The following is a 54986-nucleotide window of genomic DNA, read 5'->3' as shown; positions in this document are numbered from 1 at the left end:
AGCCACGAGATCGAGGAGGTGGCGCAGGGCACGGTGCCCTTCCCGCTGTGGATCCCCAAGCTGGTCATGCCGGTTGGCGGGGGGCTTCTGCTGATCGCCGTGATCGACGAATTCATCTCGGTCTTGATGGGCCACGAGCCGGAATACGTGCGTGCGGCCGCCGAGCGCGCGGCGCGCGGCGATTTCTCGGCGGAGGTTTGACGGCGTGGACCTGCTGACGTTTGCGATGCTTCTGCTGGTGCTGCTGTGCTTCTTCCTCGGCGCGGGCCTGTGGATCTCGATGAGCTTGGCCGCGGTGGGGTTCGTCGCGATGACCGCGGTGCATCCCTCGCCGGGATTGTTCCTCGCTTCGGCGATGTGGGAGTCGAGCGGGTCCTGGACCCTCGCCGCTCTGCCCATGTTCGTCTGGATGGGCGAGATCCTGTTCCGCACCAAGCTGTCGGAAGAATTGTTCAATGGCCTCGCGCCCTGGGTGCGCTGGCTGCCTGGCCGGCTGCTGCATGTGAACATTCTCGCCTGCGGCATTTTCGGGTCCGTCTCGGGTTCCTCCGCCGCCACCTGCGCCACGGTGTCCAAGATCGCGCTGCCGGAGCTGCGCCGGCGCGGCTATGACGAGGGCGTCGCCATCGGGTCACTGGCCACCGCCGGCACGCTGGGCATCCTGATCCCGCCCTCGATCATCATGGTGGTCTATGCGGTCGCCGCGCAGGTCTCCATCGTGCGGGTGTTCATCGCGGGCTGCCTGCCGGGCCTTCTCGTGATGGTGCTGTTCTCCGCCTATATCGTGGTGTGGGCGCTGCTCAACCCGTCGAAGCAGCCCAAGGCCGAACCGCGGCTGAATTTCTCCGAGAAGCTCCGCGTCTCGGTCCAGCTGATCCCCTGCGCGCTGCTGATCATCGCGACCATCGGGTCGATGTTCGTGAATGTCGCGACCGCCACGGAGGCGGCTGGATTCGGCGTGCTCGGTTCGCTGGTGCTCGCCGCCGTGACCCGCACGCTCACCTGGGAAAGCTTCTACGAGAGCCTCAAGGGTGCGACGCGGCTGTCGTGCATGATCATGTTCATCCTCGCCGGTGCCGCCTTCCTCACCAAGGCGATGGCGCTGACCGGCATCCCGGCGGCACTCGCCGAGGGCGTGCGCGCGCTGAACCTCGGGCCCTACGGCATCATCGCGATCCTGACGCTGGTCTATGTGGTCCTCGGTACGGCGCTCGACGGGGTATCGATGATCGTGCTCACCACCTCGATCGTGGTGCCGATGATCCAGGCGGCGGGGTTCGACCTGGTTTGGTTCGGCATCTTCATCGTGCTGCTCGTCGAGATCGCGGAGATCACGCCGCCGGTGGGGTTCAACCTGTTCGTGATGCAGACCATGACCGGACGAGAACAGGGTGAGGTTGCAATGGCGTCGCTGCCCTTCTTCATGATGCTGGTGGTGACGGTGGTGCTCATCACCCTGTTCCCGGTCACGCTGGTGACGGGATTGCCGGAGTATCTCCTCGCGCGGTGACGGGGTGTGCCGCCTTCGTCCCATGATGCTGCGCCCACCGGCCAGAACGAGGGCTCGGTGTCGAAGATTGGGACAGGCCTGAACAACGCGGCATTTCTCGATCACAGCGCTTCTGCCGGGCGCGGGGCCGGCTCAAGGGCGCCGCCGGCGCGGGCGAAGCCCGCTTGCCCTTGAACCGGGCCCGCGCCCGGCGGATCATCAGCGGTCGAGGCAGGCCAAAGACCAGCGCTACGCCGCCGCCGGCTGTCCCGCCGCAAGCATTGCCTCGGCGATCTCATCCTCGCCCATCACCACCCGGGTGGCTCCCAGACCGTCCAGATGCGCGATGGCCGCATCCTGCGCGGCGAGTGCGATGATCGGCAGCCCGGCATTCGCCGCGCGCGCCTGTTCCACCACCTGCCCGGCCTCGAACGGGTCGGCGATGGTGACGTAGAGCGCGACCGCCGCCCCCAGGCGTCCGGCGGCGAGGATATCCGGGTTCGCCGCATTGCCGGCGATGGTGACCAGGCCGGCTGCGCGCGCGGCGGCCAGTGCATCCTCAGATTCGTCGAACACCAGTGGCGCGCGGCCATGCCGGCGCAGCCCCGCGGCGACGATCGCGCCAATGCGGCCGTGACCCACGAGCACCGTGTGGCCATCGAGCAGGGTCGCCGGCGGTGGGCCGCCAGGCGCTTCCGCCTCGGGGTCGGGCTCGGGCGTCGCCGGCGGGGCCGGTGAGGCCGGCGTCGGCAAGGCGATGGGTGCCGAGGCGCTGCGCATCCGCTCGGCGGCGGCAAAGATGAATGGGTTGAGCAGGATCGACAGGATCGCACCGGCCAGGATCAGGTCGCGCGCCTCGGTCGGCAGCACCCCCAGCGCCACGCCCAACCCCGCCAGAATGAAGGAAAACTCCCCGATCTGCGCGAGCGAGGCCGAAATGGTCAGCGCCGTCCCATGCGGATGCCCGAGCGCACGCGTGATGCCATAAGCCGCCGCCGACTTGCCCACCACGATGATCGCGACCGTCGCCCCCACCGCCAACGGCGCGCGGATCATGATGGAGGGGTCGAACAACATCCCCACCGAGACGAAGAACAGCACCGCGAAGGCGTCTCGCAGCGGCAACGCCTCCTCCGCCGCGCGCTGGCTGAGGCGCGACTCCCCCATCACCATCCCCGCGAAGAAGGCGCCGAGCGCGAAGGACACGCCGAACAGCTTGGCCGCGCCGAACGCCACACCCAATGCCACCGCATAGACCGCGAGCCGGAACAGCTCGCGCGAGCCGGTATGGGCGGCGTCATGCATGATCCAGGGGATGACCCGACGCCCGGCCAGCATCATCAGCGCCATGAAGGCGGCGACCTTGGCGAGCGTGATGGCGACCGTCAGCGCGATGTCGCCGAAGGCCGCCCCGCCCGCCGAGGCGCCGGCGAAGGCGGGCAGCAGCACCAGGGCGAGGACCATCGCGATATCCTCGACGATCAGCCAGCCGATCGCGATATGCCCGCGTGCGGTCTCGGCGATGCGCTTGTCCTGCAGGGCACGCAGCAGCACCACGGTGGACGCGACGGACAAGGCCAGGCCGAACACGATTCCTGCCCCGATCCCCCAGCCGAACAGCCAGGCCAGCCCCATGCCCAGCAAGGTCGCCGCCGCGATCTGCACCAGCGCCCCGGGAATCGCGATGCCCTTCACCGCGAGCAGCTCGCGCGGCGAGAAGTGCAGCCCCACGGCGAACATCAGCAGGATGACGCCGATCTCGGCCAATTCGCCCGCGAGGCTCGCATCGGCCACGAAGCCGGGCGTGTAGGGGCCGATCGCGACGCCGGCCAGCAGGTAGCCGACCAGGGGAGACAGCTTCACCCGGTGAGCGACGCGCCCGAACAGGAAGGCGAGCATCAGCCCGACGGCGATAGTGGCGATCAGCGGTGTCTGATGGTCAGGCAAGGCGCGGCTCCCGTGGCGGAGCCGACACCCTATGCGGTCAGCGGATCAGCCCTGCAAGGGGCGAGGAGGGGTCCGCCGTCGTCCGCCGCGGCATCCGGCCGGCGAGATGCGCGAGGCGGCCGCCCTCGACCGCCGACTTCATGGCGCGCGCCATGAGCACCGGGTTCTGCGCATGGGCGATGGCGGAGTTCATCAGCACCGCGTCGCAGCCCAGCTCCATCGCGTAAGCCGCGTCCGACGCCGTGCCCACCCCGGCATCGACCAGGACGGGCACCTTCGCGTGCTCGATAATCGCGCCGATCATGTAGGGGTTCACAACCCCGAGACCGGAGCCAATCGGGGCGCCGAGCGGCATGATGGCGACGCAGCCCATCTCCTCCAGCCGCTTCGCGGCCAGCGGGTCGTCGGCGCAATAGACCATCACCTCGAAGCCATCCTTGATCAGGGCTTCGGCGGCTTCGAAGGTTCCGGGCATGTCCGGGTACAGGAAGGGCGGCGGGCCGAGCACCTCCAGCTTCACCAGGTTCCACCCGCCGGCCTCGCGCGCGAGGCGCAGGGTGCGCACGGCGTCGGACGCGGTGTGGCAGCCGGCGGTGTTGGGCAAATAGGTGTAGCGGTTGGGGGGCACATAGTCCTGCAGCATGGGCGCGTCGGGGTCGGAGAGGTTCACCCGCCGGACCGCGACAGTCACGATCTCCGCGCCCGAGGCCTCGATGGCGGCCGCCGTCTCGGGCAGGTCCTTGTAGCGGCCGGTGCCGACGATCAGGCGGGAGGTGAAGCGGCGCCCGGCCACCTCCCACATGTCCGGCACGGTGTTCTGCATCTGGTCCATGGCTCAGCCACCGCCGATGAAGTGAACGATCTCGAGCTGGTCGCCAGCGCTCAGCGCCTGGCTGGCATAGGTGGAGCGCGGCACGATCTCGGCGTTGCGCTCGACCGCGACCTTGCGCGTGTCGAGCCCCAGGGTCGCCAGCAGAGCGGCAACGGTGGCACCGGGCGGAACGCCGCGCGCCTCGCCGTTGATCGCGATCTGGATTGTCTGTCCCATGTGGCTGAACATGGCGCTCGCGCGGGTGCGTCGCAAGGCGGGTCGCGTCGGGGCAGGGCTGCTCAGGGCGCGGCGATGAGCAGGCGGTTCAGGCCCTCGAGCTGGGCGACCAACGCGGCGAAGTCGCGCGCGAAGGCGTCGCGGGCAATGCCGTTGGCGGCGAGCGCGTCGGCGATCTCGCCGATGCTTGCCTTCCCATCGATGCGCTGGAGGATGGCGCCTGCCAGGCGCGGCATCGGCAGCGCGACGCGCAGCCCGTCGAAGGCCACGGGCAGGGTGCCGTCGGCGCGGATGCCCTTGGCGATGGCAGCACCCTCGAGCTCCCGCAGCGTCGGGATGGCCCCGGCATCCGCCCAGTCCGGCAAGGCGGGCGTGTCCTCCGCGCGGGTGCAGTAGGCGATGTGGATGCCCATGTTCCCGCACACCGCCTCGGCCACGGCCGCGCGCTCGACCGGCCCCAGCTCCGCCAGCCGCGCCCGCAGCTTTGGGTCCGGCAGGTACAGCGCCGGGTCGTAGCGGATTGGCTCCACCAGGGTGCGCAGCCGCAGCCCGGCAGCCTCGATCAGGCCGACAAGCGCCGGCACCGTGAAGGCGACGTCGCGCGGGTTGAGCAGCAGGTCGTAGAGGCCGGCATCGCCGCCCTCGGTATGGTCAGTGATCCAGGGATTCTTGCGCAGCCAGGCGGTGTCCGGCGCCTGCTTCCACAGGCGCTTCGCGATCTCGACCCTTGTGGCGGGCGCCTCGGAGGCCGGTGCAAGCGTGCGCAGCGCATCCTGCAGCATGTAGACGCCGGTTCGCCCATGCGGGGCATAGACCATCAGCCCGATGCCACCACCGGGCGTCAGCGCGCCGGCCAGGGCTTTGAGCCCCGCCGACGGGTCCGGCAGGTGGTGCAGCACGCCACAGCAATCGATGTAGTCGAAGGGATCCAGGCCGAGACTAGGCAGGTCGAGCAGGGAGCCGGTTTCGAAAACCACATTGGTCAGCCCGCGCAGCTCGGCGCGCGCCATGGCCACCTTGCGCGCGGCTTCCGACCGGTCGAGCCAGGTTACCTGACCAGGCCGCCCGGCGCGGCTGAGCTGCGTCGCCAGCATGATCGTGCCGTCGCCGCTGCCGCCACCCGCCATCAGGGCGCGGAATGGCGTGCTGCGCGGGCGGCGGGCGCCGAACACCCAATGGTCGACCTCGGCCAGGTGGCTGGGGCTGCCGATGATCAGGCGCTTGCCCTCCTCGCGCGGGTCACGCGCGGGATATGGGAAGGCCTCGTACTGGTCGCGGAGCGCGGCATCGGCGGCGTCGGTCATGGTGCTGTCTCGAATGCCCGGGGGGCGGATGCAAGGGGCCTGCGTGGTTGCCGCGCGCCGGCAGGCCTCCTATCAAGGGCGCATCATGCAGAAGCCTATCGGAATCCTGGCCCTTTGCGGGGCATTGCTGGCGTGGCCCGTCCTGGCGCAGACGGCGGCCCAGCCGCGCCGGCTGGGCAATTTTCAGGACTGGACGGCCGCCGTGCACCAGGAGCGCGGCCAGAAGGTTTGCTACGCGTTCGCCCGCGCGTCGCGGTCTGACCCGCAACGCGCCGGCGTGCTGCTGCTGGTGACGCACCGGCCCGGCTCGCGCGACCAGGTCGCACTGCGCGCCGGCTACGCCTATCCGCGCAACGCCGAAGCCACCGTGACGATCGGCGACACGCCGCTGCGCTTCTATACGGCCGCCGACAGCGCCTTCGCCCGTGACGGCCGCGCCGCCGTCGCCGCGTTCCGCAACGGGCGAGAGGCCGCAGCGCGCGGTCCCGCCGCCTCCGGCCGTGGCCAGGTGAGCGACGTCTTCCCGCTCGCTGGCTTCTCCGCCGCCTACGACGCCATCAGCCGCGAATGCCCGGCGGCGCGGCGATGAACGCGCTCCTCGACGAGGCCGAACGCGCCCGCATCCTGGCCAAATCCGCCCGCTTCGCCCCGCCGCCCGCCGAGACCGCCGATGGCAGGCGCGAGCTCGTGGGCCTCTCGCGCGAGGAACTCGCCGCCGAGATGGTCGCGGTGGGTGAGAAGCCGTTCCGCGCCAAGCAGCTCTGGCATTGGATCTACCACCAGGGCGTGACCGATTTCGCGGCGATGCACACCATAGCCAAGCCGATGCAGGCGGTCTTCGCCGAGCGCTTCGTGGTCGGCCGCCCGCAGGTCTCCACCGAGCAGACCTCCGACGACGGCACCCGCAAATGGCTCCTAAAGTTCCGCGACGGCCAGCAGGCCGAGACCGTCTACATCCCCAGCCTCGATGAAGACCGCGGCGCCGTATGCATCTCGACCCAGGTCGGCTGCACGCTGTCCTGCCGGTTCTGCCACACCGGCACCCAGGCGCTGGTCCGCAACCTCGGCGCGGCGGAGATCGTGGGCCAGTTCATGGCCGCGCGCGACAGCTACGGCGAATGGCCGAGCCCGAAGGACGGCACCGCGCGGCATTTGTCCAACATCGTCGTGATGGGCATGGGCGAGCCGCTCTACAATTACGAGAACACCGCCAAGGCGCTGCGCATCATCATGGACCATGAGGGCATCGGCCTCTCGCGCCGGCGCATCATGCTCTCCACCTCCGGCGTCGTGCCGATGATGGACCGCTGCGGGGCGGAACTCGGCGTGGGGCTGGCCGTCAGCCTGCACGCCGTGACCAACGAGCTGCGCGACGAGATCGTGCCGCTCAACCGCAAATACCCCATCGAGGAACTTCTCGCCGCCTGCCGCCGCTACCCCGGCGCGACGAACGCACGGCGCATCACCTTCGAATACGTGATGCTGCGCGGCGTGAACGACAGCGAGGCCGAAGCGCGCGAGCTGGTGCGCCTGATCGCCGGCATGCCCGCCAAGGTGAACCTGATCCCGTTTAACCCCTGGCCCGGCAGCCCCTATCTGACCAGCACACCGGACGCCATCCGCCGCTTCGCCACCATTCTGCAGGAGGCCGGCTACGCAAGCCCGATCCGCCGGCCGCGCGGGCGCGACATCCTGGCCGCCTGCGGGCAACTCAAGACCGAGAGCGAGCGGGTGCGCCCGACAGCGGCCAAGCCCTAGCACCCGCGACCACAACGGGCTTTCATCCTCCTGCAAAGGGAGGCCACCATGAACGAAGACCAGGCACACGCGGCACTGCGCGCGCGCGGGCGAACCGAAATGCGCGAGATCCTCGGCGCCCCCTACACAGAGGCCCGCGACAAGACGACCACCCCCTTCAACGCCGCCACCCGCGCGCTGTCCGAGGAGATGGCCTACGCCACCCTCTGGACGCGCCCCAATCTCGACCGCAAGCAGCGCAGCCTCATCACGCTCGCCATGCTTTGCGCCCTCAACCACCCGCACGAACTCCGCATCCATCTCATCGCCGCGCTGAACAATGGCTGCACGGCCGCCGAGATCAGCGAGGTCTTCACCCATGCCGTCGCCTATTGCGGCTTTCCCGCCGCGATCGATGCGCTGCGCATGGCCGAGCAGGTTCTGGGCGAGGAGGGCAAGCTGTGACGCAGGTGGAAGCCATGGCCGGCTGTAAGGTGATCGACGTCTCGTCCTTCCTCGCCGGGCCGTTCGCCACCACCCAGCTCGCGGAATTCGGCGCCGACGTGATCAAGCTGGAACTGCCCGGCGTGGGCGACGCGCTGCGCAAGTTCGGTACCGTCACCGAATGCGGCGAGACGCTGCCCTGGCTGTCGGAATGCCGGAACAAGAAGATCGCCTCGCTCGACCTGCGCAAGCCCGACGGTGCGGCGCTGTTCAAGCAGCTGATCGCGGATGCCGACATCCTCGTCGAGAACTTCCAGCCCGGGACGATGGAGAAATGGGGCCTTGGCTGGGACGTGCTCTCCGCCGTCAATCCGCGCCTGATCATGGTGCGCATCTCCGGCTACGGGCAAACCGGGCCCTATAGCGGCCGCCCCGGCTTCGGCCGCATCGGCAACGCCTTCGGGGGCCTGTCCTACCTGGCCGGCTACCCCGACCGACCGCCCGTCACCCCCGGCTCCGCCACCATCCCCGACTACCTTGCCGGCCTGTACGGCGCCTTCGGTGCGCTGCTCGCGATGCGGGCGCGCGAGCAGACCGGGCGCGGCCAGGTGGTCGATATCGGCCTGTACGAGCCGATCTTTCGCATCCTCGACGAATTGGCACCCTCCTTCCACCTCAACGGCTACGTCCGCGAACGCATGGGACCGGGGACCGTCAACGTCGTTCCCCACAGCCACTATCCGACCAGGGACAATCGCTGGATCGCCATCGCCTGCACCTCGGACAAGATCTACGCCCGCCTCGCCGAGGCCATGGGAACGCCCGAGCACGCCGGCGAGGGAAAATGGGGCACCGTGCAGCAGCGCGAGGCGCAGCGTGCGATCGTGGACGCGACCGTCGGCGCCTGGACCGGCACCATGGACCGCGACGTGGTCCTCGCCCTGTGCGCAGCGCATGAGGTGCCTTGCGGCCCGGTCTACTCCATCGAGGAAATCTTCGCCGACCCGCAATACGCGGCGCGGGGGAACATCGCCTTCGTCGAGGATCCGCGCGTGGGTGTGCTCGCCGTCCCGAACGTGGTGCCGCGCCTGACCGACACGCCGGGCGGGATCAAGTGGCTGGGACCGTCCCAGGGCGCCCATGCCGACCACGTCTATCGCGAGCGGCTGGGCCTCGACGCGGCCGAGATTGCGCGGCTGCAGGACGCCGGCGTGATCTGAGAAGTGCTTGCGTGCCGGGGCGCTTCCGGCATGCTGGGCGGATGCTCTACATCCCGCCCGCCTTTCGCGAGACCGATCCCGCGACCTTGCACGCCGTGATACGCGACGCGCGGCTCGCCATCCTGGTCTGCGCGGCACTCGACGGGGCGATGCCCTGGGTCACGCATCTTCCGCTGATGCTCGATGCCGAAGACGGCCCGCTCGGGACGCTGCACGGCCATGTGGCGAAGGCGAACGGGCACTGGCAGGCCCTGGTGCGCGCCAGCCGCGCGCTGGTGATCTTCACCGGGCCGGACGCCTATGTCTCCCCCGCGCACTACGCTTCCAAGCGCGAGCACGGCAAGGTCGTGCCGACCTGGAACTACGTGGCCGTGCACGCCGAATGCGATGCGGAGATCTACCACGACGCCGCGCGCCTGCACGCGGTGGTCTCCCGCCTGACCGACCAGCATGAAGGGGCGCGGGCCGAGCCCTGGGCAGTCGGCGATGCGCCGGAGCCCTTCATCGCCGGCCAGTTGAAGGGCATCGTCGGCGTGGCGCTGCGCATCACCGCGCTGGAGGGCAAGCGCAAGCTGTCGCAGAACCGCTCGGCCGAGGATCGGGCGGGGGTGAAGACCGGGCTGGCCGACAGCGCCGACGGCGGCGACCGTGACCTCGCGCGCCTGATGGAGTGACGCGCCGCCGGGGCGAGGTCGCCGGCTAGCTGCAGCGCACCGTGGTGAACCAGGCGTAGGGGCGCTCGAAGGCGTCCAGCAGGGGTGTCGCGTTGGTGCAGCGGCGGTGCAGCGACAGTGCCGGGTCCTCCGCGTTCGGAGGATATTCAGCGTAGCTGACGCTGGTGCGGGTAAAGCTCGCGCCGTTGGTCTCGCACAGGCTGCGGCGGCCATCGGGCAGGTGCCGGACGAACAGCAAGGCGCCATTTGCGCTCTGGCCGGCGGCGGTGACGAAGCCCGGGTTCTGCCCCTCGAGGCAGCGCAGCGCGGGTTCTGCCGGGAACGGCGGCGCCTGTGCCGCGGCCTCGCCCGCCAGCAGGACACCGAGCGCCAGCCCGCAGCATCGGATCATCGTCGGCAGCGGCATGGCGTGGAATCCTGCATCGAATCGCAATCGGGTGGTCGCGAACTGGCCACGATCGCGCGAGGCATTGCTAGCGAAATCTGGATGAGGCTTTTAGCGTCGCGCATGGGCCGAGTCGCGGCGGGACGCCGAACCAGGGATGTGCCGCGCGTCGCGCCGAAGCGCCCCTGGCGCTGGGTCGGCATGACCATCATCGTGAGCGTCTGGGGCGCTTTGGCGGTGGGCGCCATCCTGCTGTTCTTCACTTGGGACATGCCCGGCCCGGAGGCCGCGCTGGCAGCGACGCGACGCCCCTCCGTGACCTTGCAGGCCGGCGATGGCCGCGTGATCGCGACCTCGGGCGACATCTACGGCGACGTGTTGCGACTGTCCGACATGCCGGCGAGCCTGCCCGCCGCGCTGATCGCCATCGAGGATCGCCGCTTCCGCAGCCATTGGGGCCTCGATGTCGTGGGCCTCGCGCGCGCCGCCTGGGTGAACCTCACCGCCGGCCGCGTTGCCCAAGGTGGGTCCACCATCACGCAGCAACTGGCGAAAAACCTGTTCCTCACACCGGCGCGCAGCTTTCGCCGCAAGGTGCAGGAGGCGCTGCTCGCCCTCTGGCTCGAACGACGCTTCACCAAGGACGAGATCCTCGAGATCTACCTCAACCGCGTCTATCTCGGGGCCGGCGCCTATGGGGTGGACGCTGCCGCGCGTCTCTATTTCGGCATCTCCGCACGCCGGCTTGAGCTGTGGCAATCCGCGATCCTGGCCGGGCTGCCGCGCGCACCCTCGCGTCTCAACCCGCGCGCCAACCCGGCGGGCGCCGTCGCCCGCGGCATGGAGGTGCTCGACGCGATGGCCGAGACCGGCGCGATCCGGGACGGCAGCGCCGCTGCGCTCGCCGAGCGCATGGCCTTCCCCCGCGCGCCGTCGCGCGAGGCGGGGTGGTTCGCCGACTGGGCGCAGGACGACCTGGCGGAGCGGTTTCCCGGCAACGCCGACCTGGTGCTGCGATCCGCCCTCGATGCCGGGCTGCAGTCGGTGGTGGAGGCGCGGCTGGAGGCGCTGCTCGCCGGCGCGGGTGCGCAGGCAGGCGTGGCCCAGGGCGCGGTGGTCGCGATGGAGGCGGAGACCGGCGCCGTACGCGCCATGGCCGGAGGACGCGACTACCGCGCGAGCCCCTTCAACCGCGCGGTCCAGGCGCGCCGCCAGCCGGGCAGCGCGATGAAGGCCTTCGTCTTCCTCGCCGCCCTCGAGGCCGGTGCCACGCCCGACGACATGGTGAGCGACGCGCCGGTGTCGCTCGGCGGCTGGTCGCCGGGCAACGGCGCCTGGCGTGCGCGGGGCGAGATCAGCCTCGAGGAAGCCTTCGCGCAGAGCGTGAATGGTGCGGCGGTGCGGGTGATGCAGCGCGCCGGCGGACCGCGCCCGGTGGCGGCCGTCGCCACGCGCCTGGGACTCGCCGGGCCGCACCCGCGCGACGGCTCCATCGCGCTCGGCACCGGCGAGGCGAGCCTGCTCGAACTCACCGCCGCCTACGCCGCCTTCGCCAATGGCGGCATGCGCGTGGTGCCGCACGCGCTGCGCGAAGCCCGCGCCGGCGGCCAGCGCGTTCCGGTTCCGGCCGCGACGCCGGTGCGCGTGATCGAGGCTGGCCACGCCGCCGAGATGCGGCGCATGCTCGAAGCCGTGGTCGCCCGCGGCACCGGGCGCGGCGCCGGACGCGGCGCGGGCAAGACCGGCACGACGCAGGATTTCCGCGACGCCTGGTACATCGGCTTCGACCGGGGTCTCGTGCTCGGCATCTGGCTCGGCAATGATGACGGCACGCCGATGCGCGGGGTCGCCGGCGGCGGGCTGCCGGTGCGGCTGTGGCGCGAGATCATGGAGGGCGTGCGGTGAACGAAGCCGACCAGCGACACCTGCTCTCACGCCTCGCACCCGCGGTGCAGCACGACGTCAACAACCTGATGACGGTCACCCTGGCGACGCTGGAGCTCATGCGCCACGGTCTGGCGCCCGACGACGCGAGCCTGCGGCGGATCGAACGGATCGAAGCCGCTTCGCGCCGGCTGGAGGCGCTGATGCGGGGCTTCCTCACGCTGGCCCGGGCCGTGCCGGAACAGGCGATGATGGATGTCGCGCGACTCCTGCACCGCATCGCGCCGCTTCTTGGCCTCAGCGGCGCAACGGTGACGATCGAAGCACCCGCAGACGGGGTGGAGGCGGCGTGCGACGCGGGGCTGCTCACTTCGGCGCTGGTCGAGACGGTCGGCGGCCGTGGCGAAGTGACGCTGCGGCTGGAAGGGGAGGGCGTGATGGTGGTGCGCGGGGGGAATTCAGCGATGGTGAAGTTTGTCGCTTGAAGACTGGGGGAAATGAATTTCCCCCAGACCCCCAATCTTTGATTTTTATCGTTCCGCCAGTCGGGATGACCAGGGCCTTACAGTGCGAGGAATGTGCGCGCTGCTGGTTGTATTTTACTTCAAGGTTCTTGTTCGCATGAAGCACTGGGTCGTCCAGCCAGCACTGATCGTGCCAGCCAGAACCAATGGATAAAAATAAAAGATAGGGGGTTTGGGGGAAATTCATTTCCCCCATTCTGTCGTCAGTGCCGCCCGGCGAATTCCACCCTTCCGGACAGTCGCAGCCCGACGCCCTGCGGGTCCCGGCGCACCAGCATCTCCGACGGGCGGCCCATCGCTTCTCCCTGCCGCACGACCAGGCGTGGGGGCGCCGCCGCCAGTGCGCGCAGGCCGGCGTAGAGTGCGGTCGCGGCGATGCCGGTGGCGGCATCCTCGGGGTAGCCGGAGTTGCGCGGGAATTGCCGGGCATGGGCGGTGGCCGCGCCGGCCAGCGCGTAGGGGTAGAGGCCGGTTGACCCGATCGCCTCGCAGGCTGCGCGCACCGCGTCCGGGTTGGGGGCCAGGGCGTGTAGGCGGGCCAGGTCGCGCAACGGGACCAGGGTTTTCACGCGGCTGGTTGCGGCGTTCTGCACCGGGACGTCGGCGAGGTCGGACGTGTCGATGTCCAGGGCCGCGAGCACCTGTTCGCGGTCCAGCAGGGGCTCGGCCTGGCCTTCGGGCTGGGTGACCTCCACGCCGTCGCCGTCGAAGAGGGCGCGCACCGGGCCGGAGAGCGTCTCGATGCGCAGCATCGCGCCTTGTGCCTCGCCGCGCTGGCGCAGCAGCCAGGCGGCGCCGAGCGTGGCGTGGCCGCACATCTCCATTTCGTGTTCCGGGACGAAGAAGCGGAAGCGCCGGTCCGCCGAGGCGGGGTCCTCGGGCGGCAGGACAAAGCCGCTCTCATGGCCATGTTGCGCGGCGATGGCGCGCATGGCCTCGGCGCTCAGCCCGGTGGCGTCGGGGATGATCGGCGCGAGGTTTCCGCCGCCCGGCGCGGCCGGGAAAATGGTCAGGAGGATGATCTCGGGATGCGTCGGCATGGCGACATGAGTAAGCCCTTCTTACCAGCCGGTCAGCAAGATCAAGCACTTGGCGGAACCTGCCGGGTAAGGAATTCTGGCCTCCTTAGCCAGGGAGGCCCACCGCCAATGACCAACCGCTTCGACAACAAGGTCGTCGTCATCACCGGCGCCGGGTCCGTCGGCCCCGGCTGGGGCAATGGCCGCGCCGCCGCCGTCGCTTTCGCGCGCGAGGGTGCGACCGTCTTCGGCGTGGACCGCGACCTCGCCGCGATGGAGGAGACAGCGGCCCTCGCCGGCGAGCGGTTCCATCCCGGCCGGTGCGACGTGCTCTCCCACGCCTCCATTGCCGCCATGGTGGCCGAGGCGAAGCAGCGTTTCGGGCGCATCGACGTGCTGGTGAACAATGTCGGCGGCTCGGCGGCTGGCGGCCCGGTCGAGATGGCGGAGGAGGTCTGGGACACCCAGATCGACGTGAACCTGAAATCCGTCTTCCTCACCTGCAAGCACGTGATCCCGATCATGGAGGCGCAGGGCGGCGGCGCGATCGTGAACCTGGCCTCGACCTCGGGCATCCGCTTCACCGGCGCGGCGCAGGTTGCCTATGCCGCGTCCAAGGCGGGCGTCATCCAGCTTGGCCGCGTCGTCGCGGTCCAGTATGCGGCGCGCGGCATCCGGGTGAACACGGTGATCCCGGGCCAGGTGCACACGCCGATGGTGGAGACGCGCCTGGCTGGCCAGCGCGCCGGCGGCGATGTCGCGGCGCTCCTCGCCCAGCGCCTCGCGCGCATCCCGGTGGGCTTTGCCGGCGACGGGCGCGACACGGCCGCTGCGGTGCTGTTCCTCGCCTCGGACGATGCCCGCTTCATCACCGGCACCGAGATCGTGGTCGATGGCGGCATGTCGGTGCGTTGCGGCTGAGGGGCCTTGCCGGCATGCGGCCGGATGCCTACCCATGGAGCCCATGACGCTGCGCATCGCCTTAGACAACAGCTATGCCCGCCTGCCGGATCGCTTCTTCGCGCGGCTCGACCCGACGCCTGTCGCCGCACCTGGGCTGGTGCGGGTGAATGCCGGCCTCGCGCGCGACCTCGGCATTGACCCGGACGCGCTGGCCGGCGCCGAGGGACTCGCCATGTTCGCCGGCAACTGGGTCCCCGAGGGCGCCGAGCCCCTGGCCATGGCCTATTCCGGGCACCAGTTCGGCCATTTCTCGCCCCAGCTCGGCGATGGCCGCGCCATCCTGCTGGGCGAGGTCGCCGGGCGGGACGTGCAGCTCAAGGGCTCGGGCCCGACGCCTTTCTCGCGCCGCGGCGACGGGCGCGCGGCACTCGGCCCGGTCTTGCGCGAATACATCGTGAGCGAGGCGATGTTCGCCCTCGGCGTGCCCACCACGCGCGCGTTGGCCGCCGTCACCACCGGCGAATGGGTGATGCGCGAGACGGCGCTGCCCGGCGCGGTGCTGACCCGCGTGGCGGCGAGCCACCTGCGCGTCGGCACCTTCCAGTATTTCGCCGCCCGCGGGGATATCGAGGGGCTGCACATCCTCGCGGACTACGCCATCGCCCGGCATGACCCGGGTGCGAGCCACCGGTCCTTCTTCGAAGGCGTGGTGCGGCGCCAGGCGCGGCTCGTCGCGCAGTGGCTGAGCCTGGGCTTCATCCATGGCGTGATGAACACCGACAACTGCTCGATCAGCGGCGAGACGATCGACTACGGCCCCTGCGCCTTCCTCGATACCTACGACCCGGCCGCGGTGTTCTCGGCCATCGACTACCAGGGCCGCTACGCCTTCGGGCAGCAGCCGCGCATCGCGCAATGGAACCTCGCGCGCCTGGCCGAGGCGATGCTGCCGCTCTTCGACGCGGACGAGCAGAAGGCGGTGGCCTATGCCGAGGATGCGCTCGGCGGCTTCGCGCCGGAGTTCCAGGGCGCTTATGGTGCGGCGATGCGGCGCAAGCTGGGCCTCGCGACGTCGGCGCCGGAGGACGCTGCCCTGGTGCAGGACCTCCTCACCCTTATGGCCGAGACGGGTGCGGACTTCACGCTCACCTTCCGCGGTCTCGGCGATGATGTGGTGCCCGAGGGCTTCGAGGCCTGGGCCGCGCGCTGGCGCGACCGCCGTGCCTCCGAACCCGGCTGGCAGGCGCTGATCCGCGCGACCAACCCCGCCGTGATCCCGCGCAACCACCTGGTCGAGGCCGCCATCGTCGCCGCCGTGGAGCGCGAGGACTTTTCGGTGTTCGAGGCGCTGCTCGCCGCGACGTCCCGGCCCTTCGACGATGCCGACACGGCCGTCACCGCGCCGCCGCTGCCCGCGCAGCGCGTGACGCAAACCTTCTGTGGAACCTGAGCGCATGGCGCATTGGCTGGTGAAAAGCGAACCCGACTCCTTCTCCTGGGACCAGATGGTCGCCAACAAGACCGAGCCCTGGACCGGCGTGCGCAACGCCCAGGCGTCGAACTTCCTCAAGGCAATGAAGAAGGGCGACCTCGCCTTTTTCTATCACTCGAACATCGGCAAGGAGATCGTGGGCGTCGTGCGCGTGGTGCGCGAAGCCTACCCCGACCCGAGCGACGATACGGGCCGCTGGGTCTGCGTCGACATGCAGGCGGTCTCGCCGGTGCCCAAGCCGGTGACGCTCGCCGACATCAAGGAGGATGCCAAGCTCGAGGGCATTGCGCTCACGCGGCAGAGCCGGCTGTCGGTCATGCCGATCAGCGACCCGCATTGGAAGCACTTGGCAAAGCTTGGCGGCTGGAAGAAATGAGCGAGCGGCGGCTCTGCGCGCTGGCGGATATCCCCGATGGCGGATCCAAGGGCTTCGCCGCCGCACCCGGCGCCTTCACCGGCCTGTTCGCCGTCCGGCGCGGGGCACAGGTCTTCGCCTATGTGAATTCCTGCCCGCATGTCGGGCTGCCACTGGACCCGGTGCCGGATCGCTTCCTCGATGCAAAGGGCACCCACATCCTGTGCTCGGCGCATGGTGCGCGCTTCCGCGTGGAAGATGGCGAATGCGTCGCCGGCCCCTGCTATGGCGAGGCGCTGGAGGCGGTCGTCGCGCGCATCGATGCGGATGGCGGCGTGTGGGTGCCGAAAAACGCCGGGATGTGACCACGGCGCGCGCGCACTCCGTCCCGCCATGCGGGCCGCGAGCCAGCGGCACGATGCGCCCGAGGGCACCAAGACGTGCTGATGCAGGGCGGCCATTCCTCAGGGCCGTCCTGCATCAGCGCCGGGGTGGAAGCGTCGGATCCTCGCCGGGGCTGAAATCGGGTCCCCGTCGCGCTGGCCAGGCGATGGGATCGACGCGCGCCAGCGGAATCCGCGCCACGGTCACGCGGCTGTTCTCCAGGGTCATCGGCACCTCGACGAGGGGCGGCCCGCCCGACTCCGGCACGCGCTGCATCAGGAGCAGGGCGGTCGTGGCGGCGGCGGCCGAGGATGGCGGCAGGGTGCCGGCTTCGGCGAGCGCGCGTATCACCTGGTCGGCGCCGGAGACGCGCAGCGTCGCCGTGCCCATCGGCTGCAGCCGGTCGTCGAGGGTCAGCGTCGCGTTGGCGCCGCCGCCGACCGGCCCCCATTGCACCGCGAGCAGGCGGAGTTCCAGCGTGCCGCCGCCATCGCGCCATTGCTCGGCCCGGGTCATCGGGTCGCGCCCGCCGGGCAGCGGGCCGGTCATCACCGCCTCCGCCGACAGGCTCTCGAGCTGGCGGCCGAAGGCGGCGAGTGCCGGTTGCGCGGCAAAGCCCTCGGGCAGGCCCAGGCCTTGCAGCGCGAGGCTGACGGTCAGCGCAGGCTCGCTCTCGGTCGCGGTGGAGCGGGTGCCGAAGCTGAGCTGGCCCTCGCGCAGTTCGAGCAGGCCGGCCGGCGTGTTCATGCGCAGCCGCTCGGTCACCACCTCGCCCTCGCGCAGGCTGGTGCCGGCCTCGGTCGGGAAAAAGGCTTCGAAGCGATCCGTCGCGAAGGGGAATTCGGTGTCGCCGATGCGCAGACGCTGGCGGCCGCGGAACTCGACCACGAGGCGGTCCAGGCGCGGTGCCGCGACGCGCAGGGTGAGCGTCTCGGCATTCCATTCGAGGCCGGCGGGAAGGTTCGGGCCGACTGCGGCGATGCGCAGACCGGGCACGCTGAGTGCGGCGGACAAGGGCCATCCGCCGCGCGCGGTCGGGCCGTGCTCGATGATCCAGCCTTGCGCGCGCCGCTGCGCCGTCCAGGCGGCGAAGCTCCGCTCGATCTGGCCGCTGGTCCAGCGCCAGAGCGCGGAATGCCCCGCGGCGAGGATGGCGAGGAGAAGAAGGGCCGCAATGGCGGCGCGCATCGGCTTGGCGGTGAGCATGGGCGTCGGTATAGGCGCGATGGAATAACCGTGCGACTGGCGAATGCTCACGATTGATCCAGATGGCGACCTCTATGTCTTCGGCTATGGATCGCTGATCTGGCGGCCGGGCTTTGCCCATGCCGGCGCCGAGCTCGGGGTGCTGCGCGGCTACCATCGCAGCTTCTGCCTGTGGAGCACGCGCTATCGCGGCACCGTCGCGAAGCCGGGGCTGGTGCTGGGCCTGGATCGCGGTGGCGCCTGCCGCGGCATGGTGTTCCGGGTGGAAGCGCCCCGCGCCGCCGAGGTGCTGGCCTATCTCGACGATCGCGAACTGCCCGATGGCGCGGAGATCGTGTACCGGCGCCGGATGGTGGATGTGCGGCTTGCCGCCAGCGGGCAATTCGTGCGGGCGGCGACCTATGTCGCGAACCGCGCGTGCCGGAATTACTGCGGCCGGCTCGCCTCCAGCGAGGCGGCGGCGGTGATCGCTTCGGGGCATGGCGCGATGGGCAGCAACCGGGACTACCTGCTCAACACCGTCGAGCATTTGCGTGCCGTGGGCGTGCGTGACCGCGGGCTGGAGCGGATCGCGACCCTGGTGGCGCATCCCGCGCCGCTGGAGGGGCCGGTCCTCGACAGGCTCTGAAGGTTTGACGCGGCCGCGCCATCGCGCATGATCGGCGCAAAGCACGATCGGTGCGTCGAGGGGCAGGGGATGGCGAGGATGACCGGGGTATTTGGACCACCGCCGCATGCCCGCGACGTGCAACGCCACGGTGCGGTGCGCTGATGCCGGTGCCGCTGCATCCCGATTGCCGCGTGATCCTGGAGCTCATTAAAGCGTCGGGACGGGCGCCGTTCATCAATCTCTCGCCGCCGGCCGCGCGGGTGCAATACGCCGCCGGGCGCGCGGTGCTGCAGCCGCCGCCGCCGGATGTCGCGTCGGTGCGCGATCTCGCCTTGCCGGATGGCGTGCCGCTGCGCTTCTACCGGCCAGCCGGATCGAGTGACGCGGACGTTCTCGGCTGTCTCGTCTTCGCGCATGGCGGCGGCTGGGTGTTCGGCGACCTCGACACGCATGACCATCTGGCACGCAGCCTCGCCAATATCTCGGGCTGCGCGGTGCTCTCCGTCGGCTATCGCCTCGCACCCGAGCACCGCTTCCCCGTCGCGGTGGATGACTGCGCCGCGGCGCTGCGCTTCGCGGTGCGGGGGGCAGCCGCGCTCGGCATCGATGTGGCGCGCATCGCGGTGGGCGGCGACAGCGCGGGCGGCAATATCGCGGCCGTGCTGGCGCTGATGGCGCGCGACGGCGCGGTGCCGCCGGTGCGCTTCCAGTTGCTGCTCTATCCGGTGACCGAGATGGCGCAGACCCATCCGAGCTACGCGGCCTACACCGAAGGCCTGCCGCTGACCGCCGAAGGCATGGCGTGGTTCCGCGTCCACTACGTGCCGGATGCAAAGGATTGGCAGGATTGGCGCGCCTCGCCCTTGCGCGCCGAAACGCTTGCCGGCACGGCGCCGGCCTTTGTGCTCACGGTGGGCCATGATCCGCTCTGCGACGAGGGCCGCGCCTATGCCGCGCGTCTCGAGTCCGAAGGTGTCCCCGTGGCGCACCTGCATGCCGCGGACCTGCTGCACGGGGCCCTGACGATGGCCGCGATCATCCGGCCCGCGCTGTCGCTGATCACCGTCGCGGGCCTCGCCTTGCGCAATGGACTCGCGACGGATCTGGATACCCAAGCATAAGAAACGGACAGGGAGGCTCGCATGCGGTTTTCGGGGAAGGTCGCCGTCATCACCGGCGCCGCCAATGGCCTGGGACTCGACGCCGCGCAGGGTTTTGCCCGCGAGGGTGCGAAGGTGCTGCTGGTGGATCGCGATGCCGACGGCGAGGCGCAGGCCGCCGCCCTGCGCGCGGAAGGTCTGGAAGCGCAGTTCATCGCCGCCGACGTCTCGCGCGACGCCGATGTGCGCGGCTATGTCGACGCAGCCGTCCAGCGCTGGGGTCGCATTGACTGCTTCTTCAACAATGCCGGCATCGAGGGCCATGTGCGCCCGCTGCACGAGCAGGACGAGGCGATGTTCGATGCCGTGATGGCGGTGAATGTGAAGGGCGTCTTCCTCGGCCTCAAGCACGTGATCCCGGTGATGCTGCGCCAGGCGGTGGGGTCCATCGTGAACACGGCGTCGACGGCGGCGCTGGTGGGGTCGGCGGGCCTCGCACCCTATGTCGCGTCCAAGCATGCAGTGCTCGGCCTTACCAAATCCGCGGCCGGCGAAGTCGCGCGCCAAGGCGTGCGCGTGAATGCGCTCTGCCCGGGGCCGACCGACACCCGCATGATCCATTCGCTCGAGGACCAGGCGATGGCCTCGGGGCGCAACGACGTGGCGGAGCGCTACATGGCGGCCATCCCGCTCGGCCGCTACGCGACGCCGGCGGAGGTGACGGCGATGGTGCTGTTCCTGTGCTCGGACGTCGCGAGTGCCATCACCGGGGGGCAGTTCCAGGTCGATGGCGGGCGCACGGCCTGCCCCGGCGGCAGCGCGCTGCGATAGCGCTCAGCGCAGCTCGGCGCCGTGGGCGGTGATGCTCTCGTGCAGGCGCAGCAGGCGCAGCGCGCGTTCGACGATCGGGTAGTCTACGAAGCGGCCATCGACCTGGATCGACGCGAGGCCGCGCGCCTCGGCCTCGGCGAAGGCGGCGGCGATGGTGCGGGCGCGGGCGACCTCCACCTCGGTCGGTGCGTAGGCGGCATTGGCGATGGGGATCTGGTCGGGGTGGATGCACATGCGGCCCTGGAAGCCGAGCGCTGCGCTGCGCGCGCAGTTGCGCGTGAAGGCCTCGGTCTCGCGCAGCTCGATCCAGACGGTGTCGAGCGGCGCTTCCAGCCCGGCGCTGCGGCTCGCCATCACCATGTCCGCGCGGATGGTGGCGAGCTCGCTCTCCTCCAGCGACCAGGCGATGCCGAGATCCAGGGTGTAGTCGCCGGCGCCGAAGGCCATGCGGCGCACACGTCCGCCGAGGCCGGCCGTGGCCTGCATGAGGTTGCGGAGCTCATCATGGCCGCGCGCGGTCTCGATGATCGGGATGATGTCGATGCCGCGCTCGGGCAGCCCCTGCGCGCGCTCGAGCGCGGCGACCATCCAGTCCACCCCGATCAGCTGGGCGGCGGATTCGAGCTTGGGCAGCAGCAGACCATCGAGGCGCGGACCGATGACGGCCTGGATGTCGCCGAAGCAGAACGGCGTCTCGAAGGCATTGACCCGCACATAACCGCGGCAGGCGCGCGGGCGCTGCAGGGTGGCCACCACCGCATCGCGTGCCGCGACCTTCGCGCTGTTCGCCACCGCGTCCTCGAGGTCGAGTATGGCGGCATCCGCGCCGATCGTCAGGACCTTCTCCGAGCGGCGCGGATGGTCGCCCGGGGCAAACAGGAAGCTGCGGTTCGGCGCTGGCGTCATGGTGTGATCTCCCTGCCCTGAGGCTAGCACCGCTGCCCGCGCGGTGCCGAGGGCGGTTGCCGCATCGGCTCCGGCGCTTCAGTGTGCAAGCGCCGTGAACGAGACAATCGCCCCGCCCGACCGGCGCATCCTCATCGCCATTCTCTGGATGTGCTTCGCGGGGATGCTGTTCTCATTCATGGGCGGCTTCGCGAAGCTGCTGGGGGTGACCTATTCCTCGGTGCAGGTGTCCTGGGCGCGCGCCTTCATCCACCTGGTGTTCCTCGCCGCCGTGTTCATGCCCTCCGGCGGCATCGCGGTGTTGCGCAGCCGGCGGCCGAAGCTGCAGCTCGCGCGCGCGGCGACGCTGACCACCTCCAACCTGTGCTTCTTCTACGGGGTGACGTTCATTCCGTTGGCCAAGGCATCCGCGGTGTCGCTCGCCTCGCCGCTGATCGTGGCATTGCTGGCCTGGCCGCTGCTGGGCGAGCGCACCACGAAGCTGCGCGTGGCCGCGGTGGTCACCGGCTTCATCGGCGTGCTGCTGGTCATCCGGCCGGGTGGGGCGCTGTTCCACTGGGCGTCGCTGTTCATCCTAGTCTCCGCGACGTCCTATGCGATCTATCAGATCCTGACGCGCATGGTCGCGCCCTTCGATCCGCCGGCGACATCGGCCTTGTGGGCGCCGCTGATCGGGGCAATCGGGCTGATGGTGTTCATGCCGTTCATCTGGGAGACGCCGCGCAGCCTCGGCGATGCGGCGATGTTTCTCGCCTGCGGCACGCTGGGGGCGACGGGGCATTATTGCGTCGCGCGCGCCCTTTCGCTGGCACCCGCCAACATCATCTCTCCGTTCCAGTACGTGCAGCTGCTCAGCGCGACGGGGGTCGGCTGGGTGCTATTCGACCATCTGCCGGATGCAGGTACCTGGGTCGGCGCGAGCATCATCATCGGCTCCGGCCTCGTGCTCGGCTGGGCGCAGAGCCGCAGCAAATAGGCATGTTGCGGTGCGGCATGGGCCGCGTCTAGCATCGCCGCAAACGAGGGGCTTTCGTATGCTGACGACCATTCTGGGCATCGATCACGCGATGATCGTGGTGCGTGACCTCGATGCCGCTGCGGCCGATTGGGCGGCGGCGGGCTTCACGCTCTCCCCGCGCGGGCTGCACAGCGAGGCGATGGGAAGTGCGAACTACACCATCATGTTCGGCGAGGATTATGTGGAGCTGCTCGGCGTGGTTGCCCCGACCCCACGCAATGAGGGGGTGCGCAACTTCCTTGCGGGACGCCAGGGCTTTGCGCGGACGGCCTTCACGACGACCGACGCCGCGGCGGGTGCGGCAGCGCTGAAGGTGCGCGGGATCGAAGCGGTGGGGCCGATGGATTTCGCAAGGCCGGTGCCGCTGCCCGGCGGCGCGGAGACCGAGGCGCGGTTTTCGGTGTTCCAATGGCCAGAGACGCTGGCGCCCGGCGCGATGCGTATTTTTGCTTGTCAGCACCACACGCGCAACGCGGTGTGGATCCCAGATCTGCAACGCCACGCGAATGGCGTCGCGGCTATCCGGCGCGCCCTTGTCGCGTCGCCCGACCCTGCCGCAGCGGCGGCCGGGATGGCCGCGCTGATCGAGAGCGCGGTTGAGACGGATGGCGCCATCTCCCTGGTGCCGACCGGCACCGGACGCGCCGATTTCGCCTTCGCGACACGGGCCGACCTCGCCGCCGCCTACGGGCTGGATGCGGCGTCGCTGCCCGATACGGGCGGGGCCGGCCTGGTGCTGGGCGCGACCACTGCGCGGGCGCCCATGATGGTGACGGGCTGCGCGCTCGTCTTCGAACCCCTGTGAGGAGCAACCCGATGAGCGGACCGACGCGGCGCGAGGTGTTCCTGATGTCGGGCGCGGCCATGGTGCCGGCCAGCGCGATCGCGCAGGAAACGCCCCGGCGCGGTGGCATCCTCACGGTGCATTTCGCGACCGAGCAGCGCATCCTCAACCCCTCGCTGCAGGCATCGACCGGCGTCTACATCGTGGGCGGCAAGATCCAGGAGCCGCTGGTCGATCTCGACGCCGCCGGCAACCCCACCCCCGTGCTGGCCGAAAGCTGGGAGACCACGCCCGACGGGCGCGCCATCACCTTCAAGCTGCGCCAGGGAGTCACCTGGCATGACGGCCGGCCTTTCACCTCGGCGGATGTGCAGTTCACCGCCATGGAGATGTGGAAGAAGATCCTTAATTACGGCACCGCGCTGCAGCAGTTCCTGACCGCAGTCGAGACGCCGGACGCGCACACGGCGGTGTTCCGTTATGAGCGCCCGATGCCGCTGGGCCTGTTGCTGCGCGGCCTGCCGGACCTCGGCTACATCTCGCCCCGGCATGTCTATGAGGGTACGGATATCCGCCAAAACCCGGCGAACACCGCGCCCATCGGAACCGGGCCGTTCAAGTTCGTGCAGTATGAGCGCGGGCAGTTCATCATCGCCGAGCGCAACCCGAATTACTGGCGCAACGGCATGCCCTACCTCGATCGCGTGGTGTGGCGCGTGGTGACCGACCGAGCGGCGGCCGCGGCGCAGATGGAGGCGGGGCAGATCCTGTTCAGCCCGTACTCCTCGCTCGCGCTGGCGGACATGACGCGCCTCGCGCGCGACCCGCGCTTCGAAGTGACGACGCGCGGCAATGAAGGCAATGCGCGGACCAACACCATCGAGTTCAACTTCCGCAAGCCCGAGCTCGCCGATATCCGCGTGCGTAAGGCCATCGCGCACGCGATCAACATCCCCTTCTTCATCGAGAACTTCTTGGGCACCTACGCCAAGCCGGGGACTGGGCCGATCCCTTCGGTCAGCGCCGACTACTACACGCCCGGAAGCCCGCAATACGGTTTCGACCGCGCGCTTGCGAACCGCTTGCTCGACGAGGCGGGGCATCGGCGCGGCGCCGGCGGCGTGCGCTTCTCGCTGCGCCTCAGCCCCGCACCCTGGGGCGAGGATATCGCGCTGTTTGCGACCTTTATCCAGCAATCGCTGGTTGAGGTCGGTATTCGCGTGGAGATCGTGCGGCTGGACGCCGCCGGCTTCCTGCGCAGCGTCTACAACGACCATAATTTCGACCTCGCCAGCGGCTGGCACCAATACCGCTCCGACCCGGCCGTAAGCACCACGGTCTGGTATCGCTCCGGCAGCCCGCAGGGTGCGCCCTGGACCAACCAGTGGGGCTGGACCGATGCCGCGATCGACCAGGTGATCGACAATGCGGCGACCGAGGTAGACCCTGCCAGGCGCCGCGCCCTCTATGCGGACTTCGTGACGCGCGTGCAGACCGAACTGCCGGTCTGGATGCCGATCGAGCAGATTTTTCTCTCCGTGTTCAACCGGCGCCTGCGCAATGCTGGGAACACGCCGCGCTGGGCGTCTTCGTCCTGGCATGACACCTGGTTGGCCTCTTGAAGCTGCTGCTTCTTGCGCTGCGTCGGCTTGCCGCGTCGCTGCCGGCGCTGGTGCTGATCCTGGTGGGGCTGTTCTTGCTGCTGCAGCTCGCGCCCGGCGACACGGTGGATGCGCTAATGGCGCAGATGGGCGGCGGCGATGCCGCCATCGCGGCCGACCTGCGGCGCTTCTACGGGCTCGATCTGTCGGTGGCGGCGCGGCTCGGCGCCTATCTCTGGCGGTTGGTGACGCTGGATCTCGGCTTTTCGGCCATCTACGGCAAGCCGGTCGCGAGCGTGATCCTGGAACGGCTACCGGCGACGCTGCTGCTGATGATGGGCGCGCTGTTCTTCGCCTTCTCCTTCGGCATGGCACTCGGCGTCGTCGCCGCGCGACGAGTGAACCAGTGGCCGGATACGCTGATCTCCACGCTCGGGCTGATCTTCTACGCCACGCCCTCCTTCTGGTTCGGGCTGATGGCGATCGTGTTGTTCAGCGTCTACCTGCAATGGCTGCCGGCGGGCGGGTTCGGCGATGTGGCGATGGGCTACACCGGCTGGGCCGCGATCTGGGATACGGCGACCTACCTGGTGCTGCCGGTCCTCACGCTTGCGCTGATCTTCCTCGCCATTGCGCTGCGCATCATGCGGGCGTCGATGCTGGAAGTGCAGGGGATGGATTTCGTACGCACGGCGCGCGCGAAGGGCCTGTCCGAGACGCGCATCGTGGCGCGGCACGTGCTGCGCAACGCGCTGCTGCCGATGGTGACGCTGATCGGTCTGCAGGCCGGCACGATGCTCGGCGGTTCGGTGGTGGTGGAAAGTGTCTTCACCCTGCCGGGGCTGGGCCGCCTCGCCTATGAGAGCGTGGTGCAGCGGGATCTGAACACGCTGCTGGGCATCGTGTTCGTCTCTGCGTTGCTGGTGATCGCGGTGAATTTCGTGGTCGATCTGCTCTATGCGCGGCTCGATCCGCGGATTGTCGGCTGATGCGGGCGTTGCATGCCTTCCTGCGCAATCCCGTGGCTGTCGCGGGGGCTGTGCTGCTTGGCGCAGTGGTGCTGATGGCACTGGTGGCGCCGCTGGTGTTTCCGGCCGATCCGCTGGGTCTCGCCGGGCGTCCCTTGCAGTGGCCGGGTGCCAATCCGCGATTCTGGCTGGGGACCGATCCCTCGGGGCGGGACATCGCGGCGCAGCTGTTCCATGGCGCGCGGATTTCGCTGCTGATCGGGGGTGTCGCAACGCTGATCGCAGTGGTGATCGGCATCGTGTTCGGCGCGCTTGCGGGCTTCTATGGCGGGGTGGTGGACACGGTCCTGATGCGGGTGACGGAGGCGTTCCAGACGTTGCCGAACTTCCTGCTGTTGCTCGTGCTGGTGGCGGTGTTCGGGTCGGACCTTGTGACGGTGGTGATCGCCATCGGCGTCGTCGCCTGGCCGCCGGTCGCGCGGCTGACGCGCGCCGAGTTCCTGACACTGCGCGAGCGCGACTACGTGGCTGCCTGCCGGATGCAGGGCCTGTCGGACGCGCACCTGATCTTTCGCGAGGTGCTGCCGAATGCGCTGCCGCCCGTGATCGTCTATGCGAGCGTGGTGATGGCGGTGGCGATCCTGTTGGAGAGCGCGCTGGCGTTCCTGCAGCTCTCCGACCCGAATGTGCCGTCCTGGGGCAATCTGATCGGCCTTGGCCGGACGGTGCTGCGCAGCGAGTGGTACGTCTCCGCGATACCTGGCGTCGCGATCCTGCTCTCGATTCTGGGCGTCTCCCTCGTCGGCCAGGGTCTCAACGACGCCCTCAATCCTCGACTGGCTTCGCGGTGACGCCCACGGATAAAAATAAAAGATCGGGGGTCCGGGGGAAATTCTTTTCCCCCGTCTTTTAGTCGTGCTGCGGGTCGCTGGCTTATCAGTCGCGTTGCCACCCTCCGCCGATCGCGCATTGGCGCTCGATAACGTGTCGTTCGACTTGGCCGCTGGCGAAATCCTGTGCGTCGTGGGCGAAAGCGGTTCCGGCAAATCCGTCACCGCCTCTGCCATCATGGGCCTCCTGGCGCCGGGTCTTGCGGTCGTCGCCGGCGAGATCAGCCTGGGTGGCGTGGTCCTGCGCGGGGATGCCTGGCGCGCGTTGCGTGGCTGCCGCATCGGGATGGTGTTCCAGGAGCCGATGACTGCGCTGAACCCCTTGATGCGGGTGGGCGCCCAGATCGCCGAGATGTGGCGCGTGCATACGGATCTGGGGAGCGAGGAGATCGCCGCGCGCAGCCTGCGCGCCTTGGAGGAGGTGGGCCTGCCGGACCCGCCAGGTGCGTTGCGCGCCTATCCGCATGAGTTGTCGGGCGGCCAGCGGCAGCGGGTGATGATCGCGATGGCGCTCGCCTTGGAGCCGGAGGTGCTGATCTGCGACGAGCCGACCACCGCGCTCGACGTCACGACGCAGGCGCAGGTGTTGGCCCTGATCCGCGCGATGCAGGCGCGGCGCGGAACGGCGGTGCTGTTCATCACCCATGATTTCGGCGTGGTGGCGGAGATCGCGGACCGTGTGGCGGTCATGCAGCGCGGCGTGATCGTGGAACAGGGGAGCGCCATGGAGGTGCTCGAATCGCCACGGCATCCCTATACCCGCGCCTTGCTCGCCGCCGTGCCGAAGCTGCAGGCGCCGCCGCCGCGCGCGCTGAGCGAGGAGCGCGTGCTGGAGATCGAGGGCCTGGTGAAGACCTATGGCGCGCGGGGCCTGCTCCAACGACGCCAGCCAGTGCGGGCGCTCGACGACGTTTCCCTGGTGCTGCGGGCCGGCAGCACGCTCGGGATCGTGGGGGAGAGCGGGTCGGGCAAGTCCACCCTGGCGCGATGCGTCGCGGGGATGTTGCGCGCCGACGCCGGGGTCATCCGCATTGCCGGCGCGCCGATGCCGAAGGGACGGCGCGCCGCGGCGCGGCTGGTGCAGATGGTGTTCCAGGACCCCTACGCCTCGCTCAACCCGCGCCGCCGGGTGGGCGAGCAGGTGGCGCAGGGCCCGATGGCGATGGGAATGGCGCGCGCGCAGGCCATGGCGGAGGCGCGGGCCCTTTTCGAACTCGTGGGCCTGGATGCCGCCGCCGTGACTCGGTTTGCGCATGAATTCTCCGGCGGGCAGCGCCAGCGCATCGGCATCGCTCGGGCCCTGGCGATGAAGCCGCGCGTGCTGGTGGCGGATGAGCCGGTGAGCGCTCTCGATGTCAGCGTGCAGGCGCAGGTGCTCGCGCTGCTCCGCGATCTCCAGGCCCGGCTCGGCCTGTCGATCCTGTTCATCACGCATGACCTGCGGGTCGCGGCGCAGATCTGCGACGAGGTGGCGGTGATGCAGCGCGGCGCGGTGGTGGAGCAGGGCAGGGTCGGCACCGTCTTCTCCGACCCGAGGCATCCCTATACGCGCAGCCTGCTGGCGTCGGTCCCCGGGCGGATGGTGGTCGGCGCCTGACGCGCACTGCCTGTGCCTTGGGCAGGCTGCGCCTGTTCGCGGCAGGACCATGCGCCGGGATGGCGATTGGTGGCGCGGGTGGCGTTGGCGGCCAGGGCCTCGTCTGGCTAGCATCGCCCTCGTGATCCCAGGAGCCGCATGTGAACGATGTTGAACTGATCGCGGTGACCAAGCGCTATGGCGGCGGCGCGGTCGCGGTGGATGGCATCGACCTGGTCATACCGCCGGCCTCCTACACCTGCCTGCTCGGCCCATCAGGGTGCGGGAAGACCAGCACGCTGCGCATGATCGCGGGTCATGAGGAGGTGAGCGAGGGCGACATCCTGCTCGCGGGCCGCAACGTGACCGCCCTGCCGCCTGCCAAGCGCGGCACGGCGATGATGTTCCAGAGCTACGCGCTGTTCCCGCATCTGTCGGCACGGGACAATGTCGCCTTCGGGCTGCGCATGCGCGGGGTGGCGAAGGTCGAGCGCCTGGCGCGGGCCGACAAGTTCCTCGAGCTCGTGCACCTCAGCCACCTGGCCGAACGGCTGCCGGCGCAGCTTTCGGGCGGGCAGCAGCAGCGTGTCGCGTTGGCGCGCGCGCTGATCACGGAGCCCCGCGTTTTGCTGCTCGATGAGCCGCTTTCGGCGCTCGACCCCTTTCTGCGCGCCAAGATGCGCGAGGAGCTGAAGCGCCTGCAACGCGAGCTCGGCATCAGCTTCATCCACGTGACGCACAGCCAGGAGGAGGCGATGGCGCTGGCCGACCTCACCGTGGTCATGGATCACGGGCGGATCGCTCAGGCGGGGCCGCCGCGCGAGGTGTTCGAGAAGCCGGCCTCATCCTTCGTCGCGCGCTTCATCGGCGGCCACAACGTGCTCGCGCGCGCGCAGGGGTCGTTCGCGGTAAGAACGGATCGCATGCGGTTGGCGGCGGCCGGAAACGGCCCGCAGCATGCGGGGCAGGTCTCGGCACTGGAATACCTGGGCGCCGCGGTGCGCGTCGTGGTCGCGGCCGCCGACGGAACCGAGGCGGAGGCCTTGCTGGCGGATGCGGATTTCCACGCCGCGCCCGTCGCGCTGGGGCAGGGCGCCACGCTCGTCTGGGATCTCGCCGATGAACACGCCCTCGCCGCCTGAGCGGCGTGGTTCTTGCAAACTTCCTGGCAGACGGGACCAAGGAGAGATGAGCATGACTGACAAGACAAAAATGACGCTCGGCCGGCGCGGCGCGCTGGCCCTGGCCGGCGCTGCCGTGGGATCGGGGACCATCACCGGCTTCCCCACCATCTGGGCGCAGAATATCCGCGACATCACGCTGCGCCAGGTCGGCACCGGCGTCTCGGGCCTCAACGCCATCGCCGAGCAGTGCAAGCGCGACACCGGTATCACCCTGCAGCTCACCGTGATGGACACCGACGCGCTGGCGCAGCGCATCGCGACGCAGTCGCGCACCTTCGACATCGCCGATGTCGAATACATGACGACAAAGAAGACCTATCCGGTCGGCACCATGCAGGCGATCGAGAAGCGCCGCATCACCAATGCCGACAAGATCGTGCCGATCTTCACCTCGGGTCGCCTGACGCCCACCAGCCAGGTTGCCCAGGGCACCGCGCCGCATACGGTGGGCTTCGTCGCGAACCGGCTCGCGACCGCCTTCGAGCCGACGCAGACCGAGTGGATGACGCTCATCCCGACCATCTACAACGCGGATACGCTGGGCATCCGCCCGGACCTGATCAGCCGCCCCATCCGCAACTGGAAGGACCTCGTCGACCCCGCCTTCCGCGGCAAGGCCTCGATCGTGAACGTGCCGAACATCGGCATCATGGACGCGGCGATGGTGATGGAGAGCGCGGGCCAGCTGCGCTACATCGACAAGGGCAACATGACCCGGGCGGAGATCGACCGCACCACCGCCTTCCTCATCGACCTCAAGCGCCAGGGGCATTTCCGCGCCTTCTGGAAGACCTTCGACGAGAGCGTGAACCTGATGGCCTCGGGCGAGGTCATCATCCAGTCCATGTGGTCGCCGGCCGTCGCCGCGGTGCGCTCGCGCGGGATCGCCTGCGTGTACCAGCCGCTGGAGGAAGGCTACCGCGCCTGGGGCGGCGGGCTCGGCATCGCCCGGCACGTCAGCGGGCTGCAGCTCGACGCGGCCTATGAATACCTCAACTGGTACCTGTCCGGGTGGGTCGGCGCCTACCTCAACCGCCAGGGTTACTACTCGGCGGTGCTGGAGACGGCGCGCACCCAGATGAGCGCCCCGGAATGGGATTTCTGGATGGAGGGCAAGCCGGCCGCCGCCGACATCCTCGCCCCCGACGGGCGCGTGATGGAGCGCGCGGGCACGGTGCGCGACGGCGGGTCTTTCACCGAACGCATGGGCCGCGTCTCGTGCTGGAACTCGGTGATGAACGAGGAACGCTACATGGTCCAGAAATGGAACGAGTTCATCGCGGCGTGATTGGGGCTACGGCCGGCGCGTGACGAGCGCGCCGGCTCGCGGCGGGGAGAGTTGATGCGCGCCTGGTTCCTTGCGGCCCCGCTTGCGCTGGTGCTCGCGGCCTTCCTGCTGGTGCCGCTCGCCATGCTCGTGGCGGTGAGCTTCTACGATTACGACAGCTTCCGACTCATCCCCGATTTCGTCACCACGAACTACGTTGAGGTGTTCGGGTCGATGGTGACCTGGCGCACCTACGGCAAGACCTTCTTCTTCGCCGGCATAACCTGGGCCATCACCCTGCTGGTGGGATTCTGGGTGGCCTACTACCTGGCCTTCGTGGTGGAAGGGACCGGCAAGCGGACGGTGCTGTTCCTGCTCTGCACCATCCCGTTCTGGACCTCGAACCTGATCCGCATGATCGCCTGGGTGCCCTTCCTCGGGCGCAACGGGCTCGCCAATCGCGCGCTGCAGGGCGCGGGCATCACCGACCAGCCGCTGGAGTTCCTGCTCTTCTCGGAATTCGCCGTCGTGCTGGCCTTCGTGCACCTCTACACGCTGTTCATGGTGGTGCCGATCTTCAACACCATGATGCGCGTGGACCGCCGCCTGATCGAGGCCGCGGTCGATGCGGGGGCCGGATTCTGGCGCGTGTTGTGGTTCGTGATCCTGCCGCTGTGCAAGCCGGGGATCGCCATCGGCAGCATTTTCGTCATCGTGCTGGTGATGGGCGATTTCGTCACCGTGCGGCTGATGAGCGGCGGGCAGTCCGCCTCGGTCGGGCTCATGATCAGCAACCAGATCTCGCTGCTGCAATACCCCGCCGCGGCCGCCAATGCGGTGGTGCTGCTGATCGTGGTGCTGATGATGGTGGCCGCCATCCTGCGCATCGTCGATATCCGGAAGGAGCTGTAGGCGATGCCGGGGCGTCTGGGGCGAGGGTTGCTGACGGCGCTGTTCGTGGCCTTCGTGCTGTTCCTCTACGGGCCGACGCTCACCATCGTGGTGCTGTCCTTCCAGGGGCCGGATGGCGGGCTGACCTTCCCGATGAACGGCGTGTCGCTGCATTGGTTCCGGCGGCTGTTCGAGCGCCAGGCGGTGGGCGATTTCGGCGCCTCGATCACGCGCTCCCTCGCACTCGCCGCCATGGTGACGTTGGCGACGGTGGTGATCTCGCTGGCGGCGGGAATGGCGTTCCGGCGTCGCTTCGTGGGCTCGGCAGCGCTGTTTTACCTCACCATCACGAGCCTGATCTTGCCCTCGATCCTGGTCGGGCTCGGCATCGGGCTCGCCTTCAACCAGGCGGAGATCGACACGCATTGGTGGGGCTCCGCACTGGGGGCGCAGCTCACCTGGACGCTGCCGTTTGGCCTGCTGATCATGCTCGCTGTGTTCAACCGCTTCGACGGCGCTTGGGAGGAAGCGGCGCGCGACCTCGGCGCGACATCGTGGCAGAGCTTCGCCCATGTGGTGCTGCCGATCGTGGCCCCCAGCGTCATCGGCATCGCGCTGTTCGGCTTCACTTTGTCCTTCGACGAATTCGCCCGCACGATGCTGACCGCGGGCACCGACAACACGCTTCCGCTGGAAATTCTCGGCATGACGACGACGGTGACGACGCCCGTCCTTTACGCACTCGGCACGGCGAGCACGCTGGTCTCGTTCCTCGCAATCGGCCTGGCCCTGGCGCTGCTGTGGCGCGCGCGACGCCAGCGAGCATGAACATGGTTGGGCCGGCCCTGCGGGTCGTGCCAGGATGTGCACGTCGGTCGACCAGCGGGACGGGGAACGCGATGCGCACACGCTACAGGATCCAACGACGCGCGCTGCTCGGTGGCGGCGTCGGCGTCGCCCTTGCGGCGGTGCCCGGCACGCGCGTGCCGGTCGCGCAATCGCTGGACCGGGTGAGCTTCCAGACCAATTGGCGCGCCCAGGCCGAGCATGGCGGGCACTATCAGGCGGTCACCGCCGGCATCTACCGCCGCCACGGCATCGAGTGCGATCTGCGCATGGGCGGCCCGCAGCAGAACCCGGTGCAGCTGCTGCTCGCGGGGCGCGTGGACTTCATCATGTCCAACGGTTTCCAGGCGCTGAACTACGTGCGCGAGAACCTGCCCTTCCTCACCGTCGCCGCGACGATGCAGAAGGACCCGCAGGTGCTGATGACCCATGAGGGCAACGGCATCAACAGCTTCGAGGATATGCGCGGCAAGCCGATGCTGATCGGCGCCGGCGGCCGGGTGACCTACTGGCCCTTCCTGCGCACGCGCTTCGGCTTCACCGATGAGCAGATCCGCCCCTACACCTTCAACCTCGGGCCGTTCATGGCCGACCGGAACGCGATCCAGCAGGGTTTTGTGACCTCCGAGCCCTTCGCCGCGCAGCAGGCCGGGGCGCGGCCGCGCGTCTTTCTGCTCGCCGATGCGGGGTACGAGAACTACCAGCAGACGATCGACGTCTCCCAGCGCATGGTCAACGAGAAGGCGGATCTCGTGCAGCGCTTCGTCAACGCCACCATCGAAGGCTGGGCGCAGTACATCGCAGGGCAGGACGTCGCGGCCGCGAATGCGCGCATCAAGGCCGACAATCCCGAGATGGACGATGCGCGCATCGCCTATGCGGCACGCATGATGAACGAGCGGGGCATCATCAAGAGCGGCGACGCCGACACGCTCGGCATCGGCGCAATGACGGATGCGCGCTGGGCCAGCTTCTACAATGGCATGTCGCGTGCGGGTCTCTATCCGCCGGCGCTCGACATCCGGCGCGGCTACACGACGCGCTTCGTCAACCAGCGCGTCGGCCTCGCTTGAGCGGGTCGGCGCTGGTCGCGCTCCGCGGGGTCGGCAAGCGCTACGCGACCGGGACGGTGGCGGTCCAGGGTGTCGACTTGACCATCGCGGAGGGGGAATTCCTCGCACTTCTGGGCCCTTCGGGCTGCGGCAAGTCGACCCTGCTGCGCATGATCGCCGGCCTCGACACCGCGACCGCCGGAACCATCGGATGGCCGCGCAGCGGGCATGATGCGCGCGGCGAGCCCGCGCGCGACATCGGCTTCGTGTTCCAGGAACCGACCCTGATGCCTTGGGCCAGCGCGCTTGCCAATGTGGCGCTGCCGCTTTCACTCGCTGGCGTCGCGACGCGCGAAGCCGAGGCGCGCGCGGCCCAGGCGCTGGGCAATGTCGGCCTGGCCGGCTTCGAACGCGCCTTCCCGCGGGCTCTGTCGGGGGGGATGAAGATGCGCGTCTCCATCGCCCGCGCGCTGGTCACCAGGCCACGGCTGCTGCTGATGGACGAGCCCTTCGCCGCACTCGACGAGATCACGCGCCACCGCCTGAACAACGACCTGCTGGCGCTGTGGGAGCGCGAGCGGTTCACCGCCATCTTCGTCACGCATTCCACTTTCGAGAGCGTCTACCTGGCGCAGCGCATCATCGTCATGGCCGCGCGCCCCGGGCGCGTCGCGGCCGAGATTGCGGTCAATGCCGGCTATCCCCGCGGGGAGATCTATCGCACCTCGGCCGAGTACGCCGGGCACTGCCGCGCGGTGTCCGAGCGGCTGGGCGAGGCAATGGCCGCATGAGCCAGATTTCCGCATCCGAGAAGGCCGAGGCGGCCGCGCTGGCGGAGCCGACGGAGCGCGCGGTCCTGGGCCTCACGCCCTCGATGTGGCTGCGCATCCTGGCCCCCGCGATCCTGGGCCTTATCTTTCTCGGCGCCTGGGAAGTGCTGGTGCGGGTGCGCGAGATCCCTCCCTACATCCTGCCCGGCCCGCTCGCGATCGGTCGCGCGCTGGCAGCCGATTGGGCGTCGCTCGCGGTCTCGCTGTGGGTGACGCTGCAGATCACCTTCGCCGCGCTGGTCATGGCCGCGGTGCTGGGGCTCGTGCTCGCGGTGCTGTTCGCGCAGTCGCGGGTGATCGAGCTGTCGCTCTACCCCTACGCCGTGATTTTGCAGGTGACGCCGATCGTCGCCATCGCGCCGCTCATCATCATCTGGGTGGACGACATCCGGGTGGCGCTGCTGATCTGCGCCTGGATCGTGGCGTTTTTCCCGGTGCTGTCGAACACCACGCTCGGGCTCAATTCCTGCGACCGCAACCTCGAGGACCTGTTCCGGCTGTATCGCGCCAATCGCTGGCAGGTGCTGTGGCGACTGCGGCTGCCGACGGCGATGCCATATTTCCTGGCCGGGCTGCGCATTTCCGGCGGCTTGGCGCTGATCGGCGCCATCGTCGCTGAATTCGTGGCCGGCACGGGCGGCACCGCCTCGGGCCTCGCCTACCGGATCCTGGAGGCGGGGTACCAGCTGCAGATCCCGCGCATGTTCGCCGCCCTGGTGCTGGTGTCGGGGACCGGGATCGTGATCTTCGTGGCGCTGTCGCTGGTCTCGCACCTGCTGCTGCGGCGCTGGCATGAAAGTGCTGTCGAGAGGCGGCGATGAGGCAGGCGTTGAGGCAAGCGGGGTCGCGCTTCTGGCTGCGTGACGCCAGGGCGCCCGTGGTCGTCTGCGGGCCGGTCCAAGGACCGCGCGACGAGGATGGACTCGTCCGCCTCGACATCCGGATCGAGGATGGCCGCATTGCCGCGCTCGCGCCGGCGGGCACGGCGCATGAAGGCGTGAGACTCGATGGCGGCCAGGTCTGGCCGGGCTTTGTCGATGGCCACACCCATCTGGACAAGGGCCATATCTGGCCGCGTCGGCGCAATCCCACCGGGGATTTCGCCGGCGCCATCGCCGCCGCGACCCAGGATCGCGCCGCCTGGACCGAGGCCGATATCGAAGCGCGCTTCGACTGGGGCCTTCGCGCGGCCTATGCCCACGGGACGATGGCGATCCGCACCCATCTCGAAAGCGACGACGTGCGCAATCCGCAATCCTGGCGGGTGTTCGCGCGGCTTCGGGACCGCTGGGCCGGTCGCATCACGTTGCAGGCCAGCTCGATCGCGCCGCTCGACCGCTTTGCGGGCGAGGACGGTACCATGCTCGCGGATCTGGTCGCGCGGACCGGCGCGGCCCTGGGCATGGTGACGCGGCTGACCGGTGGCGTGCACGAGGCGCTGCCGGCCGAGTTCCAGCCCATGCTCGACAACTTCTTCGCGCTCGCGGAGGCGCGCGGCCTAGACCTCGACCTGCATGTGGATGAAAGCGGGGAAAGTGGGGCGCGCGCCTTGCGGGAGATTGCGCTGACGGCGCTGCGGCGCGGCTTCAAGGGCCGCATCCAGTGCGGCCATTGCTGCGCCCTCTCCGTTCAGCCCGAGGCGTTCGCCGTCGAGACCATCCGGCTATGCGCCGAGGCCGGCATCGGCATCATCGTGCTGCCGATGTGCAACATGTACCTGCAGGATCGCCGCGCCGGACGCACGCCGCGCTGGCGTGGCGTCACGCTGGTGCATGAGTTCGAAGCCGCCGGCGTGCCGGTGTCGCTGGCGTCGGATAATTGCCGTGATCCGTTCTACGCCTATGGCGACCACGACATGGTGGAGGTTTATTGCGAATCGACGCGCACCCTGCACCTGGACCATCCGGTCGACGCCTGGCCGCGCGCGGTCGGTGCAACCCCGGCGCGGGCGATGGGCCTGGAGAAAGCCGGCCTGATCGAAGTCGGGGCAGCCGCGGACCTGGTCCTGATGCGCGCCCGGACCATGAGCGAGTTCCTGTCGCGACCGCAGGGCGACCGAACCGTGCTGCGCGCAGGCCGCATCCTGGACGCCGTGCCGCCCGACTGGCGCGAGCTCGATCCGGTCGTAGGCGCGCCGCCTTAGGCGAAGCCGACAAAAAAACGGGGGCATGTCGCCATGCCCCCGCCTTCCTCGTCACCGGTGCCGAAGCGCCGGCCAAGCCATCACTTGTTGGCGGATTCCCAGGTGGCGAGCTGCTCTTCCGCCTGTTCCTTGGTGATGCCGTAGCGCTCCTGGACCTTGCCCAGCAGCTGGTCGCGCTGCCCGCCGATGACCGCCAGGTCGTCGTCGGTGAGCTTGCCCCACTGTTCACGCACCTTGCCGGTCATCTGCTTCCAATTGCCGGCGATCTGATCCCAGTTCATCGCATTCTCCTTGCCCGGCGCGAGATGCGCCATGCCCGAAGAACACGAGACCGGCTGCGCGGTTGCCCGCGATTAGGCCAGCGGCGAGCGGCCCGCGGTCACCGCCTGGTAGGTGGCAATCGCCAGTGCCAGCGGCTCGAACGGCTTGGAGATGATGAAGGCGGGCTCGATGCCTTCGGAGGTCAGCAACCGCTCGGGATAGGCGGTCACGAAGATCACCGGGACCTTCAGGGTCTGCAGGATGCGCGACACCGCGACGCTGCCGTCGCCGCCGCGCCCGAGGTTGATGTCGGCGAGGATCAGCCCCGGCGGGGAGGCGGCGGCGATGCGCACCGCATCGGCCTCGCTCGCGGCGACACCCACCACCCGGTGGCCGCAGGCCTCGACCAGGCGTTGCACATCCATCGCGATGATGGGCTCATCCTCGATGACCAGCACGTCAGTCGCGGTCACGGTCCGCAGCGTCGCGCGCGCCGCGTCGGCTTCGGCCAGGGCCAAGTTGGAGTCGATGCCAAGCACCAGCGCGGCCTCGTCGGAGCTGAGATCCTCGAGCGCCATCAGCAGCAGCAACTGCCGCTGCCGGCTGGTGAGCGCATCCTTCGCATGGTCGCGCTTGGGCGCTGCGCGAACGATGGCGGCATAGAGAGCGAGGCGCGCGGGCAACTCCGGCAAGGGCGAACGCAACGCCTCGGCGACGAGGGCGTCGCCCGAGGGTTGCTCGCCGGTGATAGCGCGGGCAAAACGACGCGCCTGCGGTAGAACGCGAAGCAACTCACTGGGGGAAACCGCGTTCATCCTGAGCCCTGTCTGCTGATGTCGTTAGCCTGAACGGATTTCTCCGCAACGCCGCGGCGCTTATATGGTTGCCTGCACGCGTTGCTCAGAAAACATAGAACCCGTGGGGACACAAGAATCCGTGATGCAACCTTCTCGTTCCGCCATGCATTATGCGCGCATGGAACATGACAGCGAAATCCTCCCCCGGTCACCCGATGCCCAGGCGACGGAGCCGGAGTTCTCATTCCACAATGCCTTGGTGGCCGCGCTGCCCCGTCTTCGGGTCCAGGCGCTTTCGCTGACGCGCAACCGCGCAGATGCGGACGACCTTGTCCAGGCGGCAGTGACGAATGCGCTGTCCGCGCAGGGAAGCTTCACGCCGGGGACAAATTTCCAGGCGTGGATGTTCCGCATCCTAAGGAACCGCTTCCTGTCCGACCGTCGTCGCAACCGGGACACCATCGAGATCGACGAGGCGCCGCCGGCCTCCGTGGCGCGTCCCGCGGGCCAGGAGCATAGCTTGGCCCTTGCCGAGCTGCGCTGCCAGATGGCGCGCCTGCCCGCCGACCAGCGCACCGCGCTTGTGATGGTGTCGTTGCAGGGCATGTCCTACGAGGATGTGGCCGAGGCGATGGGTTGCGCGGTGGGCACCGCCAAGTGCCGCGTGTTCCGGGCGCGCCGCCAGCTCGAGATCTGGATGCTCGGTGAGGGCGAAGGGCGTCGTTCGCCTGCCCGCGCACGTAATGCTGGCGTTTCCCAGGCCCAGCGCGGTAGGACATCCGGTGACCGTCACGCGACCGTGGCGGAGGACAGTCAACCGCGGATGTGATGGACGAGCCGGACGATAAGAAGCCTTCGGATGAAATCATGCGGGCTCAAGAAAGAGTTCCTGGTGGCACGCGGCGCGTGCCTGAGGCAGCCTTCGACCTCTGGTTGAGGCGGGGGCTGCACCAGCTCTATGACGATGTGGCGAACGAAGCCATTCCGCCCGAGTTGCTCCAGCTGATCGAGCAGGATCGTAGAAAATGATGGCTGATGGGTCGGTGGATGCCGGCCCGCCTCAGCCGCCTGAAGCGCCCATGCAGCCCACGGGTCGCTGGCGGTTTTTTCGTGGCGTCCGCGGGCGGCTCCTCATGCTTGTCGCCATCGCGACCATTCCTGTTCTCGGCACAGCGGGTGGTCACGCGTGGGTGAACTACGATCGCGCGCGCGATTTCGCCAGGCAGACGGCGCTCGTCATCCGCGAGGGTGCCGTGGCGCGGCAGGCGGCGATGTTGGACACGACCGAGGAAATGCTGGACGGGCTCGCGCGCCGGACGGATTTGCTGGTTGCCCCGACCGAGACCTGTGTGGCGACCATGCAGTCGCTGCTCAACCTGTTCCGCGACCGCTATACGAACCTCTGGCTCATGGACAAGGACGGCAAGCTGCTGTGCAGCGCGCTGCCGGCCCCGGTTGGTCGCGACCTGTCGATGACCCGCACCTACCAGGCACCGGTCGCCGCCCGCCGTTTCGCCCTCGCTGAGTTCATCGACGGGGAATTGAGCGGTCGGGCGGTGATGCCGGCGGCCAGCCCGATGATCGCGGCCGACGGGTCATTGCAGGGTGTCGTCGCGGCTTCCGTCCTGCTTGATTACCTCGCGACCCCGTCGCGACAGAATGCCGGCACGGCGGCCTACGATGCCTGGCTCATGGATCGGCGCGGCACTACCCTCGCGATCACCAATGCCGGGGCTTCGGTGCTCCCCTCGTTGAGCCAGCTCGCGACGCTGCAGAGCGAGGGGTCGATGATCGAGGGCCTCTCTGCGGATGGCAACCCGCATCTGTGGTCCATAGCGCTGCTTGCACCCGACCTGCGCATGGTGATCGGGGTGCCAGTCAGCGCGCTCTACGCGGTCGCCGCATCCCAGCTGCGCGACCGGCTGGCCGAGTTGGTCGCCTTCCTCTCGATCTGCGTCGTGGCGATCCTGTTCGGTGCCGAGATCTCAGTGGCGCGCCCGATGCGCCGCCTCGCACGGCGCGTTCATGAATGGACGCCAGGGCAGTTGTTCAAGCCAGCCAGCCGGGCGAGCGATCCGGACGAGGTTGTGGCACTCGATGCCGCGCTGGCCAGCGCGTCTTCGGTGATCGCCGATCGCGAGCAGGCGTTGCGCGCCGCCATCGGCCAGCGCGACCTGCTGATGGCCGAGATCCATCACCGCGTGAAGAACAACCTTCAGATCATCGCGTCGCTGCTGTCCATGCAGGCGGCACGGCTCGAGGAACCACGCGCGAACCTGGAGCTGGGCATCGCGCGCGACCGCGTGCAGGCGCTCGCCACGCTGCACCGGCACCTCTACCTCGACCAGAGCTATCGCAGCATCGCGATGCGCCCATTCCTCGAGGAGCTGTGCCGGCAGCTGGGCGACGCGATGGACCTGCGCAGCGACGACAGGATCACGGTGACGATCGACGCCGACCCGATCGAGATCGCATCCGATTCCGCGATCTCGCTCGCACTGCTGGTCACCGAGGCTGTGAGCAACGCGCTGCGGCACGGCTTCCCCGATGGCCGCCACGGCACCATCGCGGTGTCGTTCAAGCGCGAGGCGGACTCGGCCTTGCTGCGCATCGCCGATGACGGGGTAGGCATCGCCGCGGCGGGCGCGAACAACAAGGGGCTCGGGATGCAGCTGATCCGGGGATTCGCGCAGCACCTGGGCGGCGAGGCGAGCGTCACCCACGCGCATGGCACAGAGATCACCCTGCGCATTCCGCTGGAGCTGGTGACGCCCACCAAAGTGGCCGCCGCCTGAGGTTTAAGTACTACGCCGTGAGGCGCACCGGGGCAGCAGGACCGGGGAGCGTCAGCCCTGGCGTTCGACCATCAGCTGCTTGATCTTGCCGATCGCCTCGGCCGGATTCAGCCCCTTGGGGCAGGTTCGAGTGCAGTTCATGATCGTGTGGCAGCGATAAAGGCGGAAGGGGTCTTCCAGATTGTCCAGCCGCTCGCCGGTGGCCTCGTCGCGGCTATCCGCAATCCAGCGATAGGCCTGCAGCAGGACGGCTGGGCCGAGATAGCGGTCGCCGTTCCACCAGTAGGAGGGGCAGGCGGTGGAGCAGCAGAAGCACAGGATGCATTCCCACATGCCGTCGAGCTTCGCGCGCTCATCCTTGGACTGGCGGCGCTCCGCATCAGGCGGCGGCGGCGTCTCCGATTTCAGCCAGGGCTCGATGGAGCGGAGTTGGGCGTAGATCTGGCTGAGGTCGGGCACCAGGTCCTTCACCACCGGCATGTGAGGCAGGGGGTTGATCCGCACCTCGCCCTTCACATCCTCGATCGGCTTGAGACAGGCGAGCGTGTTCAGCCCGTCGATGTTCATCGCGCAGGAGCCGCAGATGCCCTCGCGGCAGGAGCGGCGGAAGGTGAGCGTCTGGTCGACGTCGTTCTTGATCTGGATCAGCGCGTCCAGGACCATCGGCCCGCACTTGTCGAGGTCGAGCTCGAAGGTGTCGGTGCGGGGATTGGCCTCGGTGTCGGGGTCCCAGCGATAGATCTTGAAGGCGCGGACGTTGGTCGAGCCCGCGGGCGCGGTAAAGGTCTGCCCCTTCTCGATGGTGGAGTTCTTCGGCAGCGTGAAGGTGGCCATGGGGCTGGGGGCTCTCTCAGTACACGCGCGGCTTCGGCGGGAAGACCGAAACCTCATTGGTCAGGGTGCGCATCTTCACGTCGCGATAATCAAGGCGCACATCGCCGCTGGCCGTGTCGTACCAGGCGAGGGTGTGCTTCATCCAGTTCACGTCGTCGCGGTCCGGGTGGTCCTCGTGGCTGTGGGCACCGCGACTTTCGTGCCGCGCCTCCGCACCCACGATCGTGGTCATCGCGTTGCCGAGCAGGTTGTCGAGTTCCAGCGCCTCGACAAGGTCCGAGTTCCAGATCAGCGAGCGGTCCTGCACCTTGAGGTCGGCGAGGCCGGCATGCACGGCCTTCATCTTCGCCACGCCCTCGCGCATCAGGTCGGCGGTGCGGAAGACGGCCGCATGGGTCTGCATGGTGCGCTGCATCTCGACGCGTAGCGTCGAGGTGGAGGTGGCGCCATTGGCGTTGCGCGTGTGGTCCAGACGGTCGAGCCCATTCTCCCCCGCCTTGGGCGGCAGGTTCGGCTGCGAGGCGCCGGGCTTGATCGTCTCGCTGACCCGTTGCGCGGCGGCGCGGCCGAACACGACGAGATCGAGGAGCGAGTTGGTGCCAAGGCGGTTCGCGCCGTGCACCGAAACGCAGGCTGCCTCGCCCACCGCCAGCAGGCCGGGGACCACCCGGTCCTGGTCGGCAGGGGTCGGGTGCAGCACCTCGCAATGGATGTTCGTTGGGATGCCGCCCATGTTGTAGTGCACGGTCGGGAGCATCGGGATCGGCTCCTTCGTCACATCCACGCCGGCGAAAATCTTCGCGGTCTCGGAGATGCCGGGCAGGCGTTCATGCAGCAGCTCGGCGCCGAGGTGCTCGAGGTGCAGGTGAATGTGGTCCTTGAGCGGGCCGACGCCGCGGCCCTCGCGGATTTCCATCGACATCGCACGAGAGACGACGTCGCGCGAGGCCAGGTCCTTCGCGGTCGGGGCGTAGCGCTCCATGAAGCGCTCACCCTCGGAATTGGTGAGGTAGCCGCCTTCGCCGCGCGCGCCCTCGGTGACCAGGCAGCCGGCGCCGTAGATGCCGGTCGGGTGGAATTGCACGAATTCCTGGTCCTGCAGCGGAATGCCCGCGCGCAGCACCATCGCGTTGCCGTCGCCAGTGCAGGTATGCGCCGAGGTGCAGGAGAAATAGGCGCGGCCATAGCCACCCGTCGCCAGCACCGTGCGCTGCGCGCGGAAGCGATGGATGGAGCCATCCTCCAGGCACCAGGCGGTGACGCCGCGGCACACGCCTTCTTCATCCATGATGAGGTCGAGCGCGATGTACTCGATGAAGAACTCGCACTGGTGCTTCAGGGACTGCTGGTAGAGCGTGTGCAGGATGGCATGCCCGGTGCGGTCGGCAGCGGCGCAGGCGCGCATCGCGGGCGTCTTGCCGTAATCCTGCATGTGGCCGCCGAAGGGGCGCTGGTAGATCTTGCCGTCCTCGGTGCGCGAGAACGGCACACCGTAATGCTCGAGCTCGATGATCGCGGGGATCGCCTCGCGGCACATGTATTCGATGGCGTCCTGGTCGCCGAGCCAGTCCGACCCCTTCACGGTGTCGTACATGTGCCAGCGCCAGTCATCCTCGCCCATGTTGCCCAGCGCCGCGCCGACGCCGCCCTGCGCGGCAACCGTGTGGCTGCGCGTGGGGAACACCTTGGTGATGCAGGCGGTCTTCAGCCCCGCGGCACCCATGCCAAAGGTCGCCCGCAGGCCCGCCCCGCCGGCACCCACCACCACCACGTCATAGGTGTGGTCCACGATGCGGTAGGCGCCGTGGCTGGGCTTCGAGATCGCGTTCATCACCGTCTTCCTCGTGAGGCGGGGGCGGAGCAGCCCGCGCGCCTGTCATACGCGACAATTGGTGCGGCGCGGTAAAGGCGTAAGCCCCTCGGCACCGCGGAATTCATCGCAGCGCGATCCGGAGCACCGCGAGGGATGCCATCAGCCACAACAGCGCGCAGAGCCCCTTCACCACCAGCATCACGACGATGCGGCGTGAATCCGGCTTCACGTAATCTTCGATCACCACCTGCAGCCCGGCCGCGGTGTGGTGGAAGCCCGCACCCAGGAAGGCCAGCAACAGCACCGCGTTGAACGGCCGCGCGACCCAGACCTGGGCCTCGGAGAAACCCGCCCCGGCCAGCGACGCCAGCGCGAAGACCAGCCAGATGGTGAGCGGCAGCAGCGCGATCGACGTGACACGCTGCATCCACCAGTGGTGCGTGCCGGACCGCGCCGAGCCCAGGCCGCGCACGCGGCCGAGCGGAGAACGCAGGGAAGGGGTTGCCATGCTCAGATCCAGGCCCCGATGAGAATGATGAGAGTGAGCACCGAAAGCCCCGCCGTACCGGCTATCACCATGCGGCCGCTGCGATAGGTGTTGGGCATGTCGAAACCGTAGCCGGCGTCCCAAACCAGGTGGCGGATGCCCGCCAGCGTGTGGAACCACGCGACGACGATCAGCCCGGCCAGCACCACCCAGCCGATCACCGAGCCCAGGAACCACTGCACGGAGGCAAAGGATGCAGGCCCGCCGGCAAGGGCGGCCAGCCACCACACCAGGAAGATCAGCCCCACCGACCAGGCGATGCCGGTCGCGCGGTTCAGGATAGACAGGGAACTGGTCATCTGCAGCATGTCGTAGACCTGCAAATGCGGGGACAGCGGGCGCACCACCGGCGTGCCATCCGTGCGGCTGCCGATGAAGGTTGCATCCGGCCCGTCTTCGCTGTGGGACATCGCCACGCTCCGCAAAATGGCGGCCCGCGCTGCGCCACCGCGCGCCGGGCCGTCTGTGTGCGCTATCTATGGTGCGCTGCAGGGTAGCGTCAATTCATCGGCCCGAAACGCCGCAGGCCGCATGGCGGCGCCGCGACAACTCGCCCCGGTTCAGGTCGCCATGCAGGCAGCGTTGATCAGGCCGACCGCGACCGACACCGCGGCCTTCAACACCGCCGGCGCCATCTCCCGCCGCTCCTCGATGGCAGCCCGCCACCCCGCTCCGAACAACCGCGTCGCCGCGAAGAAGGCCAGCAGCTGCGCGACCAGCGCCACCAGGCTCCAGACCGCGGCATCGAGCAGATTGGCCGAATGCGCGACCGATGCCGCAATGGCGATCGCGAACCCCAGCATCGCGCCGCCCAGCGCCGTCGCCGCGGCCGCATTGCCCGCGCGGATCAGTGCCAACTCGCTGTGCGGCGTGATGCGCATGTAGACGAGGACAGCGCCCGCAAGCAGCGCCAGCCCCGCGACGAAATGCGTCAGGAACCCCGGCAGGGTCTCAAGGCTGGTCACGTGGCGGTTCCCCCGGTGAATGAATGCGGCACGAAGCGGCTGGTGTCTCGCGTGATCGGGGTCGCATCCTCGCGGATGCCGATGCCGCAGGCCTCGCCCCCGATGATCCAGGATCCGATGACCGGGTAGCGCCCGTCGAACACCGGCAATTCCGCATAGGCCTGGTACAGCTTCGGCTGGTCCGCATAGGGTCCGTCCGTCACGCCGCCGGGTGCGACGATGTTCGCGCCCTCCCGTCCCCACAGCGGCTTCGCCAGCTCCGGCCCGCCCGTCAGCCCCGGCTCCAGATACGCCGCCAGCAAATTCGGGTGGTCAGGATTGAGGTGCCACAGCAGCGACAGGAAGGCCTTCGACGCCGGGATCAGCCGCCACGCCGGCTCGATCCAGCGCGTCCGCGCCGCCGGGATATTGGCCCCAAACGCCTCCCCCAGCAGCCAATCCCAGGGGTAGAGCTTGAACACCGCCGCGATCTCCGCCGCCTCCAGATCGACGAACCGCCGCCCGTCCCAACCAATCTCGTCCAGATGCAAGAACGGCGATTCGATCCCCGCCTGGATCGCCGTGTCGCGCAGATAATCGACCGTCCCGCGATCCTCCGCACTGTCGCGCGCACAGGTGAAATGCACCCGCCCCGGCAAGCCCATCCGAGGCCAGGCCGCGATCAGCGCCTCATGGATCGCATTGAACTGGTCCGCCCCCGAACCCCCGCTCTCCAGCCATTCCCACTGCACCACCGCCGCCTCGAACAGCGCCGTCGGCGTGTCGGCATTGTACTCCAACAACTTCGGCGGCCCCGCCCCATCAAACCGCAAGTCCAACCGCCCATACAGGCTCGGCTCCCGCGCCTCCCAACTGCGCACCACGATCGGCCAGGCCCCATCCGGAATCCCTAGCGGGCCGTTCAACCCCTGCCGCACCGCGAACTCGACCGCCGCCATCGACAGGGCCTCGATCGCATTGGTCGCATCCTCCAACACGTCGATCTCAGCCGCGCCAAATTCGTAATGCGCGGCCTCATCCCAATACGGCTCGCCTGCAATGACCGCGAACGCAAACCCCATCCGCCGAGCACGCTCGCGACGATCGGGGCGCGGGTCGTGCGCGATGCGACGCATCAGGAAGCAAGGCGGGGGGCGCTGCCCCCTCGACCCCCGCCGGGGATCGCGCCGATCCCCGGGCCCCTGCGTGTGTTGGCCCTGGGTTTGGGGAGGGGTGTTCTTGCTTGAAGCGACGGGGTGGGGAGGGGGCGCGTCGCGGGAGTGCCCGTGGCACGGGTGCTCCACGCGCCCCCTCCCCACCCCGGCTCGCCTCCGGCGAGTGCTCCCTCACCAGAACCAAGAACCAACAGATGGAGGTCCAGGATCGACACGATCCTGGCGGGGTCCAGGGGCAGCGCCCCTGGCCTTTCTTCCCGACCCGTCACCCGCCGCTCGCGCCGCGTGCTCCGAAGCCGCCGCGGGAGATGGCGGCGGTGGCGCCCCCGTGGCTGGCGAGGCTGGCTTGTTGGCTGGCGCCGCGGCCGTAGTACCAGGAGCCGAGGTAGACGTGTCCGCCGCTGCTGCGGGCTTGGGATCGGGCGCAGATCTGTTGGGCGTCGGGCCGTTGGGCCGCGGTGGCGGCGCTGCATTCACGGGCGCGGGCGTCTTCGCCGCAGCCTGCGAGGATGATTCCTCCCCCAAGGAGGACCAGGGTGATGGATCGGCTGCGCCTCATGACGCCATGTTAACGGATGCCGCGTTGACGGGAAAGTATTGTCGCACCAGCTTGCGAGCAGGAGAATTCGACCATGTCCGCCCCTGCCGAAGTGTCTGACGACCCGCCTGGCGCTGCGCTGCGCGACGTGCGTGTGCTGGGGCTGATCGGGACAGGGCATTTCCTGTCCCATTTCTACATGTTGTGCTTGGCGCCGTTGTTCCCGGTGTGGCGGGACGAGTTCGGGGTGAGCTATGGCGCGCTCGGACTTGTGATTGCGCTGATGAGTGCGACGACGGGGCTGTTGCAGACGCCGGTGGGCTTTTGGGTCGACCGCTACGGGGCGCGGCGGTTTCTGGTGGGCGGTACGCTGCTGATGGCGCTGTCGATCTCGGCGATGGCGTTCGCGCCGGGGTATTGGGCCCTGCTGGTGCTGGCGATCGTGTCGGGGATTGGCAACAGCGTCATCCACCCGGCGGATTATGCGATCCTGACGGGGTCGGTGCGGTCGTCCTTCATGGGGCGGGCGTTTTCGGTGCACACCTTCACCGGCAACCTCGGCTTCATGATGGCGCCGATCGTCATCGGCTTGTTGAGCAGCGTGATGGATTGGCGCGGGTCGCTGTTGCTGGTGGGCATGCTGGGGCTGCCGGTGGTGGCGGGCATCCTGTGGCAGAGCAACGTGCTGAAGGAGCAGGCGCGCCCACGCAAGGAAGGCGGCATGGGCGGGCGGGAGCTGTTGCTGTCGCGCACGATGCTGAGTTTCTTCGGCTTCTTCATGCTCTCCGCGATGGCGGGGTCGGGCGTGCAGTCGTTCATTGTGACGGTGATGGCGGAGCTGTGGGGCATGCCGGTCGCGTTGGGCGGCCTGGTGCTCACCGGCTACATGGTGGGGGCGACGGGTGGGACGCTCGTCGGCGGATGGATCGCGGATACGACCAAGCGCAACCTGATCGGCATCGTCACGCTGCTCACGCTCGGGTCGATGGCGATGCTGCTGGCCCTGGGCCTGGTGGCGATGCCGGGTTGGCTGGCGATGGGCGTGGCCCTGGTGGGCGGGCTGGCGCTGGGCACCTCGCGCACGCCGCGCGACCTGATGCTGAAGGACGCGTCGCCGCCGGGCGAGGTGGGCAAGGTGTTCGGCTTCGTCTCGGCGGGGCTGCCGCTGGGCGGAGCGATCATGCCGGTGCCGCTCGGGCTGCTCATCGATGCGGGCTATCCGGTCCTGGTGCTGCCGGTCGTGGCGGGCGTGCTGGGGTTGTCGTTGCTCTGCGCGGGCAATGCACAGGGCGCGCGAGTGCCAGCCCCCGCGGCGAAGGTGCAGCCGGCCGAATAGGGCGAGCGTCGACAGCTGTGATGCCGGTTTCGCCGTAACGTGCCTGCACTCGACACCACCATCGCGGCACTGTCCATCGCGGGCGTCGTGGTGTTTGCCGCGGCGGGGGCGCTCACCGCGTCACGCAAGCAGATGGACCCGGTGGGATTCATCCTAATCGCGGCGCTCACCGCCTTCGGCGGCGGCACCACGCGAGATGTGCTGCTCGGCGCGCCGGTGTTCTGGCTGCGCACGCCCGAGCTCGTGGCACTCGCCGCCGGCGTGGCGCTGCTGGTCTTTTTCACCGCGCATCTGGCCGAGCGCCGCTTCGTCTGGCTGCTCTGGGCCGATGCGGTGGGCCTGGGCATCTTCGCCGTGCTGGGGGCGGATGCGGCACTGCGCGAGGGAGCCTCGCCCTGGGCCGCGATCCTGCTCGGCGTCATCACCGCCACTTTCGGCGGCGTCATCCGCGACGTCGTGTGCGACGAAATCCCGCTGATCCTGCGCAAGGAGATCTACGCGACCGCGGCGGCCTTCGGCGCCGGCGCGTTCATGACGCTGCACGCGCTGGGGGTGGAGCGGGTGGCAGCGCTCGGCATCGGCGCCGCGCTGGGGTTCGGGCTGCGCGCCGCGGCAATCCTGCGCGGCTGGTCGCTGCCGACCTATCGGGCGCGCCCGGGGCGGGACTACCCCGAGCGGTAAGGAATCCCGAAAGTAAGGTGGCTCGGCGCCGGCCAAGCCGTTCTGCCGAAAGGGTTTTCGACCGAAAGTAAGATGGCCTTACTTCCTTACCGCCTCAGTCATAGCGCAGGTCCATCGCCTTGCCGCCGAAGATGCGCCAGGCCAGAACGGTGTAGCAGGCGATCACCGGCAGCACGATCAGCGCACCGACGAGGATGATGGACAGGCTCTCCGGCGAACTCGCCGCCTGCCAGATCGTCAGGCGCTCGGGCACGATGAAGGGGAAGAAGCTCCAGGCCAAGCCGCCGAAGGCCAGCACGAACAGCGACACGCCGCCCCAGAACGGCACGCTGTGGCGCGCGTCATCGGGCAGCGGCATCCGCGCCAACAGCCAGTGCAGCCCGAGCACGAGCAGACCGGTCGCGATCGGCAGCGGGGCGAGCAGCAGCATGTTCGGCATCTCGAACCAGCGCCCGAGGATGCGCGTGGAGGCCAGCGGCGTCGCGATCGAAATTCCCGCGATGCCTCCCGCCAGGATCCAGAGCGTCAGGCGTGCCCAGCGCACAGCGCGGTGCTGCAGGTCGGCCTCGGTGCGCCAGATCAGCCAGGTGCTGCCGATGAAGGCGTAGCCCGCGGCCAGGCCGAAGGCGCTGAGCGCGGCGAAGGCGTATTCGGACCAATCCACGCCGAACCCCATCACGTAGCGGCCGAGCATGTAGCCCTGCGCCAGCGCGGCGAGGATCGACCCGGATGCGAAGGCATGGTCCCAGCGCCGTTTGTGAACGGCGACGGAGGCCTTGGCGCGGAATTCGAAGGCGACCCCGCGGATGGTGAGGCCCACCAGCATCAGCGCCACCGGCAGATACAGCGCGGTGAGGATGATCCCGTGGGCGACCGGAAACGCCACCAGCAGCAGGCCGATGCCGAGCACCAGCCAGGTCTCGTTGGCGTCCCAGAAGGGCCCGATCGAGGCGATCATGCGGTCCCGGTCCGGCTCCTCGGCGGTGGTGCCGAGCAGGATGCCGACGCCGAGGTCGAAGCCGTCGAGCACCACGTAGGCGAGCACGGAGATCGCCATCAGCACGGCGAAGATGACCGGCAGCGCATCGGGTTCGAGAAAGGGCGTCATGCCGGCGTTCCTATGCGTTGCGTTGCGAACCGGCGGGTGCCGGTCGCGTCACGCTCAACGCGTGCCTGCGGTAAGACCCGTTCGAGGGCATAGATCCGGGGCGCGCACTTCGCGCGCACCGCGAGTCCGAATGGCCGAACGCCGCACGTGCGGCGAGCCAGGCGGCCGGAGGCCGCGCCTGGCGCCTGAGGGCACATAAAACCGCAACGGCCGTTCTTCATGGCCGTTGCGGCACGGCGGCGGTGACCGGCAGCACGCTGTCGGGCGTCGCTTCGGCCAGCTGGCCCTTCTTGGCGAGGCCGAAGACCGTCATGATGAAGGCGAGCAGCAGCCCGGCGTAGAGGGCCAGATACATCACCAGAGTGGTGCCGACATTGCCCGCCGGCACCGGCCCCACGGCCTGCGCGGTGGTGAGGATGCCGGTCACCAGCCAGGGCTGACGGCCGATCTCGGTCACGTACCAGCCGGCGAGTGTCGCGATCCAGCCGGCGAAGGTCATCCCGACCAGCACGCGCAGGATGAATTTCGGCAGGCTGCGGCGCCGCCACAGCAGAAAGGCCGAGAGCCAGGCCATCCCGATCATCAGCAGCCCCATGCCCACCATGGTGCGGAAGGCGAAGAACACCGGCGCGACCGGCGGGTGCAGCCCGACGAAGTCGTTGAGGCCCGGCACCACCGCCTCCGGCGCATGGCCCAGGATCATGCTAGCGCCCGAGGGGATGCCGATCTCGAAGCGGTTGGACCGCGTGGCCTCGTCGGGGATGGCAAACAGCAGCAGCGGCACGCGGCCCCCGGTGGTCCAGTTGCCCTCCATCGCGGCGACCTTGGCCGGCTGGTGCTGCAGCGTGTTCAGCCCGTGCATGTCGCCCACAAAGGCCTGCACGGGGGCGAGGACCGCGGCGATGACGATGCCGGTCAGCAGCCCGGTGCGCACGCCCCCGGCGCGGTCGCCGCGCAGTGTGCGATAGGCGGAGATGCCGGCGAGCAGGAAGGCGCAGGTGAGTGCCGAAGCCAGCAGCATGTGCACCAGGCGATAGGGCATCGACGGGTTGAAGATGATCGCCCACCAATCGGCGGCGAACACCACGCCGTCGCGGATCTCGTGGCCCTGCGGCGTGTGCATCCATGAATTGAGCGCGATGATCCAGAAGGCGCTCATCGTGGTGCCGAAGGCGACCAGGAAGGTGGCCCCGGTATGCGCCCAGCCGGGCACGCGGCGGAAGCCGAACAGCATGATGCCGAGGAAGGTCGCCTCGAGGAAGAAGGCGGTCAGCACCTCATAGGCGAGCAGCGGGCCCGCGACATTGCCCACGCGCTCCATGAAGCCCGGCCAATTGGTGCCGAACTGGAAACTCATGGTGATGCCGGAGACAACGCCGAGCGCAAAGGAAAGTGCAAAAATCTTCACCCAGAAGCGGTAGGCGTCCATCCAGGCTTCGTTGCGCGTCGCGTTGAAGCGCAGCTTGAAGAACAGCAGCACCCAGCCCATCGCGATGGTGATGGTGGGGAACAGGATGTGGAAGGAGATGTTGGCCGCGAACTGGATGCGCGCGAGGATCGTGGCGTCCATGGCTTCAAGCCTTCCTTGGGCTGCGGCCGCGCCCGAAGGTCACGACCTTGTCCTTGATGTCGAGGAACTTTGTCACCCGGGCGCCCATCGCAAGAAGCGAGACGAGGCGTTCGGTCTCCAGGCGGCGAATGTCATCATACCACGTCGTCAGCTGTTCTATCAGGCCATGCATCTCGGCCATGCGGGCCTGGGCGAAGCGGTCCTCGTCGCTGCCGGGTGTCTGCATCAGCAACTCGCGCAGCACCGACAGGGTCGGATCCACCTCGCGCTTCTTCCGCTCCTCGGCGAGCGTGCGCAGGATCTGCCAGACATCGCCGGGCGTGGTGAAGTGGTCGCGCCGGTCATCGGCGACGTGGCGCGGGACGACGAGGTTCCAGCCCTGCAACTCGCGCAGGCCCATCGAGACGTTGGAGCGCGAGACGCCAAGGGCTTCGACGACGTCGTCGGCACACAACGGTCGGGGCGAGATGTAGAGCAGGGCGTAGATCTGGCCGACGGTGCGGTTGATGCCCCACCGGCTACCCATCTCGCCGAAATGGAGGACGAATTGCTGCGCGAGCGGCGGGAGGTCCATGGGTCCAGCATTCCGGATATTTCAGTATTTTCTGAAACTACAGATTTTATCGCAGAATGCAAGGCCTCGTGACACGTCCGGCTTGACCCGGCGCGGCATGCGTGGCGCGGTGCCGCACCCATGTCGCAGAGCCGCCTCGCCATCCTGCTGATCCTGCTCTGCAACGCGCTCTATGCCGTGGGCTATGCGCTGGCGCGGCTGCTGTCGGACAGCCTCGACCCGCTGCAGATCACCTTCCTCCGCTACGCGCTGGTGCTCGGCGGGGCCTTCACCCTCTCGCTCGCCGGGCGGCACCCGGTGGGCGCCTGGCGCCGCGCGCTGGTCCCGGCGCGGCCCTGGGCACAGCGGGCGGCGGCGGCGATGCTGGTGGTCTCCACCGCCGTGGCGGTGTGGGGATACGCGCTGGTGCCGGTCACCGAGGCGGCCGCCCTGGGCTTCACCGCGCCGATCCTCACCGTCGCGATGGGCATGGTGGTGCTGCATGAGCGGGTGAGCGCGATCCGCTGGGTCGCGGTGCTGTGCGGCTTCGCGGGCATGCTGCTGGTGCTGCGTCCGGACGGCGCGCTGTTCCGCTGGGCGGCGCTGGTGCCGGTCGCCGCGGCGATGATGTATGCGCTCTACCAGGTGATGGCGCGGGACATCCGGGGCGTGGCCGATTCCGTGGGCATGACGGTGCAGGGCGGCCTGGTCGGCACCATCCTCCTCACGCCCTTGGCGGCGCTGGTCTGGCGGATGCCGGATGCGGCGACGGCGGGCCTGGTCCTGATGTTCGTGGCCGCCCAGACCGGCGGGCTGCTGGCACTCGCCGCGGCGGTGCGCCGGGCGGAGGTCTCGGCCCTCGCGCCATGGCATTACGCGCGGCTGTTCTTCGCGCTCGCCATGGATGCGGCGCTGTTCGGGCGGATGCCGGATAGCCTGGCGCTGGCGGGGTGCGGGCTGATCGCGGCGGGCGGGCTGTTGTTGCTGTGGCGGGGTGGCGGAATGCCGGCGCGGGTCCATCTGCCGGGTCGGGCGGGGGAGTGACGGCGCTGCGTTGGGATGTGCGGGTGCATCGATGGCTGGGGCTGCTGCTCGGCGTCTGGTTCGCCTTCGCCGGCGTGACCGGCGCCGTGCTGGTGTTCTGGAAGCCGATCGAGGATCTGGAATTCGGCGCCCCAGTCCCACGCGCCGGCGCCGCGCTGCCGCTGGAGGCGCTGGTCGCCGCCGCGCTGGCGCGCCACCCGGGCGGCGACGCCTTCCGCATCTTCCTGCCCGAGCGCGCCGGCGAGACCCCGCGCGTGGAAATCCTGCGCGCCGGGGGCGGCCGGGTTTCGGTGCATGTGGACGCGGTCAGCGGTGCGGTGGTGAGCGAGCGCGCCTGGGGCGGGGCCACCATCCATTGGCTGTATGACCTGCACAGCGGCGGCATCATCGGCCGCAACGGCGTGGTGACGGTGGGCGTGGTGGGCGTGGCACTCGTTGTGCTGGCGCTGCTCGGGCTGGTGATGTGGGTGCGCTACGCGTGGCGGCCGCTGCGCGATGCGATCTGGCCGCGGGCCGGGCTGCGCGGGCTGCGGCGGCTGCGCAACCTGCACCGGCCGGCGGGGCTGTGGTTCGCCCTGCCGCTGATGCTCGCCGCCGCGACCGGCTTCGGCCTCGCCTTCCCCGAAATCGTGCGCGATCTGCTGCCGCCGCTGCTGGAGGCCGCGCCGCCGTCGCGGCGCGTGACCGGTTCGGGCAAGCCCATGACGCTCGCCGAGGCGCTCGCCGCCGCGGAAACCGCGATGCCCGGGTGGCGCGGCGCCTGGATCGAGCTGCCCGAACCCGGCGGTGCGCCGGATTCCGTTCTGCGCATGCGCCCGGCCGACCCCGCGCGGCTCGATGGCATCGCCCAGGTGTTCGTGGCACTCGACAGCGGTGAGCTGAAGGTCACGCCGGCCGCGCCCGTGGAGCGCGTCCGCGCCTGGATCATGGCGCTGCACAATGGGCAAGCCTTCGGGCTCGCCCATCAAATGGCGATCATCCTGCTCGGGCTGGTGCCGGCGCTGCTGTTCGCGACGGGGTTCCTCGCCTGGCGGCGGCGGCGGCGCTCAGTAGCCGCCCGCGAGCAGCAGGCCGAGCGTCACGAGACCCAGCGCGGGCGCGGCGGCGACCACGCAAAGCCCGCCGGCGAGCCAGCGGCGCCAGCCTGAACTGCGCCGCGCCCACCACGACAGCAGCACCGCGACGATCGCGGCGCCGCCGCCGGCGGCCAGGAACGGCCAGGCCGGGATGACCAGGCTGATGTCGCTCACGCCGGCACGCCGCGGCGCCGCCCGGCGCGGATGAAGGCGACGATGCCGCCGGCGAAGAAGCCGATCGCCTGCGCCGGCAGGATGAAGAGCAGGGCGATGATCGAGGCCTGGCTGCCATGCTCCGCGGCCTCCGACGTCCAGACCACGGCGAGCCCGACCACGAGACCCAGCCCGAAGCCGAGCACCAGGCCGAGCATGGCGCCGAAGAACGCCACCACCAGGCGCGGCGCCGTGCGCGGCCGCGCGTTCGGATCCTGGCCGCTGAGCAGGCGCCGCAGCAGCCGCGCCGCGCCAGCCGCGAGCAGCGGTGCGGCGAAGGCCGCGATCCAGGGGATGGCCGCATCGACATCCGCCTCGCCCTCGCCCAGGCTCGCCGCGAGCCGGACGATGCCGAGCCCGAGACATCCCGAGAGCAGCATCCAGCGCGGCCCCGCCCACCAGCCCAGTGCGAGCGCCGGCAGCAGCACCACCGGGTCGGCGAACGCGTTCAGAATCGCTTGCGCGAGGGCTTGGGCGTGGTCCATCGACGCGTCCCGGCAGGTCTGGCCCGCATGCTAGCCGGGGCGGTGGGGCGCGCGGGGGAAATCTCCCCCGCTCACCACCCGCACAGGCGGCGTCCGGTCTGGTTGTGCGCGAGGAGGTCCGCCGCGGTCGCCTGGGTGAGGCTGTCCTGGGCGCTCACCTGGATCGGGCGCCAGGGGCCGCAGGGATCAATCCCGCCGTCGCCAGTCGCGCAGCAGGTCAGCGGCAGGGTCAGGGCGAGCAGCAACGGCACGGTCCACCGCATCGCGGGTCCTCCGGTTGTCGAGGTCATGGTCGAGGGCGGCACGGCGCGCGGCCTCGCGGGCGCTGGCCGCACCGCGCAGCCAGGCCCAGCCGAGGGCGGCCAGCACCCCGCCGGCGGCGGCGGCATAGCCCCAGATGCGGGACCACATCCCGGTGAGCAGGGCCATCATGCGGCGGCCCGGCGCCTGGTGAGGACGTGTGCGACCGCGATGGCGGCGGCGGCGATGACCAGCGCGACGCCGAGCCATTGCGGCAGGCCGCCGAGGGCCGTCAGCGCCGGGGCGGCGGTCGCAGCGGCGGCGGCGGCGGAACCGACGGTGATCGCACCCTGGCCGGTGCCGGTGCTGGCGGCCTCGGAGAGCGTTTCGATCGGGCGGAGGATGCCGGCGCGGCGCAGGCCCTCGTCGAGCACGCCCGCCGCGTAGGGCTGGCCGCCGAGCTC

60 protein-coding genes (2 of these 60 cut by a window edge) are annotated in these 54986 nt (G+C 69.3%); 37 read left to right on the top strand and 23 right to left on the bottom strand.

The features are described 5' to 3' along the window. Positions 1–201, top strand: the 3' end of a protein-coding gene (locus GXW79_RS09920) for a TRAP transporter small permease (protein WP_211874220.1). Its footprint begins 333 nt before the window's first position; 201 of the gene's 534 nt are visible here — the last part of the coding sequence; its start codon lies beyond the left edge, outside the window; it ends in the stop codon at positions 199–201. 4 nt (positions 202–205) lie between these two features. Then, positions 206–1510 carry a TRAP transporter large permease gene (locus GXW79_RS09915; RefSeq protein WP_367614870.1) on the top strand — a complete coding sequence of 435 codons (1305 nt, stop codon included), beginning with the start codon at positions 206–208 and terminating at the stop codon, positions 1508–1510. A gap of 228 nt (positions 1511–1738) precedes the next feature. Here the strand turns inward: GXW79_RS09915 and ybaL are convergent, their stop codons facing one another. From ybaL to GXW79_RS09895, 4 genes are all read right to left on the bottom strand, one after another. Continuing rightward, the gene (gene ybaL / locus GXW79_RS09910; protein WP_211874219.1) at positions 1739–3436 is read right to left on the bottom strand and encodes a YbaL family putative K(+) efflux transporter; all 1698 of its coding nucleotides are present in this window, start codon (positions 3434–3436) and stop codon (positions 1739–1741) included. A gap of 37 nt (positions 3437–3473) precedes the next feature. Further along, the gene (locus GXW79_RS09905) at positions 3474–4268 is read right to left on the bottom strand and encodes a thiazole synthase (protein ID WP_211874218.1); all 795 of its coding nucleotides are present in this window, start codon (positions 4266–4268) and stop codon (positions 3474–3476) included. Positions 4269–4271: 3 nt separating this feature from the next. Then, positions 4272–4484: a sulfur carrier protein ThiS gene (gene thiS, locus GXW79_RS21780; RefSeq protein ID WP_211874217.1), complete on the bottom strand. Its 213-nt coding sequence runs from the start codon at positions 4482–4484 to the stop codon at positions 4272–4274. A 62-nt stretch (positions 4485–4546) separates the two neighbouring features. Then, complete coding sequence (locus tag GXW79_RS09895) at positions 4547–5788, bottom strand: methyltransferase (RefSeq protein WP_211874216.1); 1242 nt, start codon at positions 5786–5788, stop codon at positions 4547–4549. Positions 5789–5873: 85 nt separating this feature from the next. Here GXW79_RS09895 and GXW79_RS09890 point away from each other — a divergent pair, with 85 nt between their 5' ends. The 5 genes from GXW79_RS09890 to GXW79_RS09870 are packed head-to-tail and all read left to right on the top strand — an operon-like array spanning position 5874 to position 9863. Next, complete coding sequence (locus tag GXW79_RS09890; RefSeq protein ID WP_211874215.1) at positions 5874–6377, top strand: invasion associated locus B family protein; 504 nt, start codon at positions 5874–5876, stop codon at positions 6375–6377. Next, positions 6374–7546, top strand: a complete 1173-nt coding sequence (gene rlmN / locus GXW79_RS09885; protein WP_246503874.1) for a 23S rRNA (adenine(2503)-C(2))-methyltransferase RlmN — start codon at positions 6374–6376, stop codon at positions 7544–7546. The genes GXW79_RS09890 and rlmN overlap by 4 nt, the downstream gene beginning before the upstream one ends. Before the next feature lie 48 nt (positions 7547–7594). Continuing rightward, complete coding sequence (locus GXW79_RS09880; protein WP_211874213.1) at positions 7595–7990, top strand: carboxymuconolactone decarboxylase family protein; 396 nt, start codon at positions 7595–7597, stop codon at positions 7988–7990. 14 nt (positions 7991–8004) lie between these two features. Next, on the top strand, positions 8005–9189 hold the full coding sequence (locus GXW79_RS09875; RefSeq protein ID WP_211874212.1) for a CaiB/BaiF CoA transferase family protein: 1185 nt from the start codon (positions 8005–8007) through the stop codon (positions 9187–9189). 11 nt (positions 9190–9200) lie between these two features. After that, positions 9201–9863 (top strand): FMN-binding negative transcriptional regulator, encoded by a 663-nt coding sequence (locus GXW79_RS09870; RefSeq protein WP_367614869.1) that lies wholly within the window; start codon positions 9201–9203, stop codon positions 9861–9863. Positions 9864–9888: 25 nt separating this feature from the next. On the opposite strand, the gene GXW79_RS09865 is transcribed toward GXW79_RS09870, so the two are convergent. Next, positions 9889–10269 (bottom strand): hypothetical protein, encoded by a 381-nt coding sequence (locus GXW79_RS09865; RefSeq protein ID WP_211874211.1) that lies wholly within the window; start codon positions 10267–10269, stop codon positions 9889–9891. 180 nt (positions 10270–10449) lie between these two features. On the opposite strand from GXW79_RS09865, the gene GXW79_RS09860 reads away from it, so the two are divergent. Further along, positions 10450–12153, top strand: coding sequence for a transglycosylase domain-containing protein (locus GXW79_RS09860; protein WP_246503873.1), 1704 nt, complete (start codon positions 10450–10452; stop codon positions 12151–12153). Then, a complete protein-coding gene (locus GXW79_RS09855; RefSeq protein ID WP_211874210.1) occupies positions 12150–12617 on the top strand; it encodes a HAMP domain-containing histidine kinase in 468 nt (155 codons plus the stop codon). The genes GXW79_RS09860 and GXW79_RS09855 overlap by 4 nt, the downstream gene beginning before the upstream one ends. A gap of 242 nt (positions 12618–12859) precedes the next feature. Here the strand turns inward: GXW79_RS09855 and GXW79_RS09850 are convergent, their stop codons facing one another. Then, positions 12860–13696 carry a PhzF family phenazine biosynthesis protein gene (locus GXW79_RS09850; RefSeq protein WP_211874209.1) on the bottom strand — a complete coding sequence of 279 codons (837 nt, stop codon included), beginning with the start codon at positions 13694–13696 and terminating at the stop codon, positions 12860–12862. 108 nt (positions 13697–13804) lie between these two features. On the opposite strand from GXW79_RS09850, the gene GXW79_RS09845 reads away from it, so the two are divergent. Genes GXW79_RS09845 through GXW79_RS09830 form a run of 4 tightly spaced genes read left to right on the top strand, consistent with a single transcriptional unit; the run spans position 13805 to position 16790 of the window. Next, entirely contained in the window at positions 13805–14596 is a 792-nt protein-coding gene (locus GXW79_RS09845) for an SDR family NAD(P)-dependent oxidoreductase (RefSeq protein WP_211874208.1), read from the top strand. 34 nt (positions 14597–14630) lie between these two features. Further along, positions 14631–16028 (top strand): protein adenylyltransferase SelO, encoded by a 1398-nt coding sequence (locus GXW79_RS09840; RefSeq protein WP_246503872.1) that lies wholly within the window; start codon positions 14631–14633, stop codon positions 16026–16028. A gap of 4 nt (positions 16029–16032) precedes the next feature. Continuing rightward, positions 16033–16446, top strand: coding sequence for an EVE domain-containing protein (locus GXW79_RS09835; protein WP_211874207.1), 414 nt, complete (start codon positions 16033–16035; stop codon positions 16444–16446). Beyond that, on the top strand, positions 16443–16790 hold the full coding sequence (locus tag GXW79_RS09830) for a Rieske (2Fe-2S) protein (RefSeq protein WP_211874206.1): 348 nt from the start codon (positions 16443–16445) through the stop codon (positions 16788–16790). Before GXW79_RS09835 ends, GXW79_RS09830 begins: the two co-directional genes overlap by 4 nt. A gap of 115 nt (positions 16791–16905) precedes the next feature. Here GXW79_RS09830 and GXW79_RS09825 read toward each other — a convergent pair whose 3' ends face one another. Continuing rightward, complete coding sequence (locus tag GXW79_RS09825) at positions 16906–18066, bottom strand: DUF2125 domain-containing protein (RefSeq protein ID WP_211874205.1); 1161 nt, start codon at positions 18064–18066, stop codon at positions 16906–16908. Here GXW79_RS09825 and GXW79_RS09820 point away from each other — a divergent pair. The 3 genes from GXW79_RS09820 to GXW79_RS09810 all read left to right on the top strand — a co-directional run bounded on the left by GXW79_RS09820 (position 18059) and on the right by GXW79_RS09810 (position 20556). Then, positions 18059–18643 (top strand): gamma-glutamylcyclotransferase, encoded by a 585-nt coding sequence (locus tag GXW79_RS09820; protein ID WP_211874204.1) that lies wholly within the window; start codon positions 18059–18061, stop codon positions 18641–18643. The two genes, GXW79_RS09825 and GXW79_RS09820, sit on opposite strands and share 8 nt — an antisense overlap. 143 nt (positions 18644–18786) lie before the next feature. Further along, complete coding sequence (locus GXW79_RS09815; RefSeq protein ID WP_211874203.1) at positions 18787–19746, top strand: alpha/beta hydrolase; 960 nt, start codon at positions 18787–18789, stop codon at positions 19744–19746. A 21-nt stretch (positions 19747–19767) separates the two neighbouring features. After that, positions 19768–20556: an SDR family NAD(P)-dependent oxidoreductase gene (locus tag GXW79_RS09810; protein WP_211874202.1), complete on the top strand. Its 789-nt coding sequence runs from the start codon at positions 19768–19770 to the stop codon at positions 20554–20556. 3 nt (positions 20557–20559) lie between these two features. On the opposite strand, the gene GXW79_RS09805 is transcribed toward GXW79_RS09810, so the two are convergent. After that, complete coding sequence (locus GXW79_RS09805; RefSeq protein WP_211874201.1) at positions 20560–21462, bottom strand: HpcH/HpaI aldolase/citrate lyase family protein; 903 nt, start codon at positions 21460–21462, stop codon at positions 20560–20562. A 94-nt stretch (positions 21463–21556) separates the two neighbouring features. Between GXW79_RS09805 and GXW79_RS21775 the strand changes: the two genes are divergently transcribed. The 14 genes from GXW79_RS21775 to GXW79_RS09735 all read left to right on the top strand — a co-directional run bounded on the left by GXW79_RS21775 (position 21557) and on the right by GXW79_RS09735 (position 36512). Beyond that, positions 21557–22438, top strand: coding sequence for a DMT family transporter (locus GXW79_RS21775; RefSeq protein ID WP_211874200.1), 882 nt, complete (start codon positions 21557–21559; stop codon positions 22436–22438). Positions 22439–22496: 58 nt separating this feature from the next. Next, on the top strand, positions 22497–23285 hold the full coding sequence (locus GXW79_RS09795; RefSeq protein WP_211874199.1) for a VOC family protein: 789 nt from the start codon (positions 22497–22499) through the stop codon (positions 23283–23285). Positions 23286–23296: 11 nt separating this feature from the next. Next, entirely contained in the window at positions 23297–24886 is a 1590-nt protein-coding gene (locus GXW79_RS09790; protein ID WP_211874198.1) for an ABC transporter substrate-binding protein, read from the top strand. Continuing rightward, a complete protein-coding gene (locus GXW79_RS09785) occupies positions 24883–25854 on the top strand; it encodes an ABC transporter permease (RefSeq protein WP_211874197.1) in 972 nt (323 codons plus the stop codon). Before GXW79_RS09790 ends, GXW79_RS09785 begins: the two co-directional genes overlap by 4 nt. After that, on the top strand, positions 25854–26684 hold the full coding sequence (locus GXW79_RS09780) for an ABC transporter permease (protein ID WP_211874196.1): 831 nt from the start codon (positions 25854–25856) through the stop codon (positions 26682–26684). The genes GXW79_RS09785 and GXW79_RS09780 overlap by 1 nt, the downstream gene beginning before the upstream one ends. Positions 26685–26802: 118 nt before the next feature. Next, positions 26803–28320 carry a dipeptide ABC transporter ATP-binding protein gene (locus GXW79_RS09775; RefSeq protein ID WP_246503871.1) on the top strand — a complete coding sequence of 506 codons (1518 nt, stop codon included), beginning with the start codon at positions 26803–26805 and terminating at the stop codon, positions 28318–28320. A 140-nt stretch (positions 28321–28460) separates the two neighbouring features. Continuing rightward, entirely contained in the window at positions 28461–29441 is a 981-nt protein-coding gene (locus GXW79_RS09770; RefSeq protein ID WP_211874195.1) for an ABC transporter ATP-binding protein, read from the top strand. Between the two features lie 52 nt (positions 29442–29493). After that, entirely contained in the window at positions 29494–30771 is a 1278-nt protein-coding gene (locus GXW79_RS09765; protein WP_211874194.1) for an ABC transporter substrate-binding protein, read from the top strand. Between the two features lie 54 nt (positions 30772–30825). Continuing rightward, a complete protein-coding gene (locus GXW79_RS09760) occupies positions 30826–31662 on the top strand; it encodes an ABC transporter permease (protein WP_211874193.1) in 837 nt (278 codons plus the stop codon). Positions 31663–31665: 3 nt separating this feature from the next. After that, positions 31666–32469, top strand: coding sequence for an ABC transporter permease (locus tag GXW79_RS09755; protein ID WP_211874192.1), 804 nt, complete (start codon positions 31666–31668; stop codon positions 32467–32469). Between the two features lie 71 nt (positions 32470–32540). Next, positions 32541–33560 (top strand): ABC transporter substrate-binding protein, encoded by a 1020-nt coding sequence (locus tag GXW79_RS09750; RefSeq protein WP_211874191.1) that lies wholly within the window; start codon positions 32541–32543, stop codon positions 33558–33560. After that, positions 33557–34330, top strand: coding sequence for an ABC transporter ATP-binding protein (locus GXW79_RS09745; RefSeq protein ID WP_246503870.1), 774 nt, complete (start codon positions 33557–33559; stop codon positions 34328–34330). The genes GXW79_RS09750 and GXW79_RS09745 overlap by 4 nt, the downstream gene beginning before the upstream one ends. Then, positions 34327–35190, top strand: coding sequence for an ABC transporter permease (locus GXW79_RS09740; protein WP_367614866.1), 864 nt, complete (start codon positions 34327–34329; stop codon positions 35188–35190). The genes GXW79_RS09745 and GXW79_RS09740 overlap by 4 nt, the downstream gene beginning before the upstream one ends. Further along, positions 35187–36512 carry a cytosine deaminase gene (locus tag GXW79_RS09735; protein WP_211874190.1) on the top strand — a complete coding sequence of 442 codons (1326 nt, stop codon included), beginning with the start codon at positions 35187–35189 and terminating at the stop codon, positions 36510–36512. The genes GXW79_RS09740 and GXW79_RS09735 overlap by 4 nt, the downstream gene beginning before the upstream one ends. An 80-nt stretch (positions 36513–36592) precedes the next feature. Here GXW79_RS09735 and GXW79_RS09730 read toward each other — a convergent pair whose 3' ends face one another. Beyond that, positions 36593–36826: a CsbD family protein gene (locus tag GXW79_RS09730; protein WP_456315829.1), complete on the bottom strand. Its 234-nt coding sequence runs from the start codon at positions 36824–36826 to the stop codon at positions 36593–36595. Between the two features lie 39 nt (positions 36827–36865). Then, entirely contained in the window at positions 36866–37588 is a 723-nt protein-coding gene (locus GXW79_RS09725; RefSeq protein ID WP_211874189.1) for a response regulator, read from the bottom strand. Positions 37589–37748: 160 nt separating this feature from the next. On the opposite strand from GXW79_RS09725, the gene GXW79_RS09720 reads away from it, so the two are divergent. The 3 genes from GXW79_RS09720 (at position 37749) to GXW79_RS09710 (ending at position 40365) form a co-directional block, all read left to right on the top strand. Beyond that, positions 37749–38399: a sigma-70 family RNA polymerase sigma factor gene (locus tag GXW79_RS09720; protein ID WP_211874251.1), complete on the top strand. Its 651-nt coding sequence runs from the start codon at positions 37749–37751 to the stop codon at positions 38397–38399. Between the two features lie 38 nt (positions 38400–38437). After that, positions 38438–38599, top strand: a complete 162-nt coding sequence (locus tag GXW79_RS09715) for a NepR family anti-sigma factor (RefSeq protein ID WP_456315830.1) — start codon at positions 38438–38440, stop codon at positions 38597–38599. A gap of 104 nt (positions 38600–38703) precedes the next feature. Next, a complete protein-coding gene (locus tag GXW79_RS09710) occupies positions 38704–40365 on the top strand; it encodes a sensor histidine kinase (RefSeq protein ID WP_211874188.1) in 1662 nt (553 codons plus the stop codon). Positions 40366–40416: 51 nt separating this feature from the next. Here the strand turns inward: GXW79_RS09710 and GXW79_RS09705 are convergent, their stop codons facing one another. From GXW79_RS09705 to GXW79_RS09680, 6 genes are all read right to left on the bottom strand, one after another. Next, a complete protein-coding gene (locus GXW79_RS09705) occupies positions 40417–41199 on the bottom strand; it encodes a succinate dehydrogenase iron-sulfur subunit (protein WP_211874187.1) in 783 nt (260 codons plus the stop codon). 16 nt (positions 41200–41215) lie between these two features. After that, on the bottom strand, positions 41216–43030 hold the full coding sequence (gene sdhA / locus GXW79_RS09700) for a succinate dehydrogenase flavoprotein subunit (protein ID WP_211874186.1): 1815 nt from the start codon (positions 43028–43030) through the stop codon (positions 41216–41218). A gap of 103 nt (positions 43031–43133) precedes the next feature. Further along, on the bottom strand, positions 43134–43520 hold the full coding sequence (gene sdhD, locus GXW79_RS09695; protein WP_211874185.1) for a succinate dehydrogenase, hydrophobic membrane anchor protein: 387 nt from the start codon (positions 43518–43520) through the stop codon (positions 43134–43136). A 2-nt stretch (positions 43521–43522) separates the two neighbouring features. Then, the gene (sdhC, locus tag GXW79_RS09690) at positions 43523–43969 is read right to left on the bottom strand and encodes a succinate dehydrogenase, cytochrome b556 subunit (protein ID WP_211874184.1); all 447 of its coding nucleotides are present in this window, start codon (positions 43967–43969) and stop codon (positions 43523–43525) included. 150 nt (positions 43970–44119) lie between these two features. Beyond that, complete coding sequence (locus tag GXW79_RS09685; RefSeq protein WP_211874183.1) at positions 44120–44524, bottom strand: DUF350 domain-containing protein; 405 nt, start codon at positions 44522–44524, stop codon at positions 44120–44122. Next, positions 44521–45639, bottom strand: a complete 1119-nt coding sequence (locus GXW79_RS09680; RefSeq protein ID WP_211874182.1) for a glutathionylspermidine synthase family protein — start codon at positions 45637–45639, stop codon at positions 44521–44523. The genes GXW79_RS09685 and GXW79_RS09680 overlap by 4 nt, the downstream gene beginning before the upstream one ends. Positions 45640–46310: 671 nt before the next feature. Here GXW79_RS09680 and GXW79_RS09675 point away from each other — a divergent pair. After that, on the top strand, positions 46311–47552 hold the full coding sequence (locus GXW79_RS09675; protein ID WP_211874181.1) for an MFS transporter: 1242 nt from the start codon (positions 46311–46313) through the stop codon (positions 47550–47552). Positions 47553–47591: 39 nt separating this feature from the next. After that, complete coding sequence (locus GXW79_RS09670; RefSeq protein WP_211874180.1) at positions 47592–48233, top strand: trimeric intracellular cation channel family protein; 642 nt, start codon at positions 47592–47594, stop codon at positions 48231–48233. A 94-nt stretch (positions 48234–48327) separates the two neighbouring features. On the opposite strand, the gene GXW79_RS09665 is transcribed toward GXW79_RS09670, so the two are convergent. The 3 genes from GXW79_RS09665 to GXW79_RS09655 form a co-directional block, all read right to left on the bottom strand. Beyond that, a complete protein-coding gene (locus GXW79_RS09665) occupies positions 48328–49341 on the bottom strand; it encodes a cytochrome d ubiquinol oxidase subunit II (RefSeq protein WP_211874179.1) in 1014 nt (337 codons plus the stop codon). A gap of 217 nt (positions 49342–49558) precedes the next feature. Then, positions 49559–50911 (bottom strand): cytochrome ubiquinol oxidase subunit I, encoded by a 1353-nt coding sequence (locus tag GXW79_RS09660; RefSeq protein ID WP_211874178.1) that lies wholly within the window; start codon positions 50909–50911, stop codon positions 49559–49561. A 4-nt stretch (positions 50912–50915) separates the two neighbouring features. Further along, a complete protein-coding gene (locus GXW79_RS09655) occupies positions 50916–51485 on the bottom strand; it encodes a GbsR/MarR family transcriptional regulator (protein ID WP_211874177.1) in 570 nt (189 codons plus the stop codon). Positions 51486–51605: 120 nt separating this feature from the next. Here GXW79_RS09655 and GXW79_RS09650 point away from each other — a divergent pair, with 120 nt between their 5' ends. Both GXW79_RS09650 and GXW79_RS09645 read left to right on the top strand, forming a co-directional pair. Next, positions 51606–52508, top strand: coding sequence for a DMT family transporter (locus tag GXW79_RS09650; protein ID WP_211874176.1), 903 nt, complete (start codon positions 51606–51608; stop codon positions 52506–52508). Continuing rightward, entirely contained in the window at positions 52505–53656 is a 1152-nt protein-coding gene (locus GXW79_RS09645) for a PepSY-associated TM helix domain-containing protein (protein ID WP_211874175.1), read from the top strand. Before GXW79_RS09650 ends, GXW79_RS09645 begins: the two co-directional genes overlap by 4 nt. Here the strand turns inward: GXW79_RS09645 and GXW79_RS09640 are convergent. The 4 genes from GXW79_RS09640 to GXW79_RS09625 form a co-directional block, all read right to left on the bottom strand. Then, positions 53555–53758 (bottom strand): hypothetical protein, encoded by a 204-nt coding sequence (locus tag GXW79_RS09640; protein ID WP_211874174.1) that lies wholly within the window; start codon positions 53756–53758, stop codon positions 53555–53557. The two genes, GXW79_RS09645 and GXW79_RS09640, sit on opposite strands and share 102 nt — an antisense overlap. Beyond that, positions 53755–54282 (bottom strand): hypothetical protein, encoded by a 528-nt coding sequence (locus tag GXW79_RS09635; RefSeq protein ID WP_211874173.1) that lies wholly within the window; start codon positions 54280–54282, stop codon positions 53755–53757. Before GXW79_RS09635 ends, GXW79_RS09640 begins: the two co-directional genes overlap by 4 nt. 186 nt (positions 54283–54468) lie before the next feature. Continuing rightward, entirely contained in the window at positions 54469–54714 is a 246-nt protein-coding gene (locus tag GXW79_RS09630) for a hypothetical protein (protein ID WP_211874172.1), read from the bottom strand. Beyond that, a protein-coding gene (locus GXW79_RS09625; protein ID WP_211874171.1) for a structural protein crosses the window boundary here: on the bottom strand, positions 54711–54986 show its 3' end. 363 nt of this gene lie beyond the right edge of the window; only the last 276 of its 639 coding nucleotides appear in the window; its start codon lies beyond the right edge, outside the window; its stop codon occupies positions 54711–54713. Before GXW79_RS09625 ends, GXW79_RS09630 begins: the two co-directional genes overlap by 4 nt.

It is taken from the genome of Plastoroseomonas arctica (assembly GCF_018128965.1).
Taxonomy (GTDB): Bacteria; Pseudomonadota; Alphaproteobacteria; order Acetobacterales; family Acetobacteraceae; genus Plastoroseomonas; species Plastoroseomonas arctica.
Note: the sequence above shows the minus strand (reverse complement) of the source record. Positions and strands in the feature narration are given on the sequence as shown.

Bases quoted from the DNA above. Each gene is read 5' to 3' on its own strand.
- GXW79_RS09780 (WP_211874196.1), top strand. From the start codon at position 25,854: ATGCGGGCGTTGCATGCCTTCCTGCGCAATCCCGTGGCTGTCGCGGGG.
- GXW79_RS09715 (WP_456315830.1), top strand. From the start codon at position 38,438: ATGCGGGCTCAAGAAAGAGTTCCTGGTGGCACGCGGCGCGTGCCTGAG.
- GXW79_RS09680 (WP_211874182.1), bottom strand. From the start codon at position 45,639: ATGCGTCGCATCGCGCACGACCCGCGCCCCGATCGTCGCGAGCGTGCT.
- GXW79_RS09735 (WP_211874190.1), top strand. From the start codon at position 35,187: ATGAGGCAGGCGTTGAGGCAAGCGGGGTCGCGCTTCTGGCTGCGTGAC.
- GXW79_RS09795 (WP_211874199.1), top strand. From the start codon at position 22,497: ATGCTGACGACCATTCTGGGCATCGATCACGCGATGATCGTGGTGCGT.
- GXW79_RS09650 (WP_211874176.1), top strand. From the start codon at position 51,606: ATGTCGCAGAGCCGCCTCGCCATCCTGCTGATCCTGCTCTGCAACGCG.
- GXW79_RS09730 (WP_456315829.1), bottom strand. From the start codon at position 36,826: ATGGCGCATCTCGCGCCGGGCAAGGAGAATGCGATGAACTGGGATCAG.
- GXW79_RS09760 (WP_211874193.1), top strand. From the start codon at position 30,826: ATGCGCGCCTGGTTCCTTGCGGCCCCGCTTGCGCTGGTGCTCGCGGCC.
- GXW79_RS09805 (WP_211874201.1), bottom strand. From the start codon at position 21,462: ATGACGCCAGCGCCGAACCGCAGCTTCCTGTTTGCCCCGGGCGACCAT.
- GXW79_RS09660 (WP_211874178.1), bottom strand. From the start codon at position 50,911: ATGGACGCCACGATCCTCGCGCGCATCCAGTTCGCGGCCAACATCTCC.
- GXW79_RS09875 (WP_211874212.1), top strand. From the start codon at position 8,005: ATGGCCGGCTGTAAGGTGATCGACGTCTCGTCCTTCCTCGCCGGGCCG.
- GXW79_RS09865 (WP_211874211.1), bottom strand. From the start codon at position 10,269: ATGCCGCTGCCGACGATGATCCGATGCTGCGGGCTGGCGCTCGGTGTC.
- GXW79_RS09895 (WP_211874216.1), bottom strand. From the start codon at position 5,788: ATGACCGACGCCGCCGATGCCGCGCTCCGCGACCAGTACGAGGCCTTC.
- GXW79_RS09740 (WP_367614866.1), top strand. From the start codon at position 34,327: ATGAGCCAGATTTCCGCATCCGAGAAGGCCGAGGCGGCCGCGCTGGCG.
- GXW79_RS09750 (WP_211874191.1), top strand. From the start codon at position 32,541: ATGCGCACACGCTACAGGATCCAACGACGCGCGCTGCTCGGTGGCGGC.
- GXW79_RS09725 (WP_211874189.1), bottom strand. From the start codon at position 37,588: ATGAACGCGGTTTCCCCCAGTGAGTTGCTTCGCGTTCTACCGCAGGCG.
- GXW79_RS09655 (WP_211874177.1), bottom strand. From the start codon at position 51,485: ATGGACCTCCCGCCGCTCGCGCAGCAATTCGTCCTCCATTTCGGCGAG.
- sdhC (WP_211874184.1), bottom strand. From the start codon at position 43,969: ATGTCCCACAGCGAAGACGGGCCGGATGCAACCTTCATCGGCAGCCGC.
- GXW79_RS09880 (WP_211874213.1), top strand. From the start codon at position 7,595: ATGAACGAAGACCAGGCACACGCGGCACTGCGCGCGCGCGGGCGAACC.
- rlmN (WP_246503874.1), top strand. From the start codon at position 6,374: ATGAACGCGCTCCTCGACGAGGCCGAACGCGCCCGCATCCTGGCCAAA.
- GXW79_RS09710 (WP_211874188.1), top strand. From the start codon at position 38,704: ATGCTTGTCGCCATCGCGACCATTCCTGTTCTCGGCACAGCGGGTGGT.
- GXW79_RS09850 (WP_211874209.1), bottom strand. From the start codon at position 13,696: ATGCCGACGCATCCCGAGATCATCCTCCTGACCATTTTCCCGGCCGCG.
- sdhA (WP_211874186.1), bottom strand. From the start codon at position 43,030: ATGAACGCGATCTCGAAGCCCAGCCACGGCGCCTACCGCATCGTGGAC.
- GXW79_RS09830 (WP_211874206.1), top strand. From the start codon at position 16,443: ATGAGCGAGCGGCGGCTCTGCGCGCTGGCGGATATCCCCGATGGCGGA.
- sdhD (WP_211874185.1), bottom strand. From the start codon at position 43,520: ATGGCAACCCCTTCCCTGCGTTCTCCGCTCGGCCGCGTGCGCGGCCTG.
- GXW79_RS09675 (WP_211874181.1), top strand. From the start codon at position 46,311: ATGTCCGCCCCTGCCGAAGTGTCTGACGACCCGCCTGGCGCTGCGCTG.
- GXW79_RS09840 (WP_246503872.1), top strand. From the start codon at position 14,631: ATGGAGCCCATGACGCTGCGCATCGCCTTAGACAACAGCTATGCCCGC.
- GXW79_RS09755 (WP_211874192.1), top strand. From the start codon at position 31,666: ATGCCGGGGCGTCTGGGGCGAGGGTTGCTGACGGCGCTGTTCGTGGCC.
- GXW79_RS09860 (WP_246503873.1), top strand. From the start codon at position 10,450: ATGACCATCATCGTGAGCGTCTGGGGCGCTTTGGCGGTGGGCGCCATC.
- GXW79_RS09820 (WP_211874204.1), top strand. From the start codon at position 18,059: ATGCTCACGATTGATCCAGATGGCGACCTCTATGTCTTCGGCTATGGA.
- GXW79_RS09630 (WP_211874172.1), bottom strand. From the start codon at position 54,714: ATGATGGCCCTGCTCACCGGGATGTGGTCCCGCATCTGGGGCTATGCC.
- GXW79_RS09835 (WP_211874207.1), top strand. From the start codon at position 16,033: ATGGCGCATTGGCTGGTGAAAAGCGAACCCGACTCCTTCTCCTGGGAC.
- GXW79_RS09790 (WP_211874198.1), top strand. From the start codon at position 23,297: ATGAGCGGACCGACGCGGCGCGAGGTGTTCCTGATGTCGGGCGCGGCC.
- GXW79_RS09720 (WP_211874251.1), top strand. From the start codon at position 37,749: ATGGAACATGACAGCGAAATCCTCCCCCGGTCACCCGATGCCCAGGCG.
- thiS (WP_211874217.1), bottom strand. From the start codon at position 4,484: ATGGGACAGACAATCCAGATCGCGATCAACGGCGAGGCGCGCGGCGTT.
- GXW79_RS09810 (WP_211874202.1), top strand. From the start codon at position 19,768: ATGCGGTTTTCGGGGAAGGTCGCCGTCATCACCGGCGCCGCCAATGGC.
- GXW79_RS09705 (WP_211874187.1), bottom strand. From the start codon at position 41,199: ATGGCCACCTTCACGCTGCCGAAGAACTCCACCATCGAGAAGGGGCAG.
- GXW79_RS09765 (WP_211874194.1), top strand. From the start codon at position 29,494: ATGACTGACAAGACAAAAATGACGCTCGGCCGGCGCGGCGCGCTGGCC.
- GXW79_RS09635 (WP_211874173.1), bottom strand. From the start codon at position 54,282: ATGGACCACGCCCAAGCCCTCGCGCAAGCGATTCTGAACGCGTTCGCC.
- GXW79_RS09890 (WP_211874215.1), top strand. From the start codon at position 5,874: ATGCAGAAGCCTATCGGAATCCTGGCCCTTTGCGGGGCATTGCTGGCG.
- GXW79_RS09845 (WP_211874208.1), top strand. From the start codon at position 13,805: ATGACCAACCGCTTCGACAACAAGGTCGTCGTCATCACCGGCGCCGGG.
- GXW79_RS09905 (WP_211874218.1), bottom strand. From the start codon at position 4,268: ATGGACCAGATGCAGAACACCGTGCCGGACATGTGGGAGGTGGCCGGG.
- GXW79_RS09665 (WP_211874179.1), bottom strand. From the start codon at position 49,341: ATGACGCCCTTTCTCGAACCCGATGCGCTGCCGGTCATCTTCGCCGTG.
- GXW79_RS09815 (WP_211874203.1), top strand. From the start codon at position 18,787: ATGCCGGTGCCGCTGCATCCCGATTGCCGCGTGATCCTGGAGCTCATT.